45 protein-coding genes and 4 pseudogenes (1 of these 49 cut by a window edge) are annotated in these 57,671 nt (G+C 39.8%); 12 read left to right on the top strand and 37 right to left on the bottom strand.

The window, feature by feature from the left end; all coding sequences use genetic code 11:
* From HSISS3_RS03910 to HSISS3_RS03900, 3 genes are all read left to right on the top strand, one after another.
* Positions 1 to 439, top strand: the 3' portion of a protein-coding gene (locus tag HSISS3_RS03910) for an ECF transporter S component (RefSeq protein WP_021145209.1). The gene continues 134 nt to the left of window position 1, outside the view; the window shows 439 of its 573 coding nt (coding positions 135-573); the start codon falls outside the window, past its left edge; the stop codon is at positions 437 to 439.
* A gap of 66 nt (positions 440 to 505) precedes the next feature.
* On the top strand, positions 506 to 1,066 hold the full coding sequence (locus tag HSISS3_RS03905) for an ECF transporter S component (RefSeq protein ID WP_021145208.1): 561 nt from the start codon (positions 506 to 508) through the stop codon (positions 1,064 to 1,066).
* 152 nt (positions 1,067 to 1,218) lie between these two features.
* Positions 1,219 to 2,934 carry a phospho-sugar mutase gene (locus HSISS3_RS03900; RefSeq protein WP_021145207.1) on the top strand — a complete coding sequence of 572 codons (1,716 nt, stop codon included), beginning with the start codon at positions 1,219 to 1,221 and terminating at the stop codon, positions 2,932 to 2,934.
* A gap of 239 nt (positions 2,935 to 3,173) precedes the next feature.
* Here HSISS3_RS03900 and metF read toward each other — a convergent pair.
* The 3 genes and pseudogenes from metF to HSISS3_RS03885 form a co-directional block, all read right to left on the bottom strand.
* Positions 3,174 to 4,045: pseudogene (gene metF / locus HSISS3_RS03895) on the bottom strand (methylenetetrahydrofolate reductase [NAD(P)H]).
* A gap of 180 nt (positions 4,046 to 4,225) precedes the next feature.
* Positions 4,226 to 6,475, bottom strand: coding sequence for a 5-methyltetrahydropteroyltriglutamate--homocysteine S-methyltransferase (metE, locus tag HSISS3_RS03890; RefSeq protein ID WP_021151767.1), 2,250 nt, complete (start codon positions 6,473 to 6,475; stop codon positions 4,226 to 4,228).
* 289 nt (positions 6,476 to 6,764) lie between these two features.
* Positions 6,765 to 7,097, bottom strand: a pseudogene (locus HSISS3_RS03885) (hypothetical protein); the annotation flags it as partial.
* Positions 7,098 to 7,250: 153 nt separating this feature from the next.
* Here HSISS3_RS03885 and pabB point away from each other — a divergent pair.
* Together pabB and HSISS3_RS03875 are read left to right on the top strand one after the other, a co-directional pair.
* Positions 7,251 to 8,969, top strand: a complete 1,719-nt coding sequence (gene pabB / locus HSISS3_RS03880; protein WP_021145202.1) for an aminodeoxychorismate synthase component I — start codon at positions 7,251 to 7,253, stop codon at positions 8,967 to 8,969.
* Positions 8,970 to 9,187: 218 nt separating this feature from the next.
* Complete coding sequence (locus HSISS3_RS03875; protein WP_021151766.1) at positions 9,188 to 11,824, top strand: calcium-translocating P-type ATPase, PMCA-type; 2,637 nt, start codon at positions 9,188 to 9,190, stop codon at positions 11,822 to 11,824.
* A gap of 364 nt (positions 11,825 to 12,188) precedes the next feature.
* Here the strand turns inward: HSISS3_RS03875 and dltD are convergent, their stop codons facing one another.
* From dltD to add, 15 genes are all read right to left on the bottom strand, one after another.
* The gene (gene dltD / locus HSISS3_RS03870; protein WP_021145200.1) at positions 12,189 to 13,457 is read right to left on the bottom strand and encodes a D-alanyl-lipoteichoic acid biosynthesis protein DltD; all 1,269 of its coding nucleotides are present in this window, start codon (positions 13,455 to 13,457) and stop codon (positions 12,189 to 12,191) included.
* A complete protein-coding gene (gene dltC / locus HSISS3_RS03865) occupies positions 13,450 to 13,689 on the bottom strand; it encodes a D-alanine--poly(phosphoribitol) ligase subunit DltC (RefSeq protein WP_002887828.1) in 240 nt (79 codons plus the stop codon). Before dltC ends, dltD begins: the two co-directional genes overlap by 8 nt.
* A 17-nt stretch (positions 13,690 to 13,706) precedes the next feature.
* Complete coding sequence (gene dltB, locus HSISS3_RS03860; RefSeq protein ID WP_021151765.1) at positions 13,707 to 14,954, bottom strand: D-alanyl-lipoteichoic acid biosynthesis protein DltB; 1,248 nt, start codon at positions 14,952 to 14,954, stop codon at positions 13,707 to 13,709.
* A complete protein-coding gene (gene dltA, locus HSISS3_RS03855) occupies positions 14,951 to 16,501 on the bottom strand; it encodes a D-alanine--poly(phosphoribitol) ligase subunit DltA (protein ID WP_021145198.1) in 1,551 nt (516 codons plus the stop codon). Before dltA ends, dltB begins: the two co-directional genes overlap by 4 nt.
* 8 nt (positions 16,502 to 16,509) lie before the next feature.
* A complete protein-coding gene (locus HSISS3_RS03850) occupies positions 16,510 to 16,641 on the bottom strand; it encodes a teichoic acid D-Ala incorporation-associated protein DltX (protein WP_021145197.1) in 132 nt (43 codons plus the stop codon).
* A gap of 167 nt (positions 16,642 to 16,808) precedes the next feature.
* Positions 16,809 to 18,557, bottom strand: coding sequence for an ABC transporter ATP-binding protein (locus HSISS3_RS03845; RefSeq protein WP_021151764.1), 1,749 nt, complete (start codon positions 18,555 to 18,557; stop codon positions 16,809 to 16,811).
* Positions 18,547 to 20,286: an ABC transporter ATP-binding protein gene (locus tag HSISS3_RS03840; protein WP_042771811.1), complete on the bottom strand. Its 1,740-nt coding sequence runs from the start codon at positions 20,284 to 20,286 to the stop codon at positions 18,547 to 18,549. Before HSISS3_RS03840 ends, HSISS3_RS03845 begins: the two co-directional genes overlap by 11 nt.
* A gap of 31 nt (positions 20,287 to 20,317) precedes the next feature.
* Entirely contained in the window at positions 20,318 to 20,929 is a 612-nt protein-coding gene (locus tag HSISS3_RS03835; RefSeq protein ID WP_042766916.1) for a lysozyme family protein, read from the bottom strand.
* Between the two features lies 1 nt (position 20,930).
* Positions 20,931 to 21,908, bottom strand: a complete 978-nt coding sequence (locus HSISS3_RS03830) for a nucleoid-associated protein (protein WP_042766915.1) — start codon at positions 21,906 to 21,908, stop codon at positions 20,931 to 20,933.
* A gap of 6 nt (positions 21,909 to 21,914) precedes the next feature.
* Entirely contained in the window at positions 21,915 to 23,165 is a 1,251-nt protein-coding gene (gene glyA / locus HSISS3_RS03825; RefSeq protein WP_021145192.1) for a serine hydroxymethyltransferase, read from the bottom strand.
* A gap of 95 nt (positions 23,166 to 23,260) precedes the next feature.
* Positions 23,261 to 23,866: an L-threonylcarbamoyladenylate synthase gene (locus HSISS3_RS03820; RefSeq protein ID WP_021145191.1), complete on the bottom strand. Its 606-nt coding sequence runs from the start codon at positions 23,864 to 23,866 to the stop codon at positions 23,261 to 23,263.
* Positions 23,853 to 24,686, bottom strand: coding sequence for a peptide chain release factor N(5)-glutamine methyltransferase (gene prmC / locus HSISS3_RS03815; protein WP_021145190.1), 834 nt, complete (start codon positions 24,684 to 24,686; stop codon positions 23,853 to 23,855). The genes HSISS3_RS03820 and prmC overlap by 14 nt, the downstream gene beginning before the upstream one ends.
* Complete coding sequence (gene prfA, locus HSISS3_RS03810; RefSeq protein ID WP_002887844.1) at positions 24,683 to 25,762, bottom strand: peptide chain release factor 1; 1,080 nt, start codon at positions 25,760 to 25,762, stop codon at positions 24,683 to 24,685. The genes prmC and prfA overlap by 4 nt, the downstream gene beginning before the upstream one ends.
* 37 nt (positions 25,763 to 25,799) lie before the next feature.
* Positions 25,800 to 26,396 carry a thymidine kinase gene (locus HSISS3_RS03805; protein ID WP_002887845.1) on the bottom strand — a complete coding sequence of 199 codons (597 nt, stop codon included), beginning with the start codon at positions 26,394 to 26,396 and terminating at the stop codon, positions 25,800 to 25,802.
* A gap of 216 nt (positions 26,397 to 26,612) precedes the next feature.
* Positions 26,613 to 27,623 (bottom strand): adenosine deaminase, encoded by a 1,011-nt coding sequence (gene add, locus HSISS3_RS03800; protein ID WP_021151761.1) that lies wholly within the window; start codon positions 27,621 to 27,623, stop codon positions 26,613 to 26,615.
* Between the two features lie 173 nt (positions 27,624 to 27,796).
* Here add and yghU point away from each other — a divergent pair, with 173 nt between their 5' ends.
* From yghU to HSISS3_RS03780, 4 genes are all read left to right on the top strand, one after another.
* Complete coding sequence (gene yghU / locus HSISS3_RS03795; RefSeq protein WP_021151760.1) at positions 27,797 to 28,585, top strand: glutathione-dependent disulfide-bond oxidoreductase; 789 nt, start codon at positions 27,797 to 27,799, stop codon at positions 28,583 to 28,585.
* 78 nt (positions 28,586 to 28,663) lie between these two features.
* Positions 28,664 to 29,608: a DHH family phosphoesterase gene (locus HSISS3_RS03790; protein ID WP_021151759.1), complete on the top strand. Its 945-nt coding sequence runs from the start codon at positions 28,664 to 28,666 to the stop codon at positions 29,606 to 29,608.
* Positions 29,595 to 30,527 carry an FAD:protein FMN transferase gene (locus HSISS3_RS03785; protein WP_021151758.1) on the top strand — a complete coding sequence of 311 codons (933 nt, stop codon included), beginning with the start codon at positions 29,595 to 29,597 and terminating at the stop codon, positions 30,525 to 30,527. Before HSISS3_RS03790 ends, HSISS3_RS03785 begins: the two co-directional genes overlap by 14 nt.
* Positions 30,528 to 30,632: 105 nt before the next feature.
* Positions 30,633 to 30,959 (top strand): type B 50S ribosomal protein L31, encoded by a 327-nt coding sequence (locus HSISS3_RS03780; protein WP_021151757.1) that lies wholly within the window; start codon positions 30,633 to 30,635, stop codon positions 30,957 to 30,959.
* A gap of 38 nt (positions 30,960 to 30,997) precedes the next feature.
* On the opposite strand, the gene HSISS3_RS03775 is transcribed toward HSISS3_RS03780, so the two are convergent.
* The 5 genes from HSISS3_RS03775 to gyrA all read right to left on the bottom strand — a co-directional run bounded on the left by HSISS3_RS03775 (position 30,998) and on the right by gyrA (position 37,149).
* Positions 30,998 to 32,260 (bottom strand): NRAMP family divalent metal transporter, encoded by a 1,263-nt coding sequence (locus tag HSISS3_RS03775; RefSeq protein WP_021151756.1) that lies wholly within the window; start codon positions 32,258 to 32,260, stop codon positions 30,998 to 31,000.
* 138 nt (positions 32,261 to 32,398) lie between these two features.
* Complete coding sequence (locus HSISS3_RS03770; RefSeq protein ID WP_002887854.1) at positions 32,399 to 33,367, bottom strand: DUF1002 domain-containing protein; 969 nt, start codon at positions 33,365 to 33,367, stop codon at positions 32,399 to 32,401.
* A 113-nt stretch (positions 33,368 to 33,480) separates the two neighbouring features.
* Positions 33,481 to 33,882 carry an SMU1112c/YaeR family gloxylase I-like metalloprotein gene (locus HSISS3_RS03765; RefSeq protein WP_021151755.1) on the bottom strand — a complete coding sequence of 134 codons (402 nt, stop codon included), beginning with the start codon at positions 33,880 to 33,882 and terminating at the stop codon, positions 33,481 to 33,483.
* 34 nt (positions 33,883 to 33,916) lie between these two features.
* Positions 33,917 to 34,678 carry a class A sortase gene (locus HSISS3_RS03760; RefSeq protein ID WP_021151754.1) on the bottom strand — a complete coding sequence of 254 codons (762 nt, stop codon included), beginning with the start codon at positions 34,676 to 34,678 and terminating at the stop codon, positions 33,917 to 33,919.
* Positions 34,678 to 37,149, bottom strand: coding sequence for a DNA gyrase subunit A (gyrA, locus tag HSISS3_RS03755; RefSeq protein ID WP_021151753.1), 2,472 nt, complete (start codon positions 37,147 to 37,149; stop codon positions 34,678 to 34,680). Before gyrA ends, HSISS3_RS03760 begins: the two co-directional genes overlap by 1 nt.
* Positions 37,150 to 37,369: 220 nt before the next feature.
* Here gyrA and HSISS3_RS03750 point away from each other — a divergent pair, with 220 nt between their 5' ends.
* Positions 37,370 to 38,356, top strand: a complete 987-nt coding sequence (locus tag HSISS3_RS03750; protein ID WP_008534867.1) for an L-lactate dehydrogenase — start codon at positions 37,370 to 37,372, stop codon at positions 38,354 to 38,356.
* A gap of 98 nt (positions 38,357 to 38,454) precedes the next feature.
* Here HSISS3_RS03750 and HSISS3_RS03745 read toward each other — a convergent pair whose 3' ends face one another.
* From HSISS3_RS03745 to HSISS3_RS03720, 6 genes are all read right to left on the bottom strand, one after another.
* Positions 38,455 to 39,828, bottom strand: coding sequence for a H2O-forming NADH oxidase (locus tag HSISS3_RS03745; protein WP_021151752.1), 1,374 nt, complete (start codon positions 39,826 to 39,828; stop codon positions 38,455 to 38,457).
* 300 nt (positions 39,829 to 40,128) lie between these two features.
* Positions 40,129 to 41,667, bottom strand: a complete 1,539-nt coding sequence (gene abc-f / locus HSISS3_RS03740) for a ribosomal protection-like ABC-F family protein (protein WP_021151751.1) — start codon at positions 41,665 to 41,667, stop codon at positions 40,129 to 40,131.
* Positions 41,668 to 41,803: 136 nt separating this feature from the next.
* Positions 41,804 to 42,334, bottom strand: coding sequence for an ECF transporter S component (locus HSISS3_RS03735; RefSeq protein WP_021151750.1), 531 nt, complete (start codon positions 42,332 to 42,334; stop codon positions 41,804 to 41,806).
* Positions 42,324 to 43,181 (bottom strand): pyridoxamine kinase, encoded by an 858-nt coding sequence (locus HSISS3_RS03730; RefSeq protein WP_021151749.1) that lies wholly within the window; start codon positions 43,179 to 43,181, stop codon positions 42,324 to 42,326. The genes HSISS3_RS03735 and HSISS3_RS03730 overlap by 11 nt, the downstream gene beginning before the upstream one ends.
* On the bottom strand, positions 43,182 to 43,691 hold the full coding sequence (locus HSISS3_RS03725) for an ECF transporter S component (protein ID WP_021151748.1): 510 nt from the start codon (positions 43,689 to 43,691) through the stop codon (positions 43,182 to 43,184).
* Between the two features lie 139 nt (positions 43,692 to 43,830).
* Positions 43,831 to 44,361, bottom strand: coding sequence for a DUF5067 domain-containing protein (locus tag HSISS3_RS03720; protein WP_021151747.1), 531 nt, complete (start codon positions 44,359 to 44,361; stop codon positions 43,831 to 43,833).
* A gap of 158 nt (positions 44,362 to 44,519) precedes the next feature.
* Here HSISS3_RS03720 and HSISS3_RS03715 point away from each other — a divergent pair, with 158 nt between their 5' ends.
* Entirely contained in the window at positions 44,520 to 45,785 is a 1,266-nt protein-coding gene (locus HSISS3_RS03715) for an aminotransferase-like domain-containing protein (RefSeq protein WP_021151746.1), read from the top strand.
* Positions 45,786 to 45,826: 41 nt separating this feature from the next.
* Here the strand turns inward: HSISS3_RS03715 and HSISS3_RS03710 are convergent, their stop codons facing one another.
* The 8 genes and pseudogenes from HSISS3_RS03710 to dapA all read right to left on the bottom strand — a co-directional run bounded on the left by HSISS3_RS03710 (position 45,827) and on the right by dapA (position 57,159).
* The gene (locus HSISS3_RS03710; RefSeq protein WP_002887879.1) at positions 45,827 to 46,165 is read right to left on the bottom strand and encodes an ATP cone domain-containing protein; all 339 of its coding nucleotides are present in this window, start codon (positions 46,163 to 46,165) and stop codon (positions 45,827 to 45,829) included.
* 91 nt (positions 46,166 to 46,256) lie between these two features.
* On the bottom strand, positions 46,257 to 46,838 hold the full coding sequence (locus HSISS3_RS03705; RefSeq protein WP_021151745.1) for a hypothetical protein: 582 nt from the start codon (positions 46,836 to 46,838) through the stop codon (positions 46,257 to 46,259).
* 68 nt (positions 46,839 to 46,906) lie between these two features.
* Positions 46,907 to 49,314: pseudogene (pheT, locus tag HSISS3_RS03700) on the bottom strand (phenylalanine--tRNA ligase subunit beta).
* A 291-nt stretch (positions 49,315 to 49,605) separates the two neighbouring features.
* Positions 49,606 to 50,123: pseudogene (locus tag HSISS3_RS03695) on the bottom strand (N-acetyltransferase).
* Positions 50,124 to 50,139: 16 nt separating this feature from the next.
* On the bottom strand, positions 50,140 to 51,183 hold the full coding sequence (gene pheS / locus HSISS3_RS03690; protein WP_002887885.1) for a phenylalanine--tRNA ligase subunit alpha: 1,044 nt from the start codon (positions 51,181 to 51,183) through the stop codon (positions 50,140 to 50,142).
* A gap of 657 nt (positions 51,184 to 51,840) precedes the next feature.
* Positions 51,841 to 55,374, bottom strand: coding sequence for a chromosome segregation protein SMC (gene smc, locus HSISS3_RS03685; RefSeq protein WP_021151740.1), 3,534 nt, complete (start codon positions 55,372 to 55,374; stop codon positions 51,841 to 51,843).
* Between the two features lie 2 nt (positions 55,375 to 55,376).
* On the bottom strand, positions 55,377 to 56,066 hold the full coding sequence (gene rnc, locus HSISS3_RS03680) for a ribonuclease III (RefSeq protein ID WP_002887887.1): 690 nt from the start codon (positions 56,064 to 56,066) through the stop codon (positions 55,377 to 55,379).
* A 157-nt stretch (positions 56,067 to 56,223) separates the two neighbouring features.
* Complete coding sequence (dapA, locus tag HSISS3_RS03675; protein ID WP_008534885.1) at positions 56,224 to 57,159, bottom strand: 4-hydroxy-tetrahydrodipicolinate synthase; 936 nt, start codon at positions 57,157 to 57,159, stop codon at positions 56,224 to 56,226.
* A 254-nt stretch (positions 57,160 to 57,413) separates the two neighbouring features.
* Between dapA and HSISS3_RS03670 the strand changes: the two genes are divergently transcribed.
* Positions 57,414 to 57,671 (top strand): transposase family protein (locus tag HSISS3_RS03670; protein ID WP_042772059.1); only part of this gene is annotated, 258 nt, incomplete at its 3' end.

Here is a 57,671-nt window from a genome sequence, read left to right as displayed (position 1 = left end):
TCCAGTGATTATTGCTAGTATCGTCTATGGCCCCAAAATTGGAGCCTATTTAGGTGGTTTCATGGGACTTATGAGTATCGTCCGTAACACAGTGATCTACACAGTGAGCAGCTACCTTTTTAGTCCCTTTGTTGAAGGTGGAACTTGGGCATCTGCTGTTATTGCTATTGTTCCTCGTGTATTAATCGGTATCTTACCGTATTTTGTTTACAAGATACTTCAAAACCGCTTAGGCTTGACACTTTCTGGAGTCATTGGAGCCTTTACAAATACCTTTTTCGTACTCTTGGGTATCTACTTTTTAATTCCTAATTTCTACTCACAGGGTGGCAAAACCTTAATGGCAACCATTTTTACAACCAACTCGATTGCCGAAATGGTTATTGCTGGACTTTTGACAGTAAGTATCACTCCTATGCTTCTACGATTGAAAAAGTAAATTATTTAATCTATGGATAGTGCTGAAAATCAGATACTATTCTACAAACTCGTAAGGAAAATTTTTATGAAAAAATCAACCGCTATTGCACGAATTGCCATCTTTTTTGCAGTGATGCTCACCATTCATTTTGTGACGTCTTTCATTCTCGAATTTGTTCCGTCTGGGATTCAACCGACCTTGGTTCATATTCCTGTTGTTATCGCTTCCGTCATTTATGGACCTAGGATTGGAGCCATTTTGGGACTCCTAATGGGACTCTTTAGTGTGACCATGAATACATTGGTCTTGACACCAGCAAGTTTCCTCTTTAGTCCCTTTGTCTCACATGGAAACCTCTATTCTCTCATTATTGCACTGGTTCCACGTATTTTAATTGGAGTGACTCCTTACTTCATCTATCGCTGGCTACACAATCGTACTGGTTTGGTAACAGCTGCTATTGTCGGATCTATGACCAATACCATTTTTGTTCTATTAGGAATTTACATCTTCTTCGGCAACATCTATGGTGGCAGCTTTCAACATTTTCTTGCTTTGATTTTGACAACAAACTCTCTTATTGAAGTCATTGCTACAGTTCTTGTCGCAACTGCAGCCGTTCCGACGCTTGAAAGATTAAAATAATTAGTTAGGTCGAGACTGATATGTCTTGGCTCTTTTATTTTCATTTACATTTCAGATACCATTTTCTTTTTAAAAAGATTTACAATTATCGCTAGAATTTTCTGAAAAAATTTGTTATAATGTAAGCGATTAAAAATATAAAGGAGAATGCTATGTCTTACACTGAAAATTATAAAAAATGGCTCGATTTTGCTGAATTACCAACTTACCTTCGTGACGAGTTGGTCGCAATGGATGAAAAAACCAAAGAAGATGCCTTCTATACCAACCTTGAATTCGGTACAGCTGGTATGCGTGGTTTGATTGGTGCTGGTACAAACCGTATCAACATTTATGTGGTCCGTCAAGCGACTGAAGGTTTGGCGCAATTAATCGACTCAAAAGGTGAGGAAGCTAAAAAACGTGGGGTTGCTATTGCCTATGACAGCCGTCACTTCTCTCCAGAATTTGCATTTGAATCTGCACAAGTTTTGGCAGCGCACGGTATCAAATCTTATGTATTTGAAAGCCTTCGTCCAACACCTGAGTTGTCATTTGCAGTACGTCATCTTCACACATTTGCTGGTATCATGGTAACAGCTAGTCACAACCCTGCACCATTTAATGGTTACAAGGTTTACGGAGAAGATGGTGGACAAATGCCACCAGCAGATGCAGATGCATTGACAGACTACATCCGTGCTATCGAAAATCCTTTCACAGTGAAATTGGCTGATTTAGAAGAAAGCAAGGCTAGTGGACTAATTGAAGTCATCGGTGAAAATGTTGATGCTGAATACTTGAAAGAAGTTAAAGATGTCAACATCAACCAAGACTTGATTAATGAATACGGTCGTGACATGAAGATTGTCTACACACCACTTCACGGTACAGGTGAAATGTTGGCACGTCGTGCACTTGCTCAAGCTGGATTTGATGCTGTTCAAGTCGTTGAAGCTCAAGCTGTTCCAGATGCTGACTTCTCTACTGTCAAATCACCAAACCCAGAAAACCAAGAAGCCTTTGCTCTTGCTGAAGAACTCGGTCGTAAAGTAGATGCCGACGTATTGGTTGCAACTGACCCTGATGCAGACCGTCTTGGTGTTGAAATTCGCCAACCAGATGGTTCTTACCTCAACCTTTCAGGTAACCAAATTGGTGCTATCATCGCCAAATATATCCTCGAAGCTCACAAAACAGCTGGTACCCTTCCAACTAATGCAGCTCTTTGTAAATCAATCGTATCAACTGAGTTGGTAACTAAGATTGCGGAAAGCTACGGCGCTACTATGTTTAACGTCTTGACTGGTTTCAAATTTATCGGTGAAAAGATTCATGAATTTGAAACACAACACAATTACACTTACATGCTTGGTTTTGAAGAAAGCTTCGGTTACCTCATCAAACCATTTGTACGTGATAAAGACGCTATCCAAGCTGTTCTTATCGTTGCAGAAATCGCAGCCTACTACCGTTCACGTGGTATGACATTGGCTGATGGTATTGAAGAAATCTACAAAGAATATGGCTACTTCGCAGAAAAGACTATTTCTGTTACTCTCTCAGGTGTCGATGGTGCTGCTGAAATCAAGAAAATCATGGATAAATTCCGTGGCAATGCTCCTAAACAATTCAACAACACTGATATTGCTAAGACAGAAGACTTCTTAGAACAAACAGCTACTACTGCTGCCGGCGTAGAAAAATTGACAACTCCTCCAAGTAATGTATTGAAATACTTCTTGGCTGATGATTCATGGTTTGCCGTTCGTCCTTCAGGTACAGAACCAAAAATCAAATTCTACATTGCAACAGTTGGAGAATCTGAAGCAGATGCTAAACAAAAGATTGCCAATATTGAAGCAGAAATTAACGCTTTCGTAGGGTAATAAGATTTAACTGTTTAGACATCAAATAACACAAGATTTTATTGAATAGTCTCTCAGACTATACAAGCTTACAGGGGTTAGATGGAACATTAATTCTGTCTAACCTTTTTCTGATTTCCTTTATGTCTGTTTTAAGTTCTTTAAGTTTGAGGGAAATCAGAACATCTTTAAGCCACTACCTTTTAAGAGACAAAAAGACCACTTATAGATGATCTATAAGTGGTTTTAAAATCGTTTTATTACTTCTCAGAATTTGAATGACTCTTAAATAAAGCATGTGTTGCATTGTAAATATGTCTAGCTGTCGCTGCATTATTCATCGTATACAGGTGAACTCCTGCAACGTCTTGTGTAACCAAATCCACGATTTGGTCAACAGCATATGCTAAACCGGCAGCTCTAAGAGATTCAGGATCATGCTCATACTTATCCAAAATAGCACGGAATTTACGTGGCAAGTGGATATTTTCACAGGTCTTAAGTAGGCGTAAGGCTTGATTACGATTCAAAATAGGCATAATACCAGCATGGATAGGCACATCAATACCAGCAAGAGTACATTTATCTTGGAAATCGTAGAAGCGTTCATTATCAAAGAAGAGTTGAGTCACAAGACTAGAGCAACCAGAATCAACTTTTTTCTTAAGATTTTGAATATCGGAGATTTGATTTGGTGAATCAGGGTGACCTTCAGGATAACAAGCACCGACAATATCAAATTGAGGAGCCTTTTCCTTGATAAACTCAATCAAATCAGTAGCATATGTGAAATCTTTAAGAGGTTCAACCCCTGGGATAATATCACCACGAAGGGCCAAAATACGATGCACACCGACAGCATCTAATTCACGAAGTGTGTCCGCAACCTTTTCTTTTGTCAAATAAATAGCTGGAAGATGGGCAATTGTCGGGATAGCTAGATCATTTTGAATATGGTTTGCCAAAGGAACCGTTGTCTCTTTGATATTATATTTGTTATTACTAGCTGTGACACTAATAAAATGGGGTGACAGTCCTTTCATATCCTCAAGGGCAAGCAAAATTTTTCATTACCTACAGCTGGATTAGGCGGAAAGACTTCAAAAGAGAGTGATGGTGTTTGGCTTGTCATATATTTTACCTTCTTCTTTTTAGATTTTTGTTGAGACAAAAGCAAATTTTAGTGTTTAGTCATCTCAGAACCACATAGAAACAATTTTAGCTAGCCTACTTGCAAAAATCTTTAGGAATCATTACCTATTGAAGACCCTCTACACTCAGTAAGAAGGTCTTCAAAGTATTATAATGTTAATTACAAGTTTTCACGAGCTGCTTTTGCGGCTGCTACGAGCTTAATCAAACTTTCTTTAGTTTCTTTGATACCACGAGTTTTCAAACCACAGTCTGGATTGATCCATACTTTGCTACTTGGAACTTTAGCCAAGATTGCTTCAATTGTGTGATCAATTTCACCGTCTTTAGGGACACGTGGTGAGTGGATATCGTAAACCCCAGGTCCAACTTCTGTTTGGAAGTTTTTCGCTTTAAGCTCGTCCAAGATTTCAAGGTTTGAACGGCTAGCTTCAAATGAGATAACATCTGCATCTAAGTTATCGATAGCTGGGATGATATCTGTAAATTCTGAATAACACATGTGAGTGTGGATTTGTGTGTCTGGTGCTACTGTTGAGTGTACCAAACGGAAGGCTGGAATCGCCCAGTCAAGGTAGTCTTCGTACCAGTCACTGCGACGGAGTGGCAATTTTTCACGAAGTGCAGCTTCGTCAATTTGGATGATTTTAACGCCTGCTGCTTCAAGGTCTAGAACTTCATCCTTAATAGCAAGGGCGATTTGAAGAGTAGAATCCTTGATAGAGATGTCTTCACGTGGGAATGACCAGTTAAGGATAGTAACAGGTCCAGTCAACATACCCTTAACAGGCTTGTCTGTACGGCTTTGTGCATAGCTAGACCATTTCACAGTGATTGGGTTAAGACGAGTGACATCACCCCAGATGATTGGTGGTTTAACCCCACGCATACCATATGATTGCACCCAACCATTTTTAGAGAAGAGGTAACCAGACAAGTTTTGACCGAAGTACTCAACCATGTCGTTACGTTCAAATTCACCATGGACAAGAACATCAAATCCAACTTCTTCTTGCCACTTAATCCATTCATCGATTTCTTGTGCAAGGAAAGCATCGTAATCTTCTTGTGACAATTCATGCTTACGGAAGGCCAAACGTTTAGAACGCACTTCCTTAGTTTGAGGGAATGAACCAATAGTTGTTGTTGGAAGCAATGGAAGTTTGAAAGCATCTTTTTGAATAGCTTCACGTTCTGCAAAAGCTGGCAAACGTGTGTAATCTGCTTCTGTCAAGCCTGCAATACGAGCACGAAGTTCAGCGTTTTCACCAACACGTTCAGTAGCAAAGAGATCTTTGTTAGCAGCAAGTGCTTCAGCACCTTGACCATTGCGGATAGCATCCAAATCACGAAGTTCTTCCAATTTTTCAACGGCAAAAGCAAAGTGATTCAAAATGGCTGGTTCAAAGTCTTCATTAGCAGTTGTAAATGGTACATGAAGAAGAGAACATGAAGTCGTCAAGACAACATTTTCAGCTGGAACTTGATCCAAGATTTCCAAGCTCTTTTCATAGTTATTACGCCAGATATTTTTACCATTAACAATACCAGCATAGAGAGTCTTGTCAGCTGGGAAACCACCTTTAACAAGTTCAAGTGTCTTCTTACCTTCGACAAAGTCAAGACCAATACCGTCAACTGGCAAGTTCACGAGATCATTATAGACATCACGAACATCACCAAAGTATGTTTGAATCAAGACTTCAAGGCCTTTCTTGTCAGCCAAGAGTTTATTGTAAAGATTCAAGAAGAGTGCTTTTTCATCAGCTGTCAAATCTTTAACAAGTGCTGGTTCATCAAGTTGGATACGAGTCGCACCAAGTTCAGTCAATTTAGCAAAAACTTCTTGGTAGGCAGCTACAAAACTATCAACGAAGTCTTCGGCTTTTACACCATCTTCAAAGTCAGATAATTGAAGGAAAGTGAATGGTCCAACAACAACTGGACGAGTGTTGATACCCAATTCTTTTGCTTCTTGGTACTCATCAAAAATCTTGTGACCAGCAAGTTTAACTTCTGTTGTTTTTTCAAATTTTGGAACGATGTAATGGTAGTTAGTATTGAACCATTTTTTCATCGGAAGGGCACGTACATCCCCTTTTTCACCTTGGTAACCACGCGCCAAAGCAAAATATTGTTCCAATTCTGTCAAATCCAAGTTTTGAACAGATGCAGGCACAACGTTGAATAAGAAAGCCGCATCAAGGAAATTATCATAGTGAGAAAAGTCATTTGAAGGAATCTCAGTAATACCTTTTTCTTTGACAATATTCCAATGCTTAGCACGCAAGTCTTTAGCTGCAGCCAAAAGTTCATCTGCTGTGATTTCTTTTCTAAAGTATTTTTCTGTTGTAAATTTTAATTCGCGGAATTCACCCAAACGTGGGAAACCAATGATAGTAGTTGACATCTTGTGTCCTCCTCTTTGTTGTTGCATTAATCTTACCAAAGAAATAGCTTTCTGTATAATTGGTATTAGTTTTCTCTATATATAGTTTTTAGCTATAACCTATAAACTAAGGGATTTATCCTGTCTGTTATCTCCTTTTGCTTAGATATTATTATAGCTAATAACTATAGGTATGGTAGCAAAAAATCCCTAGACATTTGTCTAGAGATTCTTGTTGCTGTACCTGATAGCTTAAGCCTTACCTTTCTCCTTATTGCTGTATTAATAGAGAAAGCCAGAACTATAATGACTAACTCCTAATAGATTCTATCACTCTCTCTTGAATCCAAGATGATGTATAAGACATATTTTCACTATTATAACTATTCCAAATAAAATAACCAAAAACTGCTAGTACAAGTAGGAAACAAATTCCCAAAACGGCTAACCAAATGATTTGTTTCTTTAAACTGTCATATTCATTCATATAGCCATTATGAATTTTAATCAGTTCATCTCTCTTTTTGTTATTAGACTCTTTGGCAATGGCAATTTCAAGTTCATACATCTGGTGTTTCCAAGAATTGCCTTTTTTTGTTTTTTTATTTGAAAGGTTGCTGCTACCTTTCTCAAATTTATTTTTTCAGTCATAATTCCCTCTAAAATCTTCTTTTACTCCTTTCATTATAACATATGTAAAACTATCTGAAAAGTTCATCTTTGGTTAAAATTTTGAGAATAAGATTTAAAACATGAAAAATAACCAGAGACAAACTTCTTATGTTATACTCTAACTATGCATAAGAAAACTGTTATTGATTTTAAAGATTTTGGGCTGAGACAAGTCTTTAAAAATCCTCTCAAAGAATTAAAAACCAAAGATATTAATGAAGTTAAACCACTTCTAGCCCAAGTAGAGGCCTATCAAAAAGAAGGCTATTATGCAGTGGGCTACCTTTCCTACGAAGCGTCTGCGGCCTTTGAACCTAAGTTTGAGGTTTTGAATGGCCCCTTAATGTCTGAATATCTCCTCTATTTCACCATTCATGAAACCGTTCAAACGGAACCTCTTCCATTATCGTATGAGCCAGTTTCTCTACCGGATTCATGGAAGGAGCTAACTTCAGCTTCTGAATATAAGGAGGCTATCCAGAAAATACATCATCATATCCGACAAGGAGATACCTACCAGGTCAACTATACTGTTCAATTGCAACAAGACCTAACTGCAGACCCTTTTGCCATCTATAACCGGCTTGTTGTCGAGCAGAATGCTCACTACAACGCCTTTATTCAACATGATGACCTTTCTATTATTTCTATAAGTCCAGAGCTTTTCTTTAAGAAAGAGGGCGATACACTAACCACACGTCCTATGAAAGGCACGACCAATCGCGGTTTAACAACTGCTACTGACCTCAAACAGGCTCAGTGGCTTGCGCATGATCAAAAAAATCGTTCAGAAAATATGATGATTGTTGATCTCCTACGCAATGATATGAACCGTATCTCAAAAATAGGTAGTGAAAAGGTCAAAAGCCTTTGTCACGTTGAACAATACTCTACAGTTTGGCAAATGACTTCTACTATTGAAACACAGCTCTTAGAAAATAAGAATCTAAGTGATGTCTTTCAAGCACTTTTCCCTTGTGGATCAATCACTGGAGCACCCAAAATAGCTACTATGTCTATTATCTCAGCGGTAGAAAAACAGGCGCGTGGTGTTTATTGTGGGACTATCGGTATTTTACCACCTCAGGGACCGACAATTTTCAATGTTGCAATCCGAACCCTTCAAATGCAGGGAACAAAAGCTATCTATGGTGTCGGGGGAGGCATTACCTGGGATAGCAATTGGGCAGATGAATATGAAGAAACCAAGCAAAAAGCAGCTGTTTTATATCGTCAGAATCCTAAATTTGATCTCATTTCAACTGGTCTGGTCCATCAAGGAAGATTACTCTTTATAGAGGAGCACCTTAATCGCTTACAAGAGGCCAGCCGCTACTTTGATTTTCCTTTTAAGAAGGAAGAAGCTCACTATCAAGTAGAATCCCTGTGTCAGTCTTTTGATGTTGACACAGACTATCGTCTTAAATTCTCTCTTTCAAAAGACGGTGAACTAAAGTTTGACCATTCTCCACTAATAGACTTGTCCGATAGTTTTTGCCAAGCAAGATTAGTGGAGCAATTGCATCCTTTGGATAGCCCCTATACCTTCTTTAAAACAAGTTACCGACCTCACCTTAGTATCGGACCTCATGAGCAAATCTACTATAACCATGAGGGGCAACTCCTAGAAACCTCTATCGGTAACCTCGTTGTCAAAATTAATAACCAACTGTACACACCTCCTGTGCAACTTGGTATCCTAAATGGGATTTACAGACAGCACCTGATAGCTCAAAAAGAAGTTAAAGAAAAGGTATTAACTTTAGTTGACCTAAAACAAGCTCAAGCTATCTATGCTTGTAATGCTGTGAGAGGATTGTATGAATTAAGTATTAGAGGTTAACCTGAGCTTTAAAGGATCACTTTGTGTTTTCTACCATTCCGTCACTGCTAGCGATTAAGTTTTATTACTATTTCTTCTATTGAATAATTAACCATTTCAGTTTAAATGCAGTATAATACTAGATAGCAGTCATTAAAGCTATGATTCCTTTAATGACAAATAATGCAATCCTGAAACTTAAAGCTCAGGAACAGTTTTAGAAAGGACAAAAACCTTAAATGAAAAATTTTAAAGGCTTGACTTCTGCTGAAGTTCAAGCTAGTAAAAACACCCATGGCGATAATAGACTCTCTAGCAAAGAAGCTAACTCGCTTCTCTCAATCTTTATCGAAGCCTTCCAAGATCAATGGATTCTTATCCTCTTGGCTGCCTTAGGATTAAAAATTATCTTCAACTTTGTTGGAATGATTTTCCCTGCTATTGGTGAAGCTAATTGGTATGAGGCTATCTCACTAATTTTCGCCATTTTGATGTCTACAGGATTTTCAGCCATTTCACAATACCGTAACGAGCAAAAATTCAATACCCTTCAGGAAGAGGCTTCAAAAACTAATGCTAAGGTTTATCGTGATGGTAAACTTAAAGAGGTTCTCGTGGATAATATTGTAAAAGGAGATCAAATCCTCCTTCAATCAGGTGACAAGGTTCCAGTGGACGGTATCATCCTGGAAGGTGAGTTAAAAGTAAACCAAGCTGTCCTTAATGGTGAGAGCGAGGATGCTAAAAAACTTCCTCTTGGTGATCAAGAAGAACCAGATTCTTCAGACCTCTTTACAGAGCTCAAAGTCTTCCGTGGAACTGTTGTGACTTCTGGTGAAGCTGTTATGGAGGCTACACAAATTGGTGACAATACAGTCTTAGGAAGTATTAATACCTCTCTTCAAGAAGACAGTAAAGATTCTCCTTCTAAAGAAAAGCTTAATCAACTTGCTGGAAACATCGGTGTCCTTGGTTATAGTGCCGGTGGTGCCTATTCCGTTATCAACCTTGTATTAGGCTTTATTGCCCTCAATAAGGCTAATAACCTCAATGGTGGTTCAATTTTCCTTCTTATCATTGAAACAATTCTCTTTGCGGTTACTATCATCATCATGGCTGTTCCAGAAGGACTTCCAATGATGTTGGCCCTTGTTTCTTCTATGAACTCAGGTCGACTTTTGGCTCAAAATATTCTGGTTCGCCATCCTGATACCATTGAAACAGCTGGATACATGAATATCCTCTTCAGTGATAAGACTGGTACTATCACTGAAGGTAAACTATCTGTAGTTGACTTTTTCCTTGCTGATGGAACACTCTATGCAGCAACTGGTGAAACTGATGCTCCAGATTTTGACACAATATCAGATAGCCTTAAAGCAGAAATGATTAATGGTATCGGTCTTAATAACGATGCTATGATAGCAGATGGCAATGCTGTTGGTAGTAATGCTACAGACCGTGCACTTCTTGACTTCCTTATTGGACGTGATAGCCTTAATTTTGATACCAACTCTATTACTGAGAAGCAACAATTCAACTCAGCAACAAAATTTGCAAGTGTGACGACTAATGACGGAAAAACCTACATCAAGGGCGCTCCAGAATTTATCCTAAATGACTGCTACTACTATCTTGATAAATATGGACATAAGCAAAACTTTACAGATGATATCAAAACTCATTTCCAAGAATTATCTTTGGAACAAGCAAACCGTTCAATGCGTTTGCTTGCTATCCTTAATACAAATGGTAATGATAAAGTCTTGATTGGTATCGTATGTATCCGTGATAATGTTCGTTCGTCAATTAAACAAACCGTTGAAACCATGAACCGTGCAGGTGTACAAGTCGTTATGGTAACTGGTGACCGTAAGGAAACTGCCGTTGCCATTGCTAAGGAGGCTGGTATTGTTACTGGAGAAAACGACCTTGTTCTAACTCATGATGAACTCACTGCCCTTTCAAATCAAGAACTTAAGCAAAAATTACCTTTCTTGAAGGTTGTTAGCCGTGCCCTTCCAATGGATAAAAAACGCCTTATTGAAGCTGCTCAGGACCTTGATATGGTCGCTGGTATGACAGGAGATGGAGTTAACGACTCACCTGCCCTCAAATCAGCTGATGTCGGCTTCTCAATGGGTGACGGTACTGAAGTCGCACGAGAAGCCTCAGATATCGTTATCTTGAATAATTCATTGACTTCGATTGAAAAAGCTGTCCTCTATGGACGCACCATGAGTAAGTCAGTAAGTAAATTTATTATCTTCCAGTTAACCGTTAACGTGACGACTATTGCCATGTCACTTCTCTCACCACTTTTAGGTCTCAAAGAGCCATTTACAATTATCCAAATTCTCTGGATTAACCTTATCATGGATACACTCGCTGCCCTCGCCTTTGGTGAAGAGCCTACGCTAGATCGTTACATGAACGAAAAACCAGTCGCTAAGAAAGCAAATATTCTTACTGGCTATATGAAGTCTGCTATCGGTGTAGCTAGTGTCTTCATTACTGTCGTATGTTTGGCAATTCTCAAAAATGTTGGTGGTATTCAAGACTTTATCACAAATGGAACTGGAAACTTTGAAATGGTAACAACATTTACATTTACTGTATTTATCTATGCTGTCATTTTCAACTCGCTTAATACACGTAGTAATGGATTCAATGTGTTTGAACATATCAGTGAAAACAAGAAATTCTCAATTGTAATGATTTCTATCGCTGTTGTTCAAACCTTGATTATCCAATTCGGTGGAAAAGTATTTAGTACTGTTCCAATGGATATTCATCACTATATCGTTGCTCTTCTTATTGCTGTATTGATTATACCAGCAGATTTCATTCGAAAGGCCCTTACAAAAAAGAATTAACATAAACTATTTAGCTAAAACTCAAAAAGGATTGGACGTTTCTAATTACCTCCAATCCTTTTTATTTGTTCACTGTTCTGTCCATCGCATAGTATCAATTGATTCATTAGATAATAGCTTAGTATCAATCTAGAATAAAATCAATATATCCTTACAAACTTGCTATAGCTTAAAAATAGGATGTTTTGAAGCCTTCGTATGAAATCCAAATATGAATGTATTGCACCAGTAAAATCATTTTAAATCTGTCACTTTTTATTACTTATATGATCGTACAATGAGTTAACAGACTGTAAATTGAAGTCATAATGATTTTTACCCATAACAAAAAGGCCTTATCTAGGCCTTTTTTTGTTAAACAATATTACTTGAATTCATTTGGGTTGGCTGTGTAGTTTGCCCAATCCTTGCTATAAAAACGATCATTCAAGTTATAGCTTGGGGCAGGTGTTGGATTACTTACAAAAGGATCAACAGCCTTATCAAAGGCTACCCAACCTTTCCAGCCCATATGAATGGTATCTTGCATAAAGTAAGCTTGATCTCCATCTTTTGAGAAGTCAGCAATATTGGTAAAACCTTGACTTTCCAATTGATAACGAATCTTCAAAACTGTTGCATCATACATTTCCTGGTTAAGTCCTGTATAGGCCATCCACTTACTATTGACTGGTGGAATGACAAAGATAACATTAGTTTTTAATTTAGCAAATTGATTGAGAACCAATTGTAGGTCACCGTATTCTTGTGAAACTTCATAAGAAAGGTGTTCTTGGAAGCCTTTAAGCTTGCCAATTTTTTTAGACAAGCGTTTCTTATAGAAACGATCATCAATACCAAAGCTATTTGATTTCGTATGTTCTTCCGCATCTCTTACTGCAACTTGATCAAGGGCTTCATAAGAAAATTCATCAGGCAATTCTTTTAAATAGGGAAGAACTTTTTTATCGTAATTGGCATTATTTGGTGCTGCAAATGGACTAAATAAGGCGTCTTCACGTTTATTAAGCTCAGCCAAGAATTGTACATAAGTCTTATCAAAAGCGTTTAGTTCTTGACCTTTTGCGACCTTAGTAAGTTGAGACTTCATCGCAATCTCAGGCTTCATCTCTAAGATACGCTTTGCAGCATACTCTGAATTCTCATCAGTTTCATTTTGATTCAAGAAACTACTGAGCTGATCATTACTGAAGAACTGTTGAAAGGCTGCTGAATTGTAACCCTTCTTAGTGAACCATTGAGGAGACAAGACGTAAACAGCTGTACCATTTTTGAGTTCAGGAAGCATTTGTTGCATCCCAAGATACTGGTTTAAAGAGGCAGCGCCACGTTGTCCAATAAAATATGGACGATAGTTACGATTGTATTTTTCAGCTAAAACTGCTGGATGAAGGGCATCAAAACGTAACCACTCACTAGAACCAAAGAAAGGTACAAAACGATGTTCTTTATTGGAAAGGGCATTAGTCTTATTAATACGACTCTTAAAGTTAGCTGTCGTCAGTGTCACTGCATTACGTTTATCAGTCTGATAATTATGTTTTCTGCCTTGTGGATAGCAATAAATAACCACTACTACTAAGACAAGAGCACAAATTACTGGACCAAAAATCCGCCATAAACGCTTAAGCATTGCGAAGCTCCGTTACCCCTTCAACAATCTTATTGGCAGTGTTCCAATCATCACGACCAAATTCTGAAACTGGCACACGAATATCGAAACGTGATTCCAATTCAACAATAAGTTCAACAGTCCCCATTGAATCAAGGACACCAGCGTCGAAGAGATCTTCATCCATCATGTCAGAAACATCTTCCATGAAAAGCTCATCAATAATTTCAATAACTTGAGATTTTACATCCATTTTTATATTTCCTTTACTTATTTTTTAGTGAACCAAAGTTCATTCAAGAATCCTGAGAAAATCAAGAATGACAACATAACAGTGTTAAATGTGATAAAGATTCCTAAAGCCTTTGTCCATTTGTTATCAGGAAGAGGCTCAAGGCCTGCTTTTTTACGTTCTTTATTAATAGTTTTCTTTTTACGGAACCAAGCATCGTTAATACCTAGACCGATACCATGGAAAATACCGTAGGCAATATAGTACCAGGTAACCCCATGCCAGAATCCCATTACCAACATATTGAGAACATAGGCCACGTTTGATGTGGTATTACGATTTTTAAAAACCTTATTCCTCATCAAAACCATAACCATACGCATAAAGACAAAGTCACGGAACCAGAAAGACAAACTCATATGCCAACGGTTCCAAAATTCTTTCAAATCACGTGAAATAAAAGGCTTGTCAAAGTTGATTGGGCTCTTAATCCCCATGAGATTAGATGCTGCGAGGGCAAACATAGAGTAGCCAGCAAAATCAAAGAAGAGATCAAACCCATAAACATACATGACACCAAGCGTTGGTAGATTAAAGATACCGCCCTGGCTCAAGGCTTGTGCTTTTAATGGTGGTAAAAGCATACTTCCAAAAATCTGAGCCAAAACAAACTTATAGAGAAAACCAAGCATAATATACTTTACAGCTTGCTCTAACATATTCAACAGCTCATCACGCTCAGGAATAGCTTGATAGTCATCATTAAAGCGTTTGAAGCGATCAATGGGACCACTTGTGAAGGTCGGCATAAAGAGCATGAATCGGAGAAATTCTCCTAGTGTGAACTCTTTAAGCACCCCATCACGCATCTCGATAATCATACCTACTGCACGGAAAGTGAGGTAAGAAATACCAAGGAAGTTAAAAAGCGACTGGTTACCATTAATAGCTGGCTCAACCTTAACAAAAACTAAAGGTAGAACCACAAGAAAGGAGTGCAGGTAAAAGACCCATTTATTATCCTTTTGACTACGGTAACGTTTGTAGGAGTATACCCAAATAATTTGCCATACGATATAGAAAAGCAAGGCTAATAGTTGACTCGCATGGGTACCCGTCAAGGCTAAAACAATGAAAGCTAAACTAACCAAACATTCGTAAATCGCAAAACGCTTTTTAAAGAAGAGTCCTACAAAAATCGGTAATAAAGCTAGTCCAAGATAGATGAAATAGAAAGGATTACCATAGGCCTCTAAATGAGGAAGCTGTTTCAAGAAGTCTATCATCGGTTGTTGACCTCACTGATAAGCCCCTTGATATCAATCTTCCCATTTGGTGTCAAAGGCAGGCTCTCACGATAGAGGAACTTAGTTGGCATCATGTAAGACATCATGATGTTTTCCAAGTCAGCCTTGATCGCCTTGGTAATATCAATATCACGCTCAAACTGCTCACGAACGCCATCCTTAAGAATGACATAAGCCAAGAGATTCTGAACCTTATGGTCCTTATTGTAACGTGGTACAGCTACTGCTGAATCGATGTACTTAGACTTGTTAAGGTTTTGTGAAACATCCTCTAACTCAATACGGAAACCATTGAACTTAATCTGGAAGTCCATACGTCCTCCGTAAAGAAGGAGACCCTCATCAGTCATAGTACCCACATCACCAGTATGGTAGGCAGGAAGTCCATTAAACTCAAAGAAAGCTTCCGCAGTCTTTTCAGGATTGTTCATGTAACCTTTTGAAACTGCTGGACCTGATACGATGATTTCACCCTGTTGACCATTTGGAAGGATATTTCCATCCTCATCGATAATATAAGTCGGTGAATCTTCCTTGGTATAACCAATTGGCAGGCGTTTAAGATTAGCTAACATTTCATCAGTTACTGCTACAGCCGACAAGGCTACGGTTGCTTCTGTTGGACCATAAGCATTGATAATACGTGCTTCTGGGAAACGTTGGCGAAGTTTTTGAGCTGTTTTAACGGTTAACTCTTCTCCATCGAAATAGAAATGCGTAATCTCTGGCATCTTCTCTGCATTGAAATCTTCAGACAACATGGCCATATCAGCAAAGGATGGTGTTGAGGTCCAAATAGCAATTGGAAGTGAGAAAATCGTTTCAAAGAGCTTTTTGAAGTCCTGAGTAATAGCTGAAGGAAGCGCATAGAGTGTACCTCCAAGTGCCAAAGTCGGCGCCCAATACATCACTGATAAGTCAAATGAGTAAGGTGGTTGGGCCAGCATTTGTGGGCGTTTTGGAGTCGCAAACTCCTTGTCCGTAATCATCCAGTTGGTGAAACTAAGGAGATTATCGTGCGAAATCTGTACGCCTTTAGGTTTACCCGTCGTTCCAGATGTAAAGATGATGTAATAAGTATCATCACCCTTAACAGGATGGGTCACTTCATAACTAGACTTGTTAGCGAAGCTTGCCTTCACTTGATCTAGAGTCACAATTGGCGCTTTAACATCCTCTAGTGGAAAATCGTTAATAGCAATAATCAGACTCGGCTCGGCCACTTCAACAATAGCTGTCACACGCTCAAGAGCTGAGTGACTATCAATTGGAATATAGGCATGACCAGATTTAGTTAGAGCAACGAAGGTTGCCAACATCTCATACTCTTGACCACCATAAACCACAACTGGTGATTTTTCTGGAATATCAAGACTATCAATCTTAGCAGCTAGGCTATCTGAATCAGCCTTTAGGTCACCGTAAGTATGGACTTCCCCAAGAATATTGTAAACAGGAAAGTCTGGTTGAGATTGAGCAAATTGCTCAATCGTTTCAAGCATATCTTTAATTTTTGTGTTCGTCATTATTCTTCCTAGAATTCGTTATAGATAAAATTACCTTGACCTTGTCCCAGGTAATTGTAGAGATATATTAGAGCCATAAAAATGATGAAATAAAGCAAGGTTTGTCCCCAAAAAACAAGGACATTTTTGTTTTTTAACATTCTAATTTTCGATACCTTCTTTTTATATAATATCCACTTTAGTTTACCATCTTATTCTTATTATTTCCAATAAAAAAGGAAAAATTATTCAATTTCATCACTAGTTATTTTTGCACAAACTAATACCTAAATATCTTAAAAACAGAGCTAAAAAAGCTCTGTTAGTTTTAACTGTTTTGTGTCTTTTGGGCTGTCTGCATTTGATAATACATACCCTTAGCTTTCATTAGTTGATGATGAGTTCCGTACTCAACAATATCCCCATTATTCATGACTAAAATAAGATCGGCATTTTCAATGGTTGAGAGTCTGTGGGCAATGATGAAACTCGTTCGGCCCTTCATTAGTTTAGCAAACGCCTCTTGAATGAGAAGTTCCGTACGGGTATCAATACTTGAGGTAGCTTCATCTAAGATAAGAATCTTAGGCAAATTAACAAATATACGAGCGATTGTCAGTAGCTGACGTTGCCCTTGAGAAAGAGATTGACCCGCATCACTTAGATAAGTGTCATAGCCTTGGGGTAACTGATTAATAAAGAAGTCAGCATTTGCGGCTTTAGCTGCAACTATAACTTCCTCTCGGCTAGCTTTGGGGTTGCCGTAGGCGATATTGTCATGGATAGTCCCAACTTCAAGCCAGGTCTCTTGTAACACCATACCAATCTGTTTACGAAGACTTTCTCGAGTGTAATCTGTAATCGATCTGCCATCCAGTCGCAATTGGCCCTTGTCTAAATCATAAAAGCGCATCAAAAGATTGATAAGGGTTGATTTACCTGCTCCTGTCGGACCAACGATTGCAACAGTACTTGCAGCAGGAATATCAATGCTCAAATCCTTGATAAGAGGTTTGTTTGATAAGTAACCAAATTGAATATGGTCAAATTGAAATTGTCCCTGCACGTCTTCCTCTTTCAAAACCAAATGACCCGTTTCTGGGATTTCATTTTCATCCAAAATCATATAGAGACGATCAGCACAGGCAAGAGCACTTTGAAGCTCTGAAAGGACTGATGAAATATCATTGAAAGGTTTTGTGTATTGCGTGACATAGTTGAGAAAGGTTGTTAATTGGCCGACTGTAAAAGCACCACCTGACATGATACGGTAAGCTCCGACACCTGCAATCAGCGCATAAATAAGGCTATTGACAAAGCGAGTGGCCGGATTGACCGCTGATGAATAAAAGATTGCCCCCCTTGAATAAGCAGCATACTTACCATTGACTTCTCTAAAGTTTCGAACCATCTGACTTTGGGCATTTAGACTTTGGACCAGAGCTTCTTGGGTAAGACTTTCCTCAATCAGCTGGGTCTGCATCCCTCGCCACTTGGTCTGATGTCGATAAAGTTGATAACTTTTTCTGGCAATGAAGCGAGCGACAAGGACAGACAAAGGGGTCATCACCAGAACCAGAAGCATCATGAACCAATCTAAGCGAGCCATGGTAGTGATAATGACAAAAATGGTTAAGAGACCAACGAAAAATTGGTTAAAAACCATGAGAAGTCCGTTGTTCAGTTGGTCACTATCAGTCGTCACACGACTAACCATATCTCCAGTTCCTTGACGATCAAGGTAACTGAGAGGCAGGGCATGAATTTTCATCATAACCCTCTCACGTAAACTCTCGCTGTAAGAATATACCAAACGGTTATAAATCAAAGGATTTAGCCACTGGATAGCACTATTAGCTACGATAACCGCAAGCATTTGCCATATTAAATGTGATATTAGAAGGACAGCATTCTTTTTGAGAACAGCATCCACTGCATCACCAATCAAAATAGGTAAGTAAACCGTTAAAGCAACCTGAATAATAGTACCAACTGTCGCTATGACTAAGAGGGAGCGCTGACTTAAGATGTCTCGACTGAGACGTCTAAGCGTCGACTTATTATTTCTAGCTTTCATCAGCAGCCTCCTTTTGATGCTGAGAATAATGAATATCTTGATAAAGTTTGTTAGTGGCAAGCAATTCTTCATGATTACCCAGACCAAGTTGATGGCCCTTATCAAGAACCAAAATCTGATCTACAGCTTTTAAACTATTGGTTCTTTGCGAAATAATGATCAAGCTGGTTGATGTAAGATTTTCTCTTATGGCTGCTAATAGTCGACTCTCAGTCAAATAATCCAATGCTGAGGTTGAATCATCCAAAATCAAAAAAGGTGCTGGTCTCATCAAAGCACGCGCAATAGTCAGACGCTGACGTTGACCACCAGAAAAATTACGGCCAAATGACTCGACTGGCTCATCTAAACCAAGTTCCTTATCTCGAACAAAGTCAGCAGCTTGAGCCATGTCAAGCGCATGCCATAGTTCCTGGTCGCTAGGTTCATGCTTAAGTCCCAGGGTCAGATTAGAACGAATTGTTCCTCTAAATAACTCAGCTTTTTGAGGGACATAGGCCACCCAAGAACGCCATGCCTTTAGATTTTTTGGTGATGCTTGATTATTAAAGATGGTTAAGCTGCCAAGCTGAGGTTGATATAAGTTCATGATTAAGTTGACCAAGGTCGATTTACCCGAACCTGTACCTCCAATAATGCCTAGAGACTCTCCTTCGGTCAGTCTAAGGTTAATCCCCTGAAGAGATGGCTGACTAGCTGTCGGATAGGTAAAGGACATCTGGTCTATAGCAAGCACCAACGCTTCTTGATCAGCTTTCTTAATTGTTAAAGGTGCCTTAATGTCCTCATCCTCAAGATTGAAAATAGTTTCTACACGTTTAGCAGATATAAAACTTTGATTGAGATTAGTTAACATCATGGCTAATTTAAGGAGCTCCGTCAAAATTTGCAAGAGGTAATTAACCAAGGCAATCAGCATTCCTTGCGTCAAGAGTCCACCTTGAATCTGGAGATTTCCTTGCCAAAGAATGGCAATTAAGGTCATATTAACAACCAAAAAAGTCAAAGGACTAATGAGACTTGCTATAACCCCAGTTTTGAGTTGCCAGGTCTTCAAGTCTTTATTTATAGTTGTAAAGTTATCTAACTCATGCTCACTCTGTCCGAAGGCTCGGATAACCCTCATTCCTTCAAGTTGCTGACGAGTACTAGTAACAATTGACTCATTAATCACCCGAATTTTAGCATATAGGGGATTGACGATACGGCTTGCCACCACAATAATAAGCGTCAACACTAGAACCATACCAAGAAACCAGAGGGTCAAGCGTGGGCTAATCCGAAATGCCATAATAATAGCACCTGTCACAATAATGGGAGCTCTCAAAAAGAGTCGTAAAAATTGATTAATCCCCGTTTGAATCTGAAAAGTGTCACCAGTTAGGCGTGTCACCAAACTCGAAGTTCCTATCTCATCACGCTTTTCCTTTGATAATCGCATGATTTTGGCATAAAGATTATTAGTCAAACCTTGCGCATAGCCAACTGCTGCTCGAGATGAAAAATACTGAGCTGAAACAGCAACAACAACGCCAACAAAGGCAAGTCCAAACAAGAGAAAAATCATCATAAACAGATGATTTTGGTCTTTATTCGGAATAGTTGTGTCGACAATTCCAGCAATCACTAGAGGAACGAGGAGTTCAAAACAGGCTTCGATTAATTTAAACACGGGTCCCAGGATACTGTCTTTGACATATCCCCTAAAATAAACTAATAATGCTTTCATTGGTCTTTCCTTAAAAATGAAGTAGCCACTCTTAGAGACGTGAGAACATACGCATCAAAAAGAGATTAAACTGTACTTCCTTAGCGTAATAAATATTTCCGCCATTTGTATAAAGCTTTCCACCACCATAGTACATGGCAACTGGTTGGTAATAGGTGTAGGTCTTTCCACTGGTATTTCCAAGACTTGGAGCAACGACATTTTTAGAATAGGCCTTTGCTAGTTCAACAGTGTTTACTCCACCATTATCAGCTACATAATCAATATAGGCTTTACCAAAATTATAGGCTTGCACTGCTGTCCAAGGATCCACCTTATGGTGGGCAGCCTCTTCCAGGTTCTCTGAAAGTACTGTCACCCCCTGACGAATACTTTCTTTTCGATTTTTGATGGAGTTAGTAACCCCTGAAGAACTTTCACTGGACTGCATCACGTCATCTGTCTTCCCCTTGGTTTCTGTGTAAATCATTGCTAGGACCAAATCTACATTGGTTGTATTATCAACATCATCCTCTGCCAACACTTCCTTAACCATAGATTCATAAGCTAAGACATGTTGTATATTGGCATGCAGACGATAGGCTTGAATTCCTAGAAAGAAGACTAGCACAAGAACCACCAGACGTCTTATCCATTTAAACATATTATTTATTGATGATATCCTCGATATTTTTGATGAGAATTGAATAGGTGCCATCAGGATTTTGAATAAACTCAACACTATTAGCATCCTGATAGACGTTATTAGGCACAATTAACTCAATTCCGTTTGATAACGATAGCTTTTGATTCTCTAATTTCTTAATTTGACGAGAATGGTCAATATCTGAGACCGAAATAGGCTCAGGAATAGCCTCTTTAAGCTCATCAACGAAGGTCAAACGAGCTGTCAAATTATTATCAAAAAGCTGGTCTGCCAATTTTTCAGGAGACAATTCCTGGTCTTCTTCCAAATTATTGAAAATAGCCGATTTCATTTTTCCTTGGAAGTTAAAGTCATCTTGATTAAAATTCTCAGCAATTTTTTGAGCCGTGTCTTCAACCATCTTAATTGACTTCTTGACAGACTGTTCAGGTTGGACCTGCAAGAGGTTTTCAGAGAAATAATTGGCAAAACTACCGTTGTGTTTGATACGCTTTTCAATCAGATAATACTGCTTACTGCTACGGTTAATTATCAAAGCTTCATCTGGTGTCTGAGCCGCAGAAGGCAGATTATTTTGTGACAATTGAATTGGATGCTGGCTATCTCCCAAAGAATGAATCAAACTGTCCTTTAGGGCAATGCGCAAGAATGCAAAATACTCTTGTCCTTCTTTGTCAAACTGAATAAAGACCAAATCATTGGTCTTTTGATCTTCAGAAATGACAAATTCTTCCTTCCAAAGTTGGGCAATTTTGACAGAACTTTCCATCAAATCATCCCCTAGATGACTGATGAAAACATTTTCTGCTTCGAAATACCCACGTTTAGCCTCATCCGAGAAAACTTTTGACAGTTTCTTCCGGAAATACTCATCCAAACGTGGTGTTATTTCAAGAGGCGCTTCTGCCAATACCAGCTCCGTATCATTTGGCGAAAACTGATGAATGATAATGTGTTTAATATATAAATCTAACATAATCCCTTAATAAAGTGGAAAGGCATCTGTAAGTGTTTTGACTTCACCACGAATGCGTTCCAAAACTTCTGGTTTGTCGTGATTTTCCAAAGCTTGGATCATCAACTCAGCAATCTTACGGCTCTCAGCTTCACCCATACCACGACTTGTAATAGCTGGGCTACCTACACGAATACCAGATGTTTTGAATGGTGACAATTGTTCATAAGGAATACCATTTTTGTTCAAGGTAATATTCACTTCTTCAAGAACATTTTGAGCAACCTTACCATTTTCAACAACCTTAGTCACATCGACCAAGAAGAGGTGATTATTTGTTCCGCCTGAAATGACACGGAAGTCTGGATGTTGATTGAAAACATCTGCCATAGCTGCGGCGTTCTTGATGACATTTTCACCGTATTCCTTAAAGGCAGGGTCAAGTGCTTCTTTAAGGGCAACAGCCTTAGCTGCAATAACGTGTTCCAAAGGACCACCTTGCAAACCAGGGAAGACGGCAGAATTGATTTTCTTAGCAATGTCTTCATCATTAGTCAAGATCAATCCACCACGAGGACCACGGAGAGTCTTGTGAGTTGTTGTGGTTGTCACATGTGCGTAAGGTACTGGACTTGGATGATGGCCTGATGCCACAAGACCAGCAATATGAGCCATATCTACCATGAGATAAGCACCTACTGCATCAGCGATTTCACGGAATTTAGCAAAATCAATGATACGTGAGTAAGCTGAAGCCCCCGCAACAATAAGTTTTGGTTTTACTTCTTTTGCTTGAGCAAGGATAGCATCATAATCAAGAAGCTCAGTTTCCTTATCAACATTGTAAGCAACGAAGTGATAAGTCTTACCAGAGAAACTAACTGGCGCACCATGTGTCAAGTGACCACCAGCTGACAAATCCATCCCCATCACAGTGTCACCTGGTTGAATCAAAGACATGTAAACAGCAGCATTGGCCTGACTACCTGAGTGAGGTTGTACATTGGCAAATTTTGCACCAAAAAGTTTCTTAGCACGTTCAATAGCAAGGGTTTCAACCACATCAATAACATCTGTACCACCGTAGTAACGCTTACCAGGATAGCCTTCAGCGTATTTGTTGGTCAAAAGTGTTCCTTGAGCCGCCATAACAGCCTTAGAAACGACATTTTCAGAAGCAATCAATTCAATATTGTTCTGCTGGCGTTCTTCTTCTTTGGCAACGGCTTCCCAAAGTTCAGGGTCAAATGCTTTGTAATCTTCTTTGTCAAAAATCATTGAAATCTCCTATTTATTGGTCTAATGGGTTTTTCTCAACTCACCCATACACAACTGAAAGTTTTCTCACACTTTCCCGGGCCACTGTTAGTCATTTATTCTATGGTCAACTCTGGTAGAGCTGCCAATAGGTCATCTTTTGTAATCTTTCCCTGTCTAAGTATTCTTGCTGGAGTAACAGACAGGTCCAAAATCGTCGAATCTAGGCCCAACAGGGCATCATCATCTTGATAGCCTGTCACCTGAAAATCAAACTGCGCTCTGATGTGGTCAAAATAACGGCCACTTGCCATTCCCGACTTGTTAGCGGATGGACCAATCAGAGGTCCTTCAGCTTGAATCAATTCTCTAGTCACAGGATGGTTTGGCAAGCGAAAGCCAACCGTCGCCAAACCCGAATTAATCCACTTAGGTACTTGGTCATTAGCTTTTAAAATGATGGTCAAAGGTCCAGGCAAAAAAGCATCGTAAAGTTTTTTGAGATAGTCGGGTTGCTCTTTTGAATAGGTCAATATATCTTCATAAGAAGCGACATTCAAATTCATAGCCTTATCCCTAGGACGATTTTTTAGCTCATAGACATGATTGACCGCCTTCTCGTCCAAAGCTCTAGCAAAAAGACCATAAACCGTCTCTGTGGGAAGGACGACTGCCCCTCCATTTGCCAAGATTGCTTTTAAATCCGTGTTAGTTTCCATCATCCATCACAACCATTCTATCCTGCCCAAATTGGTCCTTAAGGACACGCACACACTTATCTGGAAAATGTAGAGACAAGAGTTTCTTCAAATCACTGCCCTGCTTATAGCCAATCTCAAAATAGAGTTTTCCTTGAGGACTTAGATGCTTAGCAGCCCTCTCAATAATCTGTCTATAAATGGCAAGGCCATCTTCATCAGCAAACAAAGCCAACTTGGGCTCACTAGTCAAGACATTTAAACCAACTTCGTTCTTATCATTTTCAGAAATATAGGGAGGATTGGACACAATAATATCAAAACTACCAGAAATATTTTCAAAAACATCCGATTGAATAAAACTGATGTCTACTTGGTTGAGCTTGGCATTTTCTCTAGCAAGTTCTAAAGCATCCACAGACAAGTCACTGGCTGTCACTTGCCAAAGAGGACAACTCTCTTTCAGAGACACTGCAATAGCACCACTCCCAGTTCCAATATCAAGAACCTTAAGCTCTGTCTTTGGGTTTTCCACCAAAATTAGCTCCACTAATTCCTCAGTTTCAGGACGAGGAATCAAAACACGCTCATCAACTTGAAAACGTAAGCCATGAAAATCTTCAAAACCTAGGATATACTGAGCAGGTTTATGCGCTTTTAGTTGATTAAAGATACTAGAAAGAAGCTTTTCGTCTTCCTCTGAAACTTCTTGTCGTAGATGAAGAACAAATTGCGTCAAATCCCAATGTTTCAAACCACGATAGACAAAGGACAGAGCCTCTGGCTCTTCTCCAACAGCCCCAAGTTCCTTCTCATAGCCTGCTAAGGCATCTGCCAGAATCATTTGTTAAGTTCTTCCAATTTTTGTGTTTGATCGTAAAGAACCAAAGCATCAACAACTTCATCTAGTTTACCAGCTAAAATCGTATCTAGTTTTTGAAGGGTCAAACCAATACGGTGATCTGTCACACGGTTTTGTGGGAAGTTGTACGTACGGATACGCTCTGAACGATCCCCTGTACCAACAGTCGATTTACGTTCAGCATCTTGTTCATCTTGAGCAATCTGTGCGAAGTGGTCAGCCACACGGGCACGAATAATCTTCATGGCTTTATCACGGTTTTTCTGTTGCGTACGTTCTTCTTGCATTTCAACCTTAATGCCAGTTGGAATATGGACCATACGAACGGCAGTCGCAACCTTATTGACGTTCTGACCACCAGCACCAGAAGCGTGATAGATATCAACACGAAGGTCTTTAGGATCAATTTCATAATCCACTTCTTCAACTTCTGGCATGACCAAGACAGTTGCCGTTGAAGTATGGACACGTCCTTGGCTCTCAGTCACAGGGACACGTTGTACACGGTGCGCTCCCGATTCATATTTGAGTTTAGAGTAGACTGATTGTCCTGAAACCATGGCAACCACTTCTTTGATACCTCCGACACCATTATATGATGCTTCCATGACCTCAAAGCGCCAACCTTGTGTTTCAGCGTATTTTTGGTACATATTTAAGAGGTCTCCCGCAAACAAAGCTGCTTCATCACCACCTGCAGCCCCACGGATTTCAAGGATGATATTCTTGTCATCATTAGGGTCTTTTGGCAAGAGAAGAATTTTCAAACGTTCTTCGTACTCCTCTTTAGCGGCTTTGGATTCTTTGAGTTCTTCCTTAGCCATTTCTTCCAAGTCAGGATCACCGCTTGCTTCCTTAATCATCTCCTCAGCATCTGTGATGTTTTGGATAACTTGCTTGTATTCACGGTAAACTGTTACAGTTTCACGGGTATTAGCCTCCTCACGAGACAATTCCATAAAACGCTTAGTATCCGAAACAACCTCAGGGTCACTAAGTAGCTCTCCTAATTCCTCGTAACGGTCTTCAACCGCCTGCAACTGATCATAAATGTTCATTTGTTACTGTTACTCCTTGTATAACTGATAATCGTTTTTAATCCTCTTTCAAAGGAACTATTTTCTTGCGAGGTGGGTTAAACCAGTGCTTTCGACAAACGGAAATATAACTCTCATGACCTCCAATTTGAACCTGTGCCCCTTCATAAACTGGCTCTCCATTTTCCATGCGTAGAACCATAGTTGCCTTCCTAGAGCAGTAATGACAGATGGTTTTTATTTCATCAATCTTGTCAGATAAAAGCAAGAGATACTTTGATCCCTCAAACAGGTTGTTTTGAAAATCATTTTTTAAGCCAAATGCCATTACGGGAATATCCAATTCGTCAACAATACGTGCCAAATCGTAGACATTTGCCCGAGTCAGAAATTGAGCCTCATCAATCAAAACACAATAAGGACTAGGATTCATAGCAGCAATGTATCCAAAAATATCCGTGTCATTACCAATTGGATAAGCCTTACGTTTCATACCTATTCGGCTAGAAATATAACCTACACCATCTCGATTATCCAGACGACTGGTCATAAGCACAACTGGTTTTCCCTGTTCTTCATAATTATGGGCCACCTTGAGAATTTCAATAGATTTTCCCGAATTCATGGTGCCGTAGCGAAAATAAAGCTGTGCCAAACCAGACTCCTCTAAAATATATTTTGTACTTATTTTATCATAATTCGAGACGCAAAAGGGCCTGATACTGAACAATTTTTGAAAAAATTCACATTGTCTTCTTATTCTTGACTCAAATAAGAAAATCAGTACCAACCTTTTTAACAGAGCACTTAGTCATTCTGTTTGAGCTACACTCGTTTAGCTCTTACATCTACTTTATCTTAACCTTATTTCTTATGAATAAGCCTGAGTCAATTTTTCAAGAAGTTCTTCTTTCTCTTCATTACTAGCAAAGGAAGCCTCAATCGCTGTCTTATTGTGAACAAAGAAATCTTGAACAGAAGTGTTAAAATGCTTGTGATAGAGTTCGTATTCTTTGGTTAGGTTTGTATCAGAAACGGTACGATTGTCCGTATTAATCGTAATGTTTGCCCCCGCTGCTTTCATTTTTAGGTAAGGGAAATCAGCAACAGTCACAGCTGCCTTGGTCTGAAGATTACTTGTCAGACACAATTCACCTGTGACACCATTTTTTACAAATTCTTCCAAAAGTTCAGGCTCTTGAGCCAGGATAGTCGCATGTCCATTACGCTTGATTCCCATTGCAATAGACTGAGCTAGGAAGGCTGGGCAGCCACATTCACCTGCGTGGAAAGTCATAGGACGGTCGTAATTCTGAACTTGTTCAATCAAAGATTCAATAGCCTTTGGTCCATAATGATGCTCATCACCAGCAAAATCAAAGCCAACAAAATCAGTCTCTTCAACCTTATTGGCTTCATCAAGGATACGAGAAGTCAAATCTTGGTCCGATTGACGCATTCCACAAACCAAGGCCTTAGCCACAATACCGAATTCGTCCTGAGCTTGACGTAACCCTTGACAAACAGCTTGGATAGTTTCAACGACAGTAAGCCCCTTATCCATAGACAATTCAGGTGCAAAACGCACTTCAATATAGATGACATTCTCAAGAGCAGCCTGCTTAGCCACATCATAGGCAGCAAGGGTTAAAGCTTCCTTAGTCTGTAACAGTGGGCTAATGTAATCGAAAGCCTCCAAATAATCTAGCAGACTCTCACAGGTATGTGGAGCTGTCACATGGTGTTTGAGCTCTTCGTCATCTTCTGGCAGTTCAATCTGTGCTAATTTAGCAAGATGACGAATGGTCTCTATTGACAAAGAACCATCCAAATGGCAGTGCAATTCTGTTTTAGCCAAGTGATGAAAATCGATAGCTGTCAAATTTTTTACTCTCCCAATCTTTGTTTTTGTTAATCAAATAAAATTAATTTTTACTATATTATCATTCCATAGAAAAAAGTCAAGATGCTAGAGCTAATGAGACGTAGCAGATTCTTGAAATGCCACTAGCATTTTGTTAGGATGTAACTATCAAGAATACAAGGAGAATTATCATGTCTGACTATATTTTACCCGAAGTTTGGGAAAATCCAGCTGCTATGGGAGGAGCCTGGGGTGGTATTAACCAACCGACTGCTGGCGCCCGTTTTGAACAAACCTTACCAAAAGGCGATCAACCTTTCCAACTCTATACTCTTCCGACGCCAAACGGTATCAAGGCAACTATCATGTTAGAAGAACTTAAAGAACTCGGCGTGACTCAAGCAGGTTATGATGCTTATCGTATTAAGATTGGTGATGGTGACCAGTTTGGATCAGACTTTGTTGCTATCAATCCAAATTCAAAGATTCCTGCCATGATGGACTATTCCGAAGACCAACCCGTTCGTGTCTTTGAATCAGCTAACATCCTCCTTTACTTGGCTGAAAAGTTTGGAAAACTTATTCCAACTGATCATGCTAAACGTACTGAAGTTCTCAACTGGCTCTTTTGGCAAACAGGCGCTGCACCTTTCCTAGGCGGTGGTTTTGGTCACTTCTTCCATTACGCTCCTGAAAAAATCGAATACGCCATCAACCGTTTTGCTATGGAAGCCAAACGCCAACTTGACTTGCTTGATAAAGAACTTGCAACCAAACCTTATATCGCTGGGGATGAGTATACTATCGCTGATATCGCAATCTGGTCTTGGTATGGCCGACTTGCTCAGGATAAGATTTGGGACAAGGCTGGTATCTTCCTTAACGTTAAAGAATACAAGCATCTTCAAGCTTGGGCTGATAAGATCAGCAACCGTCCAGCTGTTCAGCGTGGCCTTGATGTTGATTATAAAGAGATTTAATCTTTGCAACGGTTAGTTTAGGCTAATCGTTTTTGCTTCTATTCATGATATAATAGAAAAAATCACAAGGAGATTTTTATGACTGTATTTCAAGCTATTTTAGAAAAAATCAAAGCTTATGACACTATTATTATTCATCGCCACCAACGACCAGACCCTGATGCCATCGGTAGTCAGGTAGGTTTGAAGGAAATTTTGAAAACAAACTTTCCAGATAAAAAGGTCCTTGCAACGGGTATCAATGAACCAACTCTATCTTGGATTGCTGAGATGGATGAAGTAGCTGATCAGGATTATGAAGGAGCTCTTGTTATCGTTACTGATACCGCCAATACTCCTCGTATTGATGATGACCGATATAGTAAGGGCGACTTTCTTATCAAAATTGACCACCATCCTAACGATGATGCTTACGGAGACCTGCTTTTAGTTGATACTACTGCTTCAAGTGCCAGCGAAATTGTGACAGACTGGGCTCTCACTGTCGGTTTAGCACTTTCAGATGCGGCTGCACGTGTTCTCTATAATGGCATAGTTGGCGATACGGGACGCTTCCTCTTCCCATCGACAACTGCAAAAACACTTCACATTGCAGCAAAACTACGTGAATACGACTTCGATTTTTCTGCTATGGCACGTCGTATGGACAGTTTTCCCTTCAAAATCGCTAAATTGCAAGGCTATATTTTCGATAATCTTGATGTTGATGAAAATGGAGCAGCTCGAGTCGTCCTAACACGAAAAGTACTTGATGACTTTAATGTCTCTGATGCTGAAAGTTCAGCCATTGTTGGCACTCCTGGCCGTATTGACACCGTTCAATCATGGGCTATTTTCGTAGAGCAGCCTGAAGGGCATTACCGTGTGCGACTTCGTAGTAAGTCTATTGTCATCAACGAGATTGCTAAGCGTCATGACGGTGGTGGACACCCACTTGCCAGTGGTGCCAATTCCTACAGCTTAGAGGAAAATGACCAAATCTATCAAGAAATCAAGGATACTGTTGCCCATGCAACTCACTAATCGTCGTGTACATCTTATGGGAACTGTTATTGATGTTTCCATCTATCATAATCAACCAGAACCCGTACTAGACCAGGTTGAGACACTGCTTCATCTTTATAATAAGCGATTCTCTGCTAATGACGACAGTTCTGAACTCATGCAAATTAATAAGGCTGCCGGTATACACCCTGTAAAAGTTCACTCAGAACTGTTCGAACTGATTTCTCTTGGAAAATGGCATAGTTGCCAAGTTGGAAGCCACCTTAATATTGCCATTGGTCCTCTCATTCAGACCTGGCGGATTGGCTTTTCTGATGCCAGACTTCCACTTTCTGAAGAAATCGCTCCACTCCTAGATATTATTAAACCCAATGCCATTGTCCTATCCGAGGAAAATCAAAGTGTCTTCCTCAAAGAGAAGGGAATGAAAATTGATCTGGGTGCCTTAGCTAAGGGTTATATCGCAGATCGGATTGCAGACTTTCTCAAAGCTGAAAAAGTAACCAGTGCCTTGATAAATCTAGGAGGCAATGTTCTAACCTTCGGACCAGCTCTCCATAATCCTGACCATAAATGGCGAATCGGTATTCAAAATCCTAAGGAGACGAGGAACACCAATCTCATGGTGCTTGCTATCAGAGACCAATCTGTCGTCACTTCTGGAATCTATGAACGGACTTTTGAAATAGACGGTAAGACCTATCATCATATTTTTGATAGTCAAACTGGCTATCCTGTTACTAGCAATCTTGCAAGCCTTACTATCATTTCTCCACTTTCAGTTGATGGTGAAATTTGGACGACTCGTTTATTTGGGTCAAGTCTTGAGCATATTTTCCAAGAAGTTAGTGCCCATGAAGACCTTGAAGCCATTATTATTGATAAAGACAACCACTGCTTTCAAACAAGCGGTGTATACAAGATACGACTTTCCTAAAAAATAGGGAAAAAGACTTGTCAAGAAGTTAAGGTTTTGATAAACTAGAATAGTTAAAAAAACTATGGTGCGAAAAGTACCATGGCAGAAAGGAAACATTTTAACATGAAAAAAGATATCCATCCAGATTACCGTCCAGTAGTATTCATGGACACAACTACTGGTTACCAATTCCTTAGCGGTTCAACTAAGTACTCAAACGAAACAGTTGAATTCGAAGGTGAAACTTACCCACTTATCCGTGTAGAAATTTCATCAGATTCTCACCCATTCTACACAGGCCGTCAAAAATTCACACAAGCAGACGGACGCGTGGATCGTTTCAACAAAAATACGGTCTCAAATAAGCAACATCTTGTTGTTAAGCCATTCCAATTGGAATGGTTTTTTTGTATTCTCTTGGCTATAATCTCTCCTAACCCCCTCCTTTAAAATAAAAACAGCTTCCGTATGGAAACCGTTTAATCCTATTAACCTGCTTTACCAATAGCCAAAGCCCAGATAAAGAAGAGTGCAAATCCGAACAAGAAAATCAAACCTGCAATGGCAAGCACTTTCAACCACATTGGAAAATCTTTCTTAGCCTTAGTGACAAGCACATAGTTCAATAGCGCAAAGAAAGGTGTCGTCAAGAATGAACCAATCATGGCGAAACGAAGCATGGTACCAACTTGACCTTGGAAGAAGATAATGATGATAAGACCAATAATTGAAGTCAAAGTCATCCATACGTTCAAAGGTGTTGCACTGGATTCTTTCTTGTTAAACAAAAGTCGTAGAGATATCTCATTTACACGTGAATAACCATCAATAACTGTGATAACGGTACCAAAGATACACAAGAAAGCAATGAAAGTAATCAAGTAGCGAGACCAAGTACCAAGCACTGATTCATACATACCGACGAATTGTGCGATATAGGCCGCTGAGGCTGCTACTACAGGTTTACCAGTTGGATACTGGATAAGAGCACCGAGTGCTACAAAGAATACTGCAAGAATAGCTGTTCCGATGTAACCAACGTTAAAGTCAAAGAGGGCATCATCAGTGTTAAAATCAACAGTTTTCTTTTTCTCAGCTGACCAAAGTGAGTTGATGGCTGAAATTTCGATTGGAGCTGGCATCCAACCAAGAAGCGACACGATAAATGGAAGGGCTGCTAACTGCCATGGTGTTTTTTCAACGAAGTCAGCACTGTACTCTGGGTGTTTGATTGCCGCAATAATAACTGCTGCTACTGTTGCGATAGTCAAGGCTGACATGATCCATTTGGCCATACCATCAAGAAGTTTGTACCCTCCAAAGAGCAACATTCCCCAAATAATAGCAACCAAGATAAACGACCAAACAGTAATTGTCAAACCTAGCATCGGAAAGGCACTTGCAATGATAGCTGCACAGAGGATTGCAACACCTGCTGTATTAACCAAAGCTGAGAAAACATTGAGGATGAAGAATACCCAAAGGTAGAACTTCCCTTTTTCAGCATACCCTTCAACTAGAGTTTTCCCAGTATCTGCTGTGTATTCCGCACCAAAACGGAAAAATGGATATTTAAAGAGATTAGCTAGAATAACCAAACCTAACAAGGCCCAGCCATACTTACCTCCGGCTTGTGTTGAAGAAACGATATGAGAACCACCTACAGCTGCTGAAGCCATTAGGATACCAGGTCCCATTGCTTTTATTTTACTACGCCAGGTTGACTGACTCGTAACACTCGATTGTGACATAAAAAGCCTCCTAAAACAATTTTCAGAATAATCTGAATTGATGGTTACTATTTTACACAATTGTGTAAAAAATTTCAATAGCATTTCAAATATTTTCTGAAAAATCGAAAAAAGCCATCCAAACGGATAGCTCTTTCACTATTTAAAAAGTCCAGTAAAGAAATCTACGATAGCTTGCCAGATTTGCGCAAAAATATTTTTACTATTTTCAAGTGTCTTGTTAGCATCAAATTTTAAGTTGATGCCAGAGAAGGTATTTCCAGCTTTAGAAACGATAGAATCTTTCAGTGAACTCAAGCTTGACTTAAAACTAGCACTATCGATGATTGAGGACTTAGATAAATTCAAAGCAAAATTAACCAAAAGATTGATTTGATTATCAGAAAGATTCAAGTTGTAGTTATTGATGGTTTGCTGAACAATTGTTTTAGCTTGATCTTCAGTCAACTTGTCGCCTTTATCTGCAACTGCAGATTTGATATCAGTCATGGCTACATTAAGCTTATCAGCATCATAGTTACTCTTACCAGAATTTTCCTCATTGATTTGAGAAAGGGTTTTAAGTTCCTCTTGGGCAAGCTCCTTGCTTTCATCTGAAACTTTGGCTCCATTTTGCTCAAGGGAATAATAAATACCAGCCAAGGCACTTTCACCAGTAACGGCAATCGGTGCTGCTACTGTAATCTTAGCATGTTCAATACCAAGTGTCGTTGCGGCATTACGATACATATCCGATGTAACTTTCGTGATATTTTGTGGCGTTACAATATCAACAGTCAAGGTTTCTTTAGCACCTAGCTTTGCTATTTTAACCGAAGAATATAACTGTAAACTAGAATCGTCTGCAACATTCATGATTTTTGCATATGCTGATGTCGTTAGCGTCTTAACATTGGTATCTTTATTGCTATCATAACCCAACAAATTCAAGGTCTGGTTGCGTTGGTCTTCTGACAAAGAATACCCCATGACATAGTCAGGCTGAACATAAGATTCATCAATAACCTTTTGAACGTCTGACGATGTGGCTGCTTGAGCAGCTGAAGCAAAGGTGGTCACTGAAGCTAACAGAGCAGCCCCAGTAATAAAAAGTTTTTTCAATTTCATGTGTTTTTCCTTTCGAAAATAGATTAGTATCCATAATCTCCTAAAGGACGACTGACAAAAGGGCCAGACGTGAATCAATTATACCATGACTTGAAAAAATAAGGTCAAAAAAACTACTCATGCAACTCCAAAGGAAGACCATCAGGATCTTCAAAAAAAGTCATCTTTTCGCCAGTAAACGTATCCCTTCGAATAGGTTGGCAAGAGATACCTTTTTCTTCTAAGTCTTTTACAACTTCCTCTATATGAGAAACCTTGAATGCTAAATGACGTAAGCCACAAGCTTCAGGATAGGATGGACGTTGAGGTGGCTCCACATAGGCCGGATCATTCGTTTTATTGCCAAAGATTTCAAGCTCTATGGCCCCACAACGTAAGTCTAACTTATAATCATGACGCTCGGGACGATGATTTTCCCTAATGATTTCAAAACCAAGTTTATTGACATAAAAATCTCGAGAGAGCTCATAATCAGAAACTATGATGGCAACATGGTGTACCGTATTTAAAAACATTTTTCCTCCTTAGAAAAGGCCTTACGGCCTTTTCTCAACTTTGAAATTGGTTATATGATTTGTTAAAGGCATCAATAATATCTGAATTAGCCTTATCATATTCTACTTGAGTTTTCAAAACTCCTTTGACAATTGTACGCTGAGTTGCTTCAGCATCTGTACAAGTCACAAGAGTAACTTCTGACTTACCAGGTGTATCATCAACCACCGCTACTTCAGTTGGTTGAACAACTGTAACCTCACTAATGACATAAGTGTAGACTTTATTTTTATCCGTAAGATAAATCTTCATGCCTTTCTTAGCCCTATCAAGAGGTGAAAAAAGCATATCAGAAGCACCTGCAATACCAAAAACATGGTGACTAGCCAAAGCATAATTGTTTTCCCCACCCATGACTTGAGTTTCCTTCATGGTTCCTGCACCGTAAGTCAACTCTGTATTTCCAAGACCTTTGAAAATAGGGAGATTGATACCGACCTCAGGAATGGCAATACCACCAATAACCGGAAGCTTTTGAGCATCCATTTGCGCTTGCAAAACGGATCCAGTACTGATTGATTGAACATTTTCAAAGTCAAAGCTAGTCTTAGCTTCTTTGTTTTTCTCAATTGTCTTTTTAGAAACATTACTAACTTGATATTTATTGGTATTCCAGGCAATCACAGTGTTGCGGATGGACTTATTGAAAAATAGCGCTAGACCAACAACCAAAAGAACAACAATCAAGACCCAACGAAGGATTTCAAGCCATTTATGACGCTTTTTAGTTGTCTTATTTTTCTTATCTCTGCTCATCAGTTATCACCACTTTCTTGGTCGGCCTCGGGAGCTTTCACAACTTCTTCTGGTTCAACCAAAGCAAAAGTTACAATTCGAGCAGAATTATCCAAACGCATGACCTTAACCCCTTGAGTGGCACGTCCAGTTTGGGAAATATTGTCAACTGCTGTACGAATGATAACACCTGTATCAGTCATGACCATGATGTCCTCGTTACCAGAAACGGTAGCAATACCAGCTAAATGACCGTTCTTATCAGTGATATTAGCCGTTTTGATACCTTTACCGCCACGACCCTTAGTTGGGTATTCAGTGGCTGAAGTACGCTTACCATAACCTTTTTCAGAGATAATCAATACTTCTTGGTCGTCCGTAATGGCGGCAGCACCAACGACTTGGTCGCCATCACGAAGAGTCACTCCTTTAACACCAGCAGCCATACGACTCATGCTTCGAATCGTATTTTCCTTGAAGCGTACACTGTATCCAAACTTGGTACCAATGATAATTTCTTCATTTCCTGTAGTCAAGAAGACATTGATGAGTTCATCACCTTCTCTAAGTTTTAAGGCAATCAAACCATTTTGGCGAATGTTTTTGAACTCGGCTTCCTTAGTTCGTTTAACCAAACCTTGACGAGTTACAAAGACTAGGTGATTATTTTCAGAAGCTTCATCACTCTTAGCATTAATCACCGTTTGAATAGTCTCACCCTCGTCTAACTTCAAGAGGTTGACAATTGGTAATCCTTTGGCTGTACGACCATATTCAGGGATTTCATAGCCCTTAAGACGGTATACACGCCCTTTATTAGTCATAAAGTAAAGATGATCATGAGTACTTGTTGAAACGATATCACGAACAAAGTCATCGTCATTAACACCAGTACCTTGGACCCCACGTCCACCACGTTTTTGTGAGCGGAACTCATCTTGAGCCAAACGTTTAATATAGCCTTTGTTTGAAAGCGTAATAACCACATCTTCTTCTTCGATGAGGTCTTCATCTTCAAGTGAGACAACTTCACCGACCATAAGTTCGGTACGACGAGCATCTCCGAATTTTCGCTTGCTCTCATCCAATTCTTCTTTGATAATGGCAATAACACGTCCAGGTTTCGCCAAGATATCGGCCAAGTCTGCAATCAAGGCTAACAGATCATTATATTCGTTTTGAATCTTATCACGTTCCAAACCGGTCAAACGACGCAAACGCATATCAAGAATCGCTTGACTTTGACGTTCGGTAAGTTCGAAACGAGCCATCAACTCAGCTTGAGCTTCCGAATCCGTTTGACTGTTACGAATAATTGCAATCACTTCATCCAAGTGATCGAGTGCAATTAACAAACCTTCTAAAATATGGGCACGTGCCTCAGCCTTATCCTTGTCAAACTGTGTGCGACGAACCACAACTTCTTTTTGGTGGGCAATATAATCCGCCAAGATTTGACGTAGTGAAAGGATTTTTGGAACACCCTTTTCAATGGCCAACATGTTGAAGCTGAAGTTAGTCTGAAGTTGCGTTAATTTGAACAGGTTATTCAATATAACATTGGCAGAGGCATCACGACGCACTTCGATGACAAAGCGTACGCCTTCACGAGAAGACTCGTCACGGACTGCTGTAATTCCTTCAACACGTTTTTCTTGGGCCAAACGAACAATATGCTCATGAACCTTGGTCTTATTGACCATGTAAGGAAACTCAGTGACAACAATACGCTCACGACCTGATTTAGTTGTTTCAATTTCAGTACGCGAACGAAGAACAATAGAGCCCTTACCAGTCTCATAGGCACGGTGAATACCGGTTTTCCCCATGACCAGACCACCCGTTGGAAAATCAGGACCAGGGAGAACTTCCATCAACTCACGTGTTGTGACCTCAGGATTGTCCATCATCAATTTGACAGCATCAATTGTCTCAGACAGATTGTGCGGTGGGATATTGGTCGCCATACCAACGGCAATCCCTGTTGCGCCATTAACAAGTAAATTAGGAATACGTGATGGCAGAACAATTGGCTCACGTTCCGAACCATCGTAGTTATCTTGAAAATCAACAGTATTTTTGTTGAGATCACGGAGCATTTCCAAGGCGAATTTTGACATACGCGCCTCAGTATAACGCTGAGCGGCGGCTCCGTCACCATCCATAGAACCAAAGTTACCGTGACCATCAACCAACATGTAACGGTAGCTCCACCATTGGGCCATACGAACCATAGCCTCATAGATAGATGAGTCACCATGTGGGTGATATTTACCCATGACATCCCCAGTGATACGAGCTGATTTTTTATGTGGCTTATCAGGTGTCACCCCAAGCTCATTCATTCCATAAAGGATACGACGTTGTACTGGTTTTAAACCATCACGAACATCTGGCAAAGCACGAGCAACGATTACACTCATGGCGTAATCGATAAAACTCGTTTTCATTTCAGATGTCAATTTAACGTCAATTAAATTATTATCTTGCACCTTTAAAATGCCTCTTTTCTTTCATTCAAATCATTCCAAACTCTAATAAAAGAGCATAGAAAATTTCTATATTATTATACCATAAAACGCTTTATTTTTCAGTCTCATAAAACGCTTTCATTCAATATTTACTTAATATCTCGTGACATCTGTCGCTTAAAGTGGTAGAATAAGCATTGTACGGGGTAACCCAATAAAAAATTAAGGAGATGTTTAGACCATGACTGCAACTAAACAACACAAAAAAGTCATCCTTGTTGGTGACGGTGCCGTAGGTTCATCTTACGCTTTCGCACTTGTAAACCAAGGTATCGCTCAAGAACTTGGTATCATTGAAATTCCACAATTGTTCGAAAAAGCTGTTGGTGATGCACTTGACCTTAGTCACGCCCTTGCATTCACTTCACCTAAAAAAATCTATGCAGCTAAATACGAAGACTGTGCGGATGCTGACCTTGTAGTTATCACTGCTGGTGCTCCTCAAAAACCAGGTGAAACTCGTCTTGATCTTGTTGGTAAAAACCTTGCCATCAACAAATCAATCGTTACACAAGTTGTTGAATCAGGATTCAAAGGAATCTTCCTTGTAGCCGCTAACCCAGTTGACGTATTGACTTACGCAACATGGAAATTCTCAGGATTCCCTAAAGAACGCGTTGTAGGTTCAGGTACTTCACTTGACTCAGCTCGTTTCCGTCAAGCACTTGCTGAAAAACTTGACGTTGACGCACGTTCAGTTCACGCCTACATCATGGGTGAACACGGTGACTCAGAATTTGCCGTTTGGTCACACGCTAACATCGCTGGTGTAAACCTTGAAGAATTCCTTAAAGACAAAGAAAACGTTCAAGAAGCTGAATTGGTTGAATTGTTCGAAGGTGTTCGTGATGCAGCTTACACAATCATCAACAAAAAAGGTGCTACATACTATGGTATCGCAGTGGCCCTTGCTCGTATCACTAAAGCTATCCTTGACGATGAAAATGCAGTACTTCCATTGTCTGTATTCCAAGAAGGTCAATATGGTGTAAGCAACGTTTATATCGGTCAACCTGCTATCGTTGGTGCACACGGTATTGTACGTCCAGTTAACATCCCATTGAACGATGCTGAACAACAAAAGATGAAAGCTTCAGCTGATGAATTGCAAGCTATCATTGATGAAGCATGGAAAAACCCAGACTTCCAAGAAGCTTCAAAAAACTAATGTAACATTAGTTAACTAGAAAAAGTCTCCGAAAGGAGGCTTTTTTAGTAGATTAAAGAGACAAAAACAGCCAATTCAAATGAATTAGCTGTTTCATATTATTTAGCTGAGATAGCTGCTTTAGCAATATAGCTAAGTGGTTGGTTAAAGTGTGGCAAGAAGAACAAATCAAGTAATTGAAGACGATCAATAGTGACACCTTCTTGAATTGCCAATGAGAACATGTGGATACCCATTGAGATATCCATACGTGACACCATTTGAGCACCAAGAACTTTACGTGTATCTTTGTCATAAACAATCTTGATTGTGACTTCTTCATTTCCATCTTCCATAAAGGCAGCTTTTTGAAGATCTGTTGAAGCTACTACTGCAGGATTGAAGCCAAAACGTTTTGCTTTTTCTTCAGTCAAACCAGTAGATACCATGTTCAAGCCATAGATTGAAATACCATTTGATCCTTGAACACCATTTGATTCGACATCGCCACCACCGGCATTATGACCACCAACGATACCTGAACGAACAGCATTTGAAGCCAAGGCAATGTAGTTGACATCATCAAGGGCATTGTCATAAACGGTAGCACAGTCACCAACTGCGTAAACGTCCTTAACTGATGTTTCTTGTTTCTTATTAACAAGGTAAGCGCCATTACGGAATGTTTCCAACTTACCAGCACCAAGAGCTGTGTTAGGACGGAAACCAACGGCAAGAACGACCATGTCGACATCATAAGTATTTTTATCAGTGACGATACGTTCAACTTTAGTGTCACCTTCAACTGCCTTAACAGTTTCACCAAATGCCAATTTAATACCATGGTTTTCCATGTTTTTAGCCATAAGATCAGTCAAGTCATGGTCATAATAACCTGCCAAACAAGTGTCAACAACATCAATAAGAATGACTTCTTTACCGTGACGTTGGAAAGCTTCAGCCAATTCAACACCAATGTAACCAGCACCAACAACTGCTACACGTTTGATATCTTGTGATTTGTCGTTCAACTTATCGATAACTTCTTGAGCATTTTGGAAAAGTTTAACGAATTGAAGGTTTTCAAGAGTAGCTTCGAAAGTACGGCTACCTTCTTTAATTTCAGCACCTTCGATTGGAGGCAAAATTGGTTGTGAACCAGTAGCCAAAATCAATTTGTCATATGATTCAACATGTTCTTTTCCATCAACAAGAGCTGTAACGGTTTTACCATCAAAGTCAATAGACTCAACTGGTGAGTTCATATAAACCTTAGCACCCTTGCTTTCAAGTCCTTCTTTGTTGGCATAGAAAAGGCCATCCGAACCAGAAATTTGATTACCAATCCAAAGAGCCATACCACAACCCAAGAATGAAATGTTTGAGTTTTGGTCGAAAACAACAACTTCATTTTGGTCTCCGTAATTATCGAGAATAGTATTGATACTAAAAGTACCAGCGTGGTTAGCGCCAACAACTACGATTTTTGACATAAGTTTATCCAACTTTCTTTTGATAATAGTTTTACTATAATATTCTACCATATTCAGAAAACGGTTACACCTTTTATGCTCAGACTTTGTTACTTTTTGAACAAATTAAGTATTTTTGCTCTATATTCCTAATTGATTGTGTCAAATCATGCTAAAAACCGCATTGTGATGACAGATAGTATCCCTAATATGACCTCGGGAATACTCACAATTAGCAATCAGTACTTTGCTCTTAAAAATGCAAAAAAAGAGTGAGTGACACTTACCTCCCTAGAAGAAGATGTCACCACTCTATTTTAATTAGACTAATTCATTGAAATCCCAAACATCTGTCCAACCTTCATAAAAATCAGGTTCGTGACAAACCATAAGAATACTACCTTTGAAAGCTTGAAGAGCGCGTTTTAGTTCTTCCTTAGCATCAACATCCAAGTGGTTGGTTGGTTCGTCCAGAATAAGGACATTATTTTCACGATTCATCAGGAGACAGAAGCGAACTTTAGCCTGCTCTCCCCCTGAAAGCACTTGAATTTGGCTTTCGATATGCTTAGACGTTAACCCACATTTGGCTAGAGCCGCACGAACCTCAGCTTGATTTAAGGCTGGGAAAGCGTCCCAAACAGCTTCAAGGGGCGTCTGACGTGATCCTTCTGCTTCTTGCTCGAAATAACCTAGGTCAATGAAGTCACCTGTCTCAACTTCCCCTTCAAGTGGTTGGATGATACCAAGCAAACTCTTAAGCAAGGTAGTCTTACCAATACCATTGGCACCGTCAATAGCTACCTTTTGATTACGTTCAAAAGTAAGGTTCAAAGGTGCCTTTGTCAAAGGACGGTCGTAACCAATAACGAGATCTTTGGTTTGGAAAATAAAGCGACCAGGTGTACGACTTTCCTTGAAATGAAATTCAGGTTTAGGTTTCTCTGCCTGCAACTCAATAATATCCATCTTATCCAATTTCTTCTGACGAGACATGGCCATGTTTCGAGTTGCAACACGCGCCTTGTTCCGGTTAACAAAATCTTGCAGGTCTGCAATTTCCTTTTGCTGACGTTCGTAGGCAGCTTCTAATTGAGCTTTTTTCATAGCATAAACGGATTGGAAATTGTCATAATCGCCTGCATAACGAACCAAGTCCTGATTTTCAACATGGTAGACAATGTTAATCACGTCGTTCAAGAATGGAATATCGTGAGAAATGAGGACAAAGGCATTTTCATATTCTTGAAGATAGCGTTTAAGCCAGGCAATATGTTCTGCATCCAAATAGTTGGTTGGCTCATCAAGAAGCAAGATATCTGGTTTTTCAAGCAATAACTTAGCCAAGAGAATCTTGGTACGTTGACCACCTGAAAGGTCCGTTACATCTGTATCCATACCAAAATCCATGACACCAAGGGCACGAGCAACCTCATCTATCTTAGCATCTAGAGTATAGAAATCACGAGTTTCCAAGCGATCTTGAAGCTCACCTACTTCTTCCATTAGAGCATCAACGTCAGCTCCTTCTTCAGCCATAGACATGTAAATTTCATTGATGCGTTCCTCGGTTTTAAAGAGTTCATCAAAAGCCGTCCGAAGAACATCACGAACGGTCATTCCCTTCTCAAGGACAGCATGCTGATCCAAATAACCCGCTGTCACATACTTAGACCATTCCACCTTACCTTCATCAGGTTGCAATTTCCCAGTAACGATAGACATGAAGGTTGATTTTCCTTCACCATTAGCACCAACTAAACCAATATGTTCTCCTTTAAGCAAACGAAAAGAGACATTTTCAAAAATAGCACGGTCACCAAATCCGTGACTAAGATTTTTGACTTCTAAAATAGACATATGACCTATGGACTAAACCAAGATTTAGTCCCTTCCTTTCTTGACATTAACTTAACCATTCTACCATTTTTAAGGTAAATTTGGACCATAAATCATCCAAAAAGCAAAGAAAAAGCAGGACAAGCCTGCTCAATCTTTAGTCTTTTTTCAAAATGCGTTTGAAGACAGGATATAAAAGGGGAACCGCAATGATTGTAACAACTGATGTCCCAAAAGTACCACCAATCTTAACCACTGAAGCCAACATTGCAGCTTTTAAAGGTAGAGATGCAACGGCAGTGTTTATAATCGTATATTTGACAAAATTAAGAATGATTTTCGTCACTGCAGCTATCACCCCAATGAGGATAATATAGCTCATTTTGTCATTTGATTTGAGGGCTTTCTCAAAAACGAGATGAAGGACATAACAGACAATCAGAGATTCTAAAATCGTTATCCAAACCTCGGCAGCATAACCATTGAGAATATCAAACAGTCCTAATCCTACTGTTGCTACAAGGGCACCTTTTTTTGAACCAAAAATCAAAACAGCAATCACAACTAGGGCATTTCCCAAATGGACAAATTGAGGTCCAAAAGGAATACGAATAAACTGCACACTCACAATAATTAAAGCTGCATACAAACTGAGTTCGACCAATTCACGCATTTTATTATTTACCATTTGTTTCCTCCAATAATTTTTCAAATCCATTAAATAAATAGCCTATGTGGGATTCAAAGCAGAGTCCATATTTTACAGGACGACCACTGGACATGGTCGATAAAAGAACCCTATCCATGAAATTCAAGGCCAAGTTACAGACTTCAAGCAAATCCAAGTGGTGAAAATACCCTGACGATAAGATAGCAGTTAAGATGTCACCACTCCCATAAAAATGTGTCGAATAACTAGGGCGCATGAGGTAGGTCGTTTGCTCATTTTCTTTATCAAAATAAGCTAATCCAATTTTTCCTTCCTCTAGTGAGACTCCGGTCAAAAAGACCTTTTTGGGGCCAAGTTTGCCTAAATCTCTTAAAAGCTTTTCGATAGTAGCTTTATCATAGGTGTCTCTTTCCAAATATGGGGACCCAGTCAAAAGGGAGGCTTCTGTCATATTAGGGATAATCACATCCGCCTGCTGACAAAAGTTTCTCATAGCTTCCACATAAGTCTTGTCAAATCCCTTATAGAGCTGGCCATTATCTCCCATTATGGGATCGACAAATAAAGGGATTTGCTTCTCTTCAGCCAATTGAGCAACTAAATCTAGCTCCTCTCTTGACTTGAAATAACCACTAACCAAGCCATCCACTTTAAAGTCCAACTGCTCCCACTGTTGGCAAAAACCTTTCATGTCTTCTTTAAGATCTCGTAGATAGATATGTTCAAACTCGCCGGTATGTGAGGACAAAAGAACCGTAGGCAAAGGAAGGACTTCTATCTGACAGGACGACATGATGGGGAGACTACTGGTTAAGGCGACCTTGCCCAAACCAACCAAATCATTAGCAACTATAAGAGTCGTCATCTAGTTTCCTTCCCAAACTTTTTTAAATTGTTTAACAAAGCCCGTATGGAAATAAATGTAATAGGCTAGTCCAAGACCGATTATGGCTGCCACAATATCAAAAGGAAGTTTCATGATTGCAACTGCTGGCGTACCATAGACAAAGGCACGGCCCAATCCGTAACCCACCAAATCAATGAGAGCTCCAAGCAAAAGACCTAAAATGGCTCTTGATTTAGACAATTTGCCTAAACGTCTGCCAACTATAAGTGCAATAGCAAGGACTTGTAGGCTATGTGTCACTAAGGTCACCCACATTGGAAGAGGGTAAAAGAGCAAGTCACCAATAAAGGAACCCACCCCTGCTATAATGACAGCTTCCGTCGGAGGAAAAATCAAACCAACCAAAAAAATAACGATACCGTTAAAATAGAAATGACCTCCTGGGACGGGAATAGATAAGAGACTCGAGCTCAAAATAATGACAAGTGCCATAAAAAAAGCCGAAAGGGTTAAGCGTTTTGTTGACATACCTAAAACTCCTTGATTAATAAATATAATTCAAGTTTATGAAAATTCTGACGATTTTACAAGAGGGCTTTTTAGAAACTGTACGGGTACAGAATTTCATTCATCAAAAAATCACCACACAAGCGTGTGATGACTCATTTTATTTATCTTTTTTATCGAAGTATTTGACTGGTGCTTTTTCTAGATTTCGTAATGATACCTTAGCCGTTGCATTTGCCTCCGTACCATAGTCTGAGAAATCAATGGTCAAGTCATGATCAAAGTCAGCAACGGTATAGTCAACCACAATCTCTTTGACTTCCTTAGGAGCAATCTCGGTCTTATTAGCAATCTTATCTCTGTCATCATCTTGAGAAAAGACCATTGTAGCGACCTTCACTTCCTTATCTTCTTGTTTAACATCAAGAACTACCTTCATCAATAGAGTGTAGGCATTCATGGTTTCTTTACTTGTGTTGCTAAGTTTATAGTGTACACGGACAGCCTTTTGTCCTTCAGGTGATTCGATTTTCTTGGCAGAAAGAACTTGTACACTAGCATCTTGGCCAGTAAATAACAATTTGTTTTTATCGTAAGTCCATGTAGGCTCCTTTTCTGTCGAACAAGCCGACAAGCCAATGATGGTCAAACAGGCCAAGGCAACAAGGCCTAGAATTTTCTTAAAAGTCATTTTTATAATCTCCTTAAACTTGTTTTGAAGGGGAGTTAATATTTCCTTACAGCCTTTTTATTATGTCAAAATCTAATAATCTTGTCAAATTTTCCCAGTAACCTTGCCTAAAGCCTATATCTAAGGTACAATAAGGAAAAATCTGTAAGGGGTCAGTTATGAGTATTTATCAAGATATTTTAGAAAGCATTAAGAACGATATCCAAAATGGTAGTTTGGAAAAAGGGAGCAAGTTACCTTCCATTCGTCAACTTAGCCAGTCTTACTCCTGTAGTAAGGATACTGCCCAAAGAGCCCTCTTGGAGCTTAGATATCAAAACTATATTTACGCTGTCCCCAAAAGTGGCTACTATGTTCTTGAGGGACGCTCCGATTCAAGTGACAAAGTCCTTCTCAATCTTAATGACTATAATCAGTTGGCCTACGAAGACTTTCACCTTTGCCTAGATGAAAGTTTGGCTGGCCATCAAGACTATCTCTTCAATTACTACCATGAACAGGCTGGACTCAAAGAACTGGTTGAAGCGTTAAAAAATCGACTAGCAGCTGATGATATTTATGTGAATACGGATCAGATTGTCATCACTTCAGGAAGTCAGCAAGCCCTTTACATCCTCTCACAGATGGATTTTGGCAATGGTGGTCATAAAATTCTATTGGAACAGCCTACCTACCACCGTATGAACCAACTGGTTAACCGTCAAAAATTGACCTATGAAACCATAAACCGTGGATTTGATGGATTAGATCTTGACCTCCTTGAAAAGTACTTTAAATCTGGCCAAATTAAGTTCTTCTATACCATTAGCCGTTATTCCAATCCTCTAGGTTTGAGCTATACTGCCAAAGAAAAGGAAAAGCTAGCTCAACTAGCCAGTCAGTATAATGTTTATATCGTTGAGGATGACTATATGGGGGACTTTAGTGACAGTAAAAATCTTCCGATTCACTACTATGATACCCATGACCGCATTATTTATATCAAATCATTTTCCATGGCACTTTTCCCCGGGTTACGTTTGGGGAGTGTTGTCCTACCACAAAATCTCAGAGCTACCTTTTTGGCTCACAAAGGACTTATTGACTATGATACCAATCTTATTATGCAAAAGGCCCTCTCAGTCTACCTAGATAATGGCATGTTCCAAAAAAATATAAAAAAACTGCGTGATCTTTTTCAAGAAACCATGGCTAGAAGTCAAGAAACCATTGAACGAGCTAATGTGACTTTACCCTACCAAATTTCTCCTAGACATATCACTTGGCAGCTTCCTAAAGGGCTTTCTTTAGAAAAATTTAAAGCTCAAACACAGATGCGTTTCTTAGAGTCTTCCTTTATTAGCCCTACATCTGATACCTTTCTGCAAATAGGTCACGAAAAAGAATTGAAAACTTTTTTAAAACTTTTGCAAACCATAGACTGAAAACTAGTACACACAAAAAGCCATCAAATGATGGCTTTTGTTTATTTAGTCTGTTCAAAGCGAAGATGGACAATCACCTTGTCTCCATAACCGTTACGCTCCAAATCACGTTGTAAGCGATATGAAATGTAATGTTCAGCAATATTGATAAAACCAGCTTCCATAAGACGATTTTCAACCAATGACTGAATCATGTTAATGGTTGGGCGTTCCACTTGGGCGTCTTGAAGATCAAGCACTACTTTACGAGTTACTTGAGCTAGGTTTTGGCGCCAAGCATCATCAATAACATACACAGTCTGGGCTGCTTTTAAGATGGCTTGGTAGATTTTATCAGGATCAAATTCAGCAACTTGACCATTACGTTTAATAATTTGCATGGCTACCCTCTTTTCAAGTTTTTTTCTTTTATTATGCAGAGAATTTACATATTTGTCAAGTGCAAATCACTGAAAGACCTTTTCTAACTGCCTACTCCCAGAATTTAGAAATATAGAGTGGCTTGCCATGTCTATCAAAGGAAAGTGTTGCAGTATAGGAATCTGACTCATGGTGTCGCATATAATTAGCGATTCTTTTATCACCGTTTATCAGGTGAATGTCATAAGTCTGCCCGTCAGAGCTCACAAAGTGAGCATTAATTCTAGCACTACTCGTTTTTGAGCCAACATGACTAATATCTATTTGTTCAACTTTGCCATCAATGGTTTTAGCTATGGGTCCTCCATAATCTTTGTAAATAGTGACGGTAGCTAAAACATCCTCAACCAAAACATAGGTCATTCCGAAAATAAACAAATAAACTATCGGGATGACAATGAAAGATAATTTACTTTGACAAAATTTTTCTTTATGCCAAGCCCAGATATCTTGAGGTGACATGATTAAAAACTTCTTAACATACTGATGAACAAGTAACCCATAGACTAACACTAAAAATGTTAATTGCCCCAAGGGATAAGCAAAACTGGGTAAGCCATCAATAAGTATATTGACTTTATCAGATTCAAAGGTGTAATGTCCCCATACCCCGTCAAAGAACTCTAAAAACAAATTATCTCCTTTATGTAATATCGTCTAATCACTTAAAAATCCATCTTCTCAGATGGATTTTCTAGCTATTAACGTACTTCTGCTTTAACTTTTTCAGTGAGAGCTTTAGTAATTTTTTCCATGTATTTGGCAACTTCTTCGTCTGTAAGGTTGTCATTTGGATTTTGGAAGGTAAGGCTATAAGCCATTGATTTCATTCCTGCACCAAGTTTTTCACCTCCATAAACGTCAAAGAGTTTAACGGCAACCAAGCGTTTTACACCTGCTGAGTTAATAGCATCAAGAACTTCTTGATGAGTGATTTCTGCCTTGAGAAGAAGGGCGATATCACGTGATACTGCAGGGAATTTTGTGATTTCAACAAATGGTTGATCTGGTTGCAAGGCAGCTTCTACAGCGTTGAGATTAATTTCAGCTACATAAGTTTCTGGAATACCGTAGTTTTTAGCGGTTTGCGGGTGGACTTGACCAAGGAAACCAATGGTTTGACCATCAAGTACAATGGTTGCTGTACGACCTGGGTGCATACTTGCTAGGTCTTTTGTCGCTACATAGTCAACAGTAAGCTCAAGCTTATCAAAGAGAGCTTCCACGATACCTTTGGCATAGAAGAAATCAACTGGCGTTGCTTTGGTTTGGAAATCTTTTTCCGCAACAAGACCAGAAATGGCAAAGGCGAAGGTATTGATTTCGTTTGGCAAATCTTCTTTTGGATTACCTTTTTGCTCAAAGACTTTACCGATTTCGTAGATAGCTACGTTGCTATTCTTACGGTTAACATTGTAAGCAACGGTATCAAGCATACCAGAAACCATGTTTTGACGGAGAGCTGAGCGATCAACAGTCATTGGCCACATCAACTCAGTCAAGTTACTTGGTGTCACTGCAAATTCAACAGCTTTTTCAGGTGTTGTCAAAGCATATGAGATAATCTCAGTCAGACCGGCTCCTTCAGCAATGGTACGAATCTTACGGCGTAGAGCTTGTGTTTTCGTTAATTCACCAGCTGTACCTGCTGCTTCTGGGAGTGTTGTAGGCAATTTTTCATAACCATAAATACGGGCAATTTCTTCGACCAAGTCAGCTTGGATTGCAATGTCCCAACGGCGACGTGGTACAGATACTGTGAATTTTTCAGCATCACCTGAAAGACCAAAGCCAAGTTTGGCAAAGACATCTTCGATATCTGCGAAGGTCAATTCAGTTCCAAGACGAACATTTACATAGTCAAGACTTGTAGAAACTTGAACTGGTTCTGTGTCCACTGAACCTGCTTGAACACGGCCTGCAAGAACAGTACCATTTGCCAATTCTTGCAACATAGCTGCTGCAAAATCAAGGGCTTCAAGGACAGTATCGTTATTAACACCTTTTTCAAAGCGTGATGACGATTCTGAACGAAGGTTAAGACGGCTGCTTGTCTTACGAACAGATTTGCCATCAAAAACAGCAGCTTCGAGAACAACGTTTTTAGAATTGTTGTCAATTTCAGTTGAAGCGCCACCCATAACACCTGCAAGAGCTACCGGTTTATCAGCTACCGTGATAACAATATCTTCAGCAGTCAATTCACGTTCTTCACCATCAAGAGTGACCAATTTTTCACCATCACGAGCATCACGGGCAACGATACGTGATTCTTCAAATTTGTCCAAATCGAAGGCGTGCATAGGTTGTCCAAAGTAGAGAAGAACATAGTTTGTCACGTCCACCACGTTGTTGATTGGACGGATACCAGCATTCATGAGAAGATTTTGCAACCATTGTGGACTTGGTTGGACAGTGACATTTTCAACCACACGGCTAGCATAAGTAGCCACTTTATCGCTTTCGATAGCTACTGAAATCTTATCAGAAGCTGGCTTGCTGTCTTCAGTGACCGCTTTTTCTGGGAAGTGAACAGATTTACCATAGATTGCAGCGACTTCATGAGCAACACCACGCATAGAAAGGGCATCAGCACGGTTAGGTGTGATTGACAATTCGATGATTTCATCATCAAGGTCGAGATATGGGAAAATGCTATCTCCAGGTACAGCATCTTCCGGCAAAATTTGGATACCATCCGCAAATTCTTTAGGAATAATGCTATCTGGAAGACCAAGTTCAGCCAAAGAACAGATCATCCCGAGAGACTCCATGCCACGAATTTTCCCTTTTTAATTTTGTAGTTGTCTGAGATACGAGCACCAGGAATGGCAACAATGACCTTGATTCCAGCAGTGACATTTGGAGCGCCACAAACAATTTGACGTGGACCTTCAGCATCTCCTGTATCTACTTGACACAAGTGCAAGTGGGTTTCAGGTACATCTTCACATGACAAGACATGACCAACAACCAATTTTGACAAGCCTTCAGCAGGTGTTTCAACACCTTCCACTTCAATACCTGTCGTCGACATTTTTTCAGCGAGTTCGGCAGTAGTAACATCCACATCAACCAACTCTTTTAACCATTTATAACTAACTAGCATAATAATGATACCAAGCCCGTTAAGAGCTCTCAGCAAAAATAGGAAAGGCAACGCTGGTGCATCAGCACCTAGGCGCCTATATCTTTTTTGCCCAGAGCTTAGGGCGGGTTCAAATCCTTTCTCTATAATTAGGAACAAAATATTTAGATTCAAAGACAACCAATCTCGAACTTTGAGGTCGTATTCAAATCCTTTCTGTCATTTAGGAATATCTACATTTGACATAAGAGGAAAACGAACTGACACGTTTAATCGCCTTATAAACTCCTCTCTATCAACTTAATAATAGGTTTATAATTTCAATTTTAGTAACCAATCGCAGTCCACTTTACCATCACCGACCGGAAAATTGTGTTCTGCAAATTTTTCAAAGCCATATTTATCGTAAAAAATCTGTGCTTTGAAATTTCTTTCCCAAACACCCAACCAGACCCAATCACAACCTAGATCACGGGCTTCCTGCAATGCAAATTCAAAGAGCTTCTTTCCTAAGCCCATACCTTGAAAAGCCTGACTGATATAGATACGTTGAATTTCAAAGGCATTGTCCAAATGCTGCTCTGTTTGAGCAGACCCTACATTGGTCTTTAGAAAACCTGCCTTTTCAGCATCGACGAGAATAAAAAATAACGTGATTCTTCGTGAGTGATTTCATTGAGGAGAACTTCCTCAGACAGCGCAGTGTCAAAGTAAGCTTGCAACTGGGACTCTGTATTATCATGAGCAAATGTCTCCCTAAAAGTATCTTCCGAAATAACTTTTAATTCTTCTACTTCTTCTGGAAGAACCTTACGAATGGCAACTGTCATGACAACCTCCTAAACCTTATTTAAATTGTTCTGAGAATCGAACGTCTCCTTGGTAGAAACCACGAATATCGTTAATTCCATAACGGAGCATGGCAATACGTTCTTGACCAAGACCGAAAGCGAAACCTGAGTATTCTTCAGAATCAACACCTGACATCTCAAGCACTTGTGGGTGAACCATACCAGCACCAAGGATCTCAATCCATCCTGTCTTCTTACATACGTTACATCCTTTACCTCCACACTTGAAGCATGACACGTCAACCTCAACGGAAGGTTCAGTGAATGGGAAATAAGAAGGACGCAGACGGATTTGACGCTCTGCACCAAACATTTTTTGGATAATCATTTCAAGTGTTCCTTTAAGGTCACCCATTGAAATATTTTTACCAACGACTAATCCTTCGATTTGGTGGAACTGGTGACTGTGAGTCGCATCATCTGTATCACGACGGAAAACACGTCCTGGTGAAATCATTTTAAGCGGACCCTTAGAAAAATCATGTTTATCAAGCGTACGAGCCTGTACAGGACTTGTGTGAGTTCTCATCAAGATTTCTTCCGTAATATAGAAGGTATCTTGCATATCACGCGCTGGGTGATCTTTAGGCAAGTTCATGCGTTCAAAGTTGTAGTAATCTGTTTCCACTTCAAAACCGTCAACGACTTGGAAGCCCATACCCAAGAAAATGTCTTCAATTTCTTCAGCTGTTTGGCTAAGAATATGACGGTTACCAAGTTTGACTTGGCGTCCTGGAAGGGTAACATCAAGACTTTCAGAGTCAAGTTGTGCTTGAATTTTAGCGGCTTCAACAATTTTAGCGGCTTCGTCAAAAGCTTCAGTCAAAACGTCACGTACTTCGTTGACCATCTTACCAACTTTAGGACGTTCTTCATTTGGAAGGTCTTTAAGGCCCTTCAAGAGATCTGTCAAAGACCCTTTTTTACCTAAAACTGCCACACGCAATTCTTGTAATTCTTTAGAGTGTTCTCCACGCATTTCAGCCAATTTAGCTTGCGTTGAGGTCTTCAACTCTTGCAATTGTGTTTGTAAATCCATGAGATTCCTTTCTTAAATAACAATTTCGAATCGCAAACAAAAAACCACGTGCCAAACTCCAACCCGGAGCGTTGACACGCGGTACCATCCGTTTTTTATCCGGTTACCCAGACCTTGATTCGTCAGTCGTTGTTTTCATGAGTGAATTCACCAAACTTCCCTTGAGGGGGCTTCCAGTCCGTGGCCCCCAATCCCTGACAATTTCCATAAGGTTACTAGTCTCTACGACTTCTATTCAATTACTATCAATTCTACCAAAAAAATAGGAAGCTTTCAAGAGGAGAAAAAAATCCAGGCCTTTAAGCCTAGATATTCTCAACGGAAGACTTCTTAACCTGTGCATGCGAAGCCTAACATGTGTCCAGAAAACTCAAATCTTAACACATACACTATAACTAACTTTGAAAAACACCATATCCCCATATGACATTCCCGTTATTATTGTAACATGGCCCCCAAAAAAGACAAGTCGACCTTTTTCTCATAAATCCTGTAATCCTAATCATAGGCTAAGAGATGCTATTTTGCGCAATCGATTGCGTTATTTTGAAAGCGCCAACCTAATTTTTTTATGATAGTCTAAGCAAATTTTTTGAGACTGTAAAAAAAGATAGTGATAAAACTATCAACTACCTTTCATGAAAATATAATCTATTTTTAGTCTAAATCAAGATCTTTCAATTTGACGGAAACGATTTTTGAAACCCCAGATTCCTGCATAGTCACCCCATAAATTGAATCAGCCGCAGACATGGTTCCCTTACGGTGGGTAACCACGATAAACTGACTGGATTTATCAAAGCGATTGAGGTAGTCACCGAAACGTTTTACATTGGCTTCATCAAGGGCTGCTTCTACTTCATCCAAGATAACAAATGGAATCGTCTTAACACGAATGATGGCAAAGAGCAATGCTAGAGCGGACAAGGCCTTCTCCCCCCCTGACATAAGGTTAAGTGATTGAATTTTCTTACCTGGAGGTTGAACAGAAATCTCTACACCAGCTTCCAGAAGGTTGTCGGAGGTCAAAATCAAATCTGCGGAACCACCTCCAAACATCTGAGTGAAAGTCTGTTTAAAGCTCTCACGGATAGCCTCAAAGGTCGCTTTAAAACGTGATTTCACTTCTTCATCCATATCATTAATGGTACTAAGCAGGAGACTCTTGGCTTCAAGCAAATCATCTTTCTGACCGTTCAAGAAGTCCAAACGTTGCTTGACTTCTTCAAACTGGTCAATAGCATCTAGATTGACTGGCCCCAAAGCCTTAATAGAACGTTCAAGCCCTTGTAAGTTCTGACGAACCTGTTCCACATTTACAAGAACTTGCGTTTGTCCCTTAGCCACTTCAAGCGTCATCTGATAATCTTCAGCCAATTGAGTTGCAAACTTACGAAGCGATTGGCTAATCTGACGCTCACCTTCTTCCAAGCGAGTCTGTTGACGAATCAAATCCTCATTGCGATTACCCGCCTTAGTCAAACGTTCCTCCAAGTCTTCCAACTGACCTTCATAGTCTTGTACTTGAATCTTAGCACGAACAAGGGACTGCTCCAAATCATCCTTACGTTGAACAGCTTCATCACGCTGCGCTTGCAAATGTGGCAAGCGGTCAGATTGATTCTGGTCAACTTGGTTGTTGAGAAGAGCTAAGAGACTTTCTGATTCCCTCATTAACTCAGACAAATCGGCTTGAAGTCGATTAGTTTCCGTCTTGGCAAAGCGTAATTCTGCTTGTAAGTCTCGTTCCCTTAGCTGAAGTTCAGATTGCTTGTCTAAGAGACCTTGTTTTTGTTGACCAAGCGCATCCTTATCTTCCTTGATAGCCTCGATTCGGTCGTTGATTGCCTCACGTTTTGATTGTATTTGTGTTAACTCTGCTTTCAGACGCACAGCCTTATCCTTAAGATTCGAGTCTTCAGAACCCTGAGTAGCCTGTTTGAAGCTGTCCACTAATGCTTGACTTTTCTCTACTTCTGTCAAAGCTTGTTGATGCTCCAAGTCCAGTTTTTGCTCCTCTAGACGAGCGTTTTCCCCTTCTGACTTGAGATTCTCTAAGTCTTTTTGGAGCCTCTTACGTTTGGTCTTAAGGTCTTCAACTTTGGCTTCACTATCACTCAGTTGAGCCTTAATCTGACTGATTTCAACAGTCAATGCATCCAGTTCTGGCTTGATAAAGAGATTGTTATTTTGTTTATTGGCACCACCAGCAAAAGCACCACCAGGCCGGATTTCAGAGCCGTCAAGTGTCACCATGCGCACTTGGAAACGTACAGCTCGAGCAGACTTGTTGGCATTGTCAATGGTATCAAAGATTGCCGTAACCCCTAGGAGGTTTTGGAAAATATTAGATAAGCGGTCCTCATAGGTAACCAAATCGGAAGCCATACCTATAAAACCTGGTGCATTGGCAAGACTTTGAGCAAACTGTCCATTAAGCTGACGTGGTTTAATGGTCGTTAAAGGCAAGAAGGTTGCACGCCCCTGACGATTGCGTTTTAAATAGTCAATTGAACGCTTAGCAGCAGCTTCATCCTCAACAATAATATTTTGGCCACTCGCACCTAGGGCTATTTCAAGCGCCGTTTGATAGTTAGTATCAAAGGTCAGGTGTTCACTAACAGCGCCAATAATTCCCTGAATGGATTGGGCATTTTGAAGGACAGCCTTCACCCCTGCATAGAAATTAGAATGATTTTTCTGGATAGATTCTAGACTTTGACGACGAGCATCTTTGCTTTTAAGATAATCCATGAGGTCAAACATTTTCTTTTGGGCCTCTTGGTAATCCTTGTCGATAGCTTGATAAGACTGAGCCTTTTCTTTGTAGGTAGCTAAGAGGCCTTGAAGACTTACTTGAGCTGCTTGATAAGCTTTTTGGGCTTCGCTAGCCACTTCCTGAGCGGAAAGCAAATCAGCTTGAGCCTGCTTATATTCTTCAGCTTGAGCCTCCAGTGCTTGGGACTGGCTGTCCATGTCATGATTCACCTGAGTCAAACTATTGGAAACTTTGGCCTCCTCCTGCATCAGACTAACATAGTCCTCACGCAAACGTTCAATAAGCGTATCTGGATCTTCCGAAAATTGCTCTAACTCCGTTTGAATAGTAGTCAGATCTTGGGCAATGGTTTCCAGCTCACGAGTTAATTCAAATTGACGTTTGTTGACGCTATCAAGAGAAGTTTCTGCTTCTTCTTTTAAACTTTCTAACTCACTAAGGCGAGCTTCAGTCTCTTCCTTCTTCTCAGAACGCTGCTGACTTTCCATAGTATAAAGATCAATTTGACGCTCAAAGTCGCTAATGAGACGTGTGACATCCACTAAGGTTTGTTGGTCAGAAGAAATTTGATCTGAAATTTGATGGCGTTTTTGCTTAAGCTCTTGGTTCTCAGTCTCTAAACGATGCCGTTCTTCATAATAGCTGGCTAATTTTTCTTTGACTTCTGCCAAGTCTTTTTGCGCTTTGGTTAAGTCTGATTTGCCAACTTCAATATCGTGTACCAAAAGATTAAGTTGAGTCTGTTTACGCTCTTTATCTAATTCCAAGTAACGTTTAGCTGTCGCTGCTTGTTTTTCAAGTGGCTTAACCTGACCAACCAGCTCAAAGATAATGTCTTCCAAACGATCAAGATTCCCCTGAGTTTGATTGAGCTTACTTTCAGTCTCTTTCTTACGTGTCTTATATTTAAGAACACCAGCAGCCTCTTCGAAAATAGCACGGCGTTCCTCTGGCTTGGCATTGAAAATAGCCTCAACCCGACCTTGAGAAATAATGGAAAAAGAATCACGTCCAAGACCAGTATCCATGAAAAGGTCATGAATATCACGCAGACGAACCTTACGACCGTCAATCAAGTAATCATTGTCACCATTTCGATAAATATGACGCTCCACACGAATAGATTCACCAGCATCAGCGATAAAGCCATCACTGTTATCAAGTGTAACTGCTACCTCGGCATAGTTGAGGGCCTTACGAACTTCTGTACCAGCAAAAATAACGTCAGGCATCTTGCCACCACGCAAACTCTTGGCAGATGATTCTCCCAAAGCCCAACGCAAGCTCTCTGTAATATTTGATTTTCCTGATCCATTTGGACCTACAACGGCTGTTACTCCCTTGTCAAAGACGACCTGCGTCTTGTCCGCAAAGGATTTAAAGCCCTGCATTTCAATTGATTTCAAATACATGCTTAATTTCCTAGTTGTTCAAGGGCGGCCTTGGCAGCCGCCTGTTCAGCTAATTTCTTCGATTTTCCGAGACCTGTACTGAGTTCTTTACCATCAACAGCTACCTGCATGGTAAATTCCTTAGCATGAGCAGGCCCAGATTCTTCAATAACGGTATAGGTAATATCAACCGTACCATTGACTTGAAGACGTTCCTGGAGTTCCGTCTTGTAATCCGTTACTCGGTCAAAGTTGCCTTCTTCGACTTTAGGAATCATCACTTTATTCAAGAATTTTTCAACAGCAGGTAATCCTTGGTCCAAATAAAGGGCACCGAGAAAGGCCTCCCAAAGGTCACCGAGAATAGTGGCACGTTCACGACCACCAGATTTTTCCTCACCCTTACCGAGACGAATAAACTGCTCAAAGCCACAAGCTTTCGTAAAGCCAGCCAGACTCTCTTCACGAACAATGGTACTACGCATCTTAGACATCTCCCCTTCTGGCTTGTTAGGGTAGCGATTGTAAAGGTAAACGGAAATGACTAATTGCAGAGCCGCGTCTCCTAAAAATTCCAAACGTTCATTATGTGAAATGTTTAGGAGGCGGTGCTCGTTGGCATATGAGGTGTGGGTAAATGCCGTTTCTAAGAGGTCTTTTTGGCTAAAAACAATACCAAAATCCTGTTCAAGTTTTTGTTCAAGTTGATTCATAGGACATCCTTTCTTTTTAAAGCATACTAGTTATGATTATATCAAAAAAAGCAGATTTTCACGATGGAAAACTGCTTTTAGGAGACATATCTACTGATTTTGTTTGCTTGGTCCCACTAAACTAAAAGAGTTGAGCACGATACTCAACTCCACTTTCTTAATAGTCTGGACGAACGACACCTGTAACCGTTTTACGTGTTGTTTCAATATCTTCCTCAAGGACAACCTTGATAATACGCTTAGTTTCTTCAGGAGTACATGCTACCAATGGTAAACGAAGTGGACCAACTTCGAAACCAAGATGGTTGAGGACCGCTTTGACAGGAGCAGGACTTGATACTGAGAAGAGAGCATTAACTTTCGGAATGAATTTGCGTTGGATGGCTGCAGCAGTCTTGATATCGTTATTTTCAATAGCCTCGAGCATGGCATGCATTTCATCACCATTTGTATGAGAAGCTACTGAGATAACTCCATTAGCACCAAGGTTCATCGCATGGAAGGCATCACCATCTTCACCGGTATAAACCAAGAAGTCTTTCGGTTTATGTTCGATAAGGTAGGCCATATTGGCAAGGCTAGTACATTCTTTGACACCGATAATATTTGGATGTTCAGCTAAACGAAGCATAGTATCTGGAGCCATTTCAACAACAACACGACCAGGGATGTTGTAGATGATAATTGGCAATTCAGAAGCATCCGCAATCGCTTTGAAATGTTGGTACATTCCCTCTTGTGATGGCTTGTTGTAGTAAGGCACGATAGCCAAACCTGCTGCGAAACCACCAAATTTAGCAACTTCTTTAGCAAACTCAATGGAGTCACGTGTATCATTGGTCCCGACACCAGCAATTAGTGGTACACGACCATTGACAATTTTTTGAACCTCTGCAAAAAGTTCCAACTCTTCATCGTGAGTGAGTGTTGGACTTTCAGCCGTTGTTCCTGCCAATAGAAGGGCTTCCGTATGGTGAGCCAAAAGGTGCTCAATCAAGCCTGGAAGAGCATCGTAATTGATAGAGCCATCTTCGTGGAAAGGCGTAATGAGTGCTGTGATCAGTCTAACATCTCTTAATTGATCAATTGACATAATATTCTCCTTCAACCGTTTTCTAATCCACTCCATTTTACCATAATTTTGACCAGACAGACAGCTAAGTTAACAATTTGCTGAAAACATGATGTGACATTGTTTCCAATTTATGGCAATTCACAAAAAAAAGGCTCTATAATTTCTGTAGTGGGTAAAATCACTATAGAGATTATAGAGCTTTTTGAATGCAGACAAAAAGTCCCATAAGAAACTATAATGAAAAGCAACCAAACCATCATTAGGAAGAACTTATGAGACTTATTAAGAGTACCACAGAATTAATCGGAATTAAAGACCCAAACATCATTATTTCTCTTGTTTTTGAAAAAGATACCTACATTGAGGTTCAAGCAATACTTGATTATCCTGCACCACCATGTCCTCACTGCCAAGGAAAGATGATCAAATATGGCTTTCAAAAGCCTTCTAAAATTCCTCTCCTTGAACAAGCTGGAACACCTACACTATTACGTCTTAAAAAGCGTCGTTTCCAGTGTAAAAGTTGTAGG

Source organism: Streptococcus sp. HSISS3, assembly GCF_000448605.1.
Taxonomy (GTDB): domain Bacteria; phylum Bacillota; class Bacilli; order Lactobacillales; family Streptococcaceae; genus Streptococcus; species Streptococcus raffinosi.
This window is presented reverse-complemented; position numbering and strand designations above follow the sequence as displayed.

Bases quoted from the DNA above. Each gene is read 5' to 3' on its own strand.
- HSISS3_RS03905 (WP_021145208.1), top strand. From the start codon at position 506: ATGAAAAAATCAACCGCTATTGCACGAATTGCCATCTTTTTTGCAGTG.
- HSISS3_RS03900 (WP_021145207.1), top strand. From the start codon at position 1,219: ATGTCTTACACTGAAAATTATAAAAAATGGCTCGATTTTGCTGAATTA.
- metE (WP_021151767.1), bottom strand. From the start codon at position 6,475: ATGTCAACTACTATCATTGGTTTCCCACGTTTGGGTGAATTCCGCGAA.
- pabB (WP_021145202.1), top strand. From the start codon at position 7,251: ATGCATAAGAAAACTGTTATTGATTTTAAAGATTTTGGGCTGAGACAA.
- HSISS3_RS03875 (WP_021151766.1), top strand. From the start codon at position 9,188: ATGAAAAATTTTAAAGGCTTGACTTCTGCTGAAGTTCAAGCTAGTAAA.
- dltD (WP_021145200.1), bottom strand. From the start codon at position 13,457: ATGCTTAAGCGTTTATGGCGGATTTTTGGTCCAGTAATTTGTGCTCTT.
- dltC (WP_002887828.1), bottom strand. From the start codon at position 13,689: ATGGATGTAAAATCTCAAGTTATTGAAATTATTGATGAGCTTTTCATG.
- dltB (WP_021151765.1), bottom strand. From the start codon at position 14,954: ATGATAGACTTCTTGAAACAGCTTCCTCATTTAGAGGCCTATGGTAAT.
- dltA (WP_021145198.1), bottom strand. From the start codon at position 16,501: ATGACGAACACAAAAATTAAAGATATGCTTGAAACGATTGAGCAATTT.
- HSISS3_RS03850 (WP_021145197.1), bottom strand. From the start codon at position 16,641: ATGTTAAAAAACAAAAATGTCCTTGTTTTTTGGGGACAAACCTTGCTT.
- HSISS3_RS03845 (WP_021151764.1), bottom strand. From the start codon at position 18,557: ATGAAAGCTAGAAATAATAAGTCGACGCTTAGACGTCTCAGTCGAGAC.
- HSISS3_RS03840 (WP_042771811.1), bottom strand. From the start codon at position 20,286: ATGAAAGCATTATTAGTTTATTTTAGGGGATATGTCAAAGACAGTATC.
- HSISS3_RS03835 (WP_042766916.1), bottom strand. From the start codon at position 20,929: ATGTTTAAATGGATAAGACGTCTGGTGGTTCTTGTGCTAGTCTTCTTT.
- HSISS3_RS03830 (WP_042766915.1), bottom strand. From the start codon at position 21,908: ATGTTAGATTTATATATTAAACACATTATCATTCATCAGTTTTCGCCA.
- glyA (WP_021145192.1), bottom strand. From the start codon at position 23,165: ATGATTTTTGACAAAGAAGATTACAAAGCATTTGACCCTGAACTTTGG.
- HSISS3_RS03820 (WP_021145191.1), bottom strand. From the start codon at position 23,866: ATGATGGAAACTAACACGGATTTAAAAGCAATCTTGGCAAATGGAGGG.
- prmC (WP_021145190.1), bottom strand. From the start codon at position 24,686: ATGATTCTGGCAGATGCCTTAGCAGGCTATGAGAAGGAACTTGGGGCT.
- prfA (WP_002887844.1), bottom strand. From the start codon at position 25,762: ATGAACATTTATGATCAGTTGCAGGCGGTTGAAGACCGTTACGAGGAA.
- yghU (WP_021151760.1), top strand. From the start codon at position 27,797: ATGTCTGACTATATTTTACCCGAAGTTTGGGAAAATCCAGCTGCTATG.
- HSISS3_RS03790 (WP_021151759.1), top strand. From the start codon at position 28,664: ATGACTGTATTTCAAGCTATTTTAGAAAAAATCAAAGCTTATGACACT.
- HSISS3_RS03785 (WP_021151758.1), top strand. From the start codon at position 29,595: ATGCAACTCACTAATCGTCGTGTACATCTTATGGGAACTGTTATTGAT.
- HSISS3_RS03780 (WP_021151757.1), top strand. From the start codon at position 30,633: ATGAAAAAAGATATCCATCCAGATTACCGTCCAGTAGTATTCATGGAC.
- HSISS3_RS03775 (WP_021151756.1), bottom strand. From the start codon at position 32,260: ATGTCACAATCGAGTGTTACGAGTCAGTCAACCTGGCGTAGTAAAATA.
- HSISS3_RS03770 (WP_002887854.1), bottom strand. From the start codon at position 33,367: ATGAAATTGAAAAAACTTTTTATTACTGGGGCTGCTCTGTTAGCTTCA.
- HSISS3_RS03765 (WP_021151755.1), bottom strand. From the start codon at position 33,882: ATGTTTTTAAATACGGTACACCATGTTGCCATCATAGTTTCTGATTAT.
- HSISS3_RS03760 (WP_021151754.1), bottom strand. From the start codon at position 34,678: ATGAGCAGAGATAAGAAAAATAAGACAACTAAAAAGCGTCATAAATGG.
- HSISS3_RS03750 (WP_008534867.1), top strand. From the start codon at position 37,370: ATGACTGCAACTAAACAACACAAAAAAGTCATCCTTGTTGGTGACGGT.
- HSISS3_RS03745 (WP_021151752.1), bottom strand. From the start codon at position 39,828: ATGTCAAAAATCGTAGTTGTTGGCGCTAACCACGCTGGTACTTTTAGT.
- abc-f (WP_021151751.1), bottom strand. From the start codon at position 41,667: ATGTCTATTTTAGAAGTCAAAAATCTTAGTCACGGATTTGGTGACCGT.
- HSISS3_RS03735 (WP_021151750.1), bottom strand. From the start codon at position 42,334: ATGGTAAATAATAAAATGCGTGAATTGGTCGAACTCAGTTTGTATGCA.
- HSISS3_RS03730 (WP_021151749.1), bottom strand. From the start codon at position 43,181: ATGACGACTCTTATAGTTGCTAATGATTTGGTTGGTTTGGGCAAGGTC.
- HSISS3_RS03725 (WP_021151748.1), bottom strand. From the start codon at position 43,691: ATGTCAACAAAACGCTTAACCCTTTCGGCTTTTTTTATGGCACTTGTC.
- HSISS3_RS03720 (WP_021151747.1), bottom strand. From the start codon at position 44,361: ATGACTTTTAAGAAAATTCTAGGCCTTGTTGCCTTGGCCTGTTTGACC.
- HSISS3_RS03715 (WP_021151746.1), top strand. From the start codon at position 44,520: ATGAGTATTTATCAAGATATTTTAGAAAGCATTAAGAACGATATCCAA.
- HSISS3_RS03710 (WP_002887879.1), bottom strand. From the start codon at position 46,165: ATGCAAATTATTAAACGTAATGGTCAAGTTGCTGAATTTGATCCTGAT.
- pheS (WP_002887885.1), bottom strand. From the start codon at position 51,183: ATGGATTTACAAACACAATTGCAAGAGTTGAAGACCTCAACGCAAGCT.
- smc (WP_021151740.1), bottom strand. From the start codon at position 55,374: ATGTATTTGAAATCAATTGAAATGCAGGGCTTTAAATCCTTTGCGGAC.
- rnc (WP_002887887.1), bottom strand. From the start codon at position 56,066: ATGAATCAACTTGAACAAAAACTTGAACAGGATTTTGGTATTGTTTTT.
- dapA (WP_008534885.1), bottom strand. From the start codon at position 57,159: ATGTCAATTGATCAATTAAGAGATGTTAGACTGATCACAGCACTCATT.